General features: G+C 71.0%; 48 protein-coding genes (2 of these 48 running past the window's edge). 27 read left to right on the top strand and 21 right to left on the bottom strand.

Annotated elements, in window-relative coordinates:
- A protein-coding gene (locus tag M3M55_RS04780) for a TetR/AcrR family transcriptional regulator (RefSeq protein ID WP_249011686.1) crosses the window boundary here: on the top strand, window positions 1-652 show its end. 785 nt of this gene lie to the left of the window's left edge; 652 of the gene's 1,437 nt are visible here — the last part of the coding sequence; its start codon lies off the left edge, out of view; it ends in the stop codon at window positions 650-652.
- A 293-nt stretch (window positions 653-945) separates the two neighbouring features.
- On the opposite strand, the gene M3M55_RS04775 is transcribed toward M3M55_RS04780, so the two are convergent.
- Window positions 946-1,305 carry an ArsR/SmtB family transcription factor gene (locus tag M3M55_RS04775; RefSeq protein WP_371878727.1) on the bottom strand — a complete coding sequence of 120 codons (360 nt, stop codon included), beginning with the start codon at window positions 1,303-1,305 and terminating at the stop codon, window positions 946-948.
- Between the two features lie 648 nt (window positions 1,306-1,953).
- Between M3M55_RS04775 and M3M55_RS04770 the strand changes: the two genes are divergently transcribed.
- From M3M55_RS04770 to M3M55_RS04735, 8 genes are all read left to right on the top strand, one after another.
- Entirely contained in the window at window positions 1,954-3,579 is a 1,626-nt protein-coding gene (locus tag M3M55_RS04770; protein ID WP_249011684.1) for a proton-conducting transporter membrane subunit, read from the top strand.
- Window positions 3,576-4,505, top strand: a complete 930-nt coding sequence (locus M3M55_RS04765) for a respiratory chain complex I subunit 1 family protein (protein WP_249011683.1) — start codon at window positions 3,576-3,578, stop codon at window positions 4,503-4,505. Before M3M55_RS04770 ends, M3M55_RS04765 begins: the two co-directional genes overlap by 4 nt.
- Window positions 4,502-5,119, top strand: coding sequence for a hypothetical protein (locus tag M3M55_RS04760; protein ID WP_249011682.1), 618 nt, complete (start codon window positions 4,502-4,504; stop codon window positions 5,117-5,119). The genes M3M55_RS04765 and M3M55_RS04760 overlap by 4 nt, the downstream gene beginning before the upstream one ends.
- Window positions 5,112-6,584, top strand: a complete 1,473-nt coding sequence (locus M3M55_RS04755; RefSeq protein ID WP_249011681.1) for a proton-conducting transporter membrane subunit — start codon at window positions 5,112-5,114, stop codon at window positions 6,582-6,584. Before M3M55_RS04760 ends, M3M55_RS04755 begins: the two co-directional genes overlap by 8 nt.
- 53 nt (window positions 6,585-6,637) lie before the next feature.
- Window positions 6,638-8,032 (top strand): NADH-quinone oxidoreductase subunit C, encoded by a 1,395-nt coding sequence (locus tag M3M55_RS04750; RefSeq protein WP_249011680.1) that lies wholly within the window; start codon window positions 6,638-6,640, stop codon window positions 8,030-8,032.
- A 65-nt stretch (window positions 8,033-8,097) separates the two neighbouring features.
- On the top strand, window positions 8,098-8,535 hold the full coding sequence (locus M3M55_RS04745) for an NADH-quinone oxidoreductase subunit B family protein (protein ID WP_249011679.1): 438 nt from the start codon (window positions 8,098-8,100) through the stop codon (window positions 8,533-8,535).
- Window positions 8,536-8,611: 76 nt separating this feature from the next.
- The gene (locus M3M55_RS04740) at window positions 8,612-10,441 is read left to right on the top strand and encodes a phosphoenolpyruvate carboxykinase (GTP) (protein WP_249011678.1); all 1,830 of its coding nucleotides are present in this window, start codon (window positions 8,612-8,614) and stop codon (window positions 10,439-10,441) included.
- A 296-nt stretch (window positions 10,442-10,737) separates the two neighbouring features.
- Window positions 10,738-11,652, top strand: coding sequence for a hypothetical protein (locus M3M55_RS04735; protein WP_249011677.1), 915 nt, complete (start codon window positions 10,738-10,740; stop codon window positions 11,650-11,652).
- Window positions 11,653-11,759: 107 nt separating this feature from the next.
- Here M3M55_RS04735 and M3M55_RS04730 read toward each other — a convergent pair whose 3' ends face one another.
- Both M3M55_RS04730 and M3M55_RS04725 read right to left on the bottom strand, forming a co-directional pair.
- Window positions 11,760-12,323, bottom strand: a complete 564-nt coding sequence (locus tag M3M55_RS04730) for a carbonic anhydrase (protein WP_249011676.1) — start codon at window positions 12,321-12,323, stop codon at window positions 11,760-11,762.
- Window positions 12,324-12,361: 38 nt separating this feature from the next.
- On the bottom strand, window positions 12,362-12,847 hold the full coding sequence (locus M3M55_RS04725; RefSeq protein WP_249011675.1) for a hotdog fold domain-containing protein: 486 nt from the start codon (window positions 12,845-12,847) through the stop codon (window positions 12,362-12,364).
- Window positions 12,848-13,068: 221 nt separating this feature from the next.
- Here M3M55_RS04725 and M3M55_RS04720 point away from each other — a divergent pair, with 221 nt between their 5' ends.
- From M3M55_RS04720 to M3M55_RS04710, 3 genes are all read left to right on the top strand, one after another.
- A complete protein-coding gene (locus tag M3M55_RS04720; RefSeq protein WP_249011674.1) occupies window positions 13,069-13,272 on the top strand; it encodes a type II toxin-antitoxin system VapB family antitoxin in 204 nt (67 codons plus the stop codon).
- The gene (locus M3M55_RS04715; protein ID WP_249011673.1) at window positions 13,269-13,667 is read left to right on the top strand and encodes a PIN domain nuclease; all 399 of its coding nucleotides are present in this window, start codon (window positions 13,269-13,271) and stop codon (window positions 13,665-13,667) included. Before M3M55_RS04720 ends, M3M55_RS04715 begins: the two co-directional genes overlap by 4 nt.
- Window positions 13,668-13,889: 222 nt before the next feature.
- Entirely contained in the window at window positions 13,890-14,306 is a 417-nt protein-coding gene (locus tag M3M55_RS04710) for a GFA family protein (RefSeq protein ID WP_249011672.1), read from the top strand.
- A 267-nt stretch (window positions 14,307-14,573) separates the two neighbouring features.
- Here M3M55_RS04710 and M3M55_RS04705 read toward each other — a convergent pair whose 3' ends face one another.
- The 3 genes from M3M55_RS04705 to M3M55_RS04695 form a co-directional block, all read right to left on the bottom strand.
- Window positions 14,574-15,539, bottom strand: a complete 966-nt coding sequence (locus M3M55_RS04705) for a hypothetical protein (RefSeq protein WP_249011671.1) — start codon at window positions 15,537-15,539, stop codon at window positions 14,574-14,576.
- A gap of 155 nt (window positions 15,540-15,694) precedes the next feature.
- The gene (locus M3M55_RS04700; protein ID WP_249011670.1) at window positions 15,695-16,549 is read right to left on the bottom strand and encodes a hypothetical protein; all 855 of its coding nucleotides are present in this window, start codon (window positions 16,547-16,549) and stop codon (window positions 15,695-15,697) included.
- Window positions 16,546-17,088, bottom strand: a complete 543-nt coding sequence (locus tag M3M55_RS04695; RefSeq protein WP_249011669.1) for a hypothetical protein — start codon at window positions 17,086-17,088, stop codon at window positions 16,546-16,548. Before M3M55_RS04695 ends, M3M55_RS04700 begins: the two co-directional genes overlap by 4 nt.
- A 156-nt stretch (window positions 17,089-17,244) precedes the next feature.
- On the opposite strand from M3M55_RS04695, the gene M3M55_RS04690 reads away from it, so the two are divergent.
- Entirely contained in the window at window positions 17,245-21,111 is a 3,867-nt protein-coding gene (locus tag M3M55_RS04690; RefSeq protein ID WP_249011668.1) for a helix-turn-helix domain-containing protein, read from the top strand.
- A gap of 40 nt (window positions 21,112-21,151) precedes the next feature.
- Here the strand turns inward: M3M55_RS04690 and M3M55_RS04685 are convergent, their stop codons facing one another.
- The 3 genes from M3M55_RS04685 to M3M55_RS04675 form a co-directional block, all read right to left on the bottom strand.
- Window positions 21,152-22,402 carry a serine protease gene (locus M3M55_RS04685; RefSeq protein WP_249011667.1) on the bottom strand — a complete coding sequence of 417 codons (1,251 nt, stop codon included), beginning with the start codon at window positions 22,400-22,402 and terminating at the stop codon, window positions 21,152-21,154.
- A 250-nt stretch (window positions 22,403-22,652) separates the two neighbouring features.
- Window positions 22,653-24,686: an NADPH-dependent 2,4-dienoyl-CoA reductase gene (locus M3M55_RS04680; protein ID WP_249011666.1), complete on the bottom strand. Its 2,034-nt coding sequence runs from the start codon at window positions 24,684-24,686 to the stop codon at window positions 22,653-22,655.
- Window positions 24,687-24,713: 27 nt separating this feature from the next.
- The gene (locus tag M3M55_RS04675; protein WP_249011665.1) at window positions 24,714-25,604 is read right to left on the bottom strand and encodes an HD domain-containing protein; all 891 of its coding nucleotides are present in this window, start codon (window positions 25,602-25,604) and stop codon (window positions 24,714-24,716) included.
- 78 nt (window positions 25,605-25,682) lie between these two features.
- On the opposite strand from M3M55_RS04675, the gene M3M55_RS04670 reads away from it, so the two are divergent.
- Window positions 25,683-26,567 (top strand): PAC2 family protein, encoded by an 885-nt coding sequence (locus tag M3M55_RS04670; protein WP_249011664.1) that lies wholly within the window; start codon window positions 25,683-25,685, stop codon window positions 26,565-26,567.
- A 6-nt stretch (window positions 26,568-26,573) separates the two neighbouring features.
- On the opposite strand, the gene M3M55_RS04665 is transcribed toward M3M55_RS04670, so the two are convergent.
- Entirely contained in the window at window positions 26,574-29,633 is a 3,060-nt protein-coding gene (locus M3M55_RS04665; RefSeq protein ID WP_249011663.1) for an ATP-dependent DNA helicase, read from the bottom strand.
- Between the two features lie 20 nt (window positions 29,634-29,653).
- Between M3M55_RS04665 and M3M55_RS04660 the strand changes: the two genes are divergently transcribed.
- From M3M55_RS04660 to M3M55_RS04645, 4 genes are all read left to right on the top strand, one after another.
- A complete protein-coding gene (locus M3M55_RS04660; RefSeq protein ID WP_249011662.1) occupies window positions 29,654-30,505 on the top strand; it encodes an inositol monophosphatase family protein in 852 nt (283 codons plus the stop codon).
- A complete protein-coding gene (locus M3M55_RS04655; RefSeq protein WP_249011661.1) occupies window positions 30,505-31,563 on the top strand; it encodes a zinc-dependent metalloprotease in 1,059 nt (352 codons plus the stop codon). Before M3M55_RS04660 ends, M3M55_RS04655 begins: the two co-directional genes overlap by 1 nt.
- Window positions 31,564-31,746: 183 nt before the next feature.
- Window positions 31,747-32,853, top strand: a complete 1,107-nt coding sequence (locus tag M3M55_RS04650) for a hypothetical protein (protein WP_249011660.1) — start codon at window positions 31,747-31,749, stop codon at window positions 32,851-32,853.
- Between the two features lie 209 nt (window positions 32,854-33,062).
- A complete protein-coding gene (locus M3M55_RS04645) occupies window positions 33,063-33,191 on the top strand; it encodes a type II toxin-antitoxin system Phd/YefM family antitoxin (protein ID WP_249011659.1) in 129 nt (42 codons plus the stop codon).
- Window positions 33,192-33,245: 54 nt separating this feature from the next.
- Here M3M55_RS04645 and M3M55_RS04640 read toward each other — a convergent pair whose 3' ends face one another.
- Window positions 33,246-34,454: a GNAT family N-acetyltransferase gene (locus M3M55_RS04640; protein WP_249011658.1), complete on the bottom strand. Its 1,209-nt coding sequence runs from the start codon at window positions 34,452-34,454 to the stop codon at window positions 33,246-33,248.
- A 64-nt stretch (window positions 34,455-34,518) separates the two neighbouring features.
- On the opposite strand from M3M55_RS04640, the gene M3M55_RS04635 reads away from it, so the two are divergent.
- Entirely contained in the window at window positions 34,519-35,649 is a 1,131-nt protein-coding gene (locus M3M55_RS04635; protein ID WP_249011657.1) for an Mrp/NBP35 family ATP-binding protein, read from the top strand.
- Window positions 35,650-35,732: 83 nt separating this feature from the next.
- On the opposite strand, the gene M3M55_RS04630 is transcribed toward M3M55_RS04635, so the two are convergent.
- Complete coding sequence (locus M3M55_RS04630; RefSeq protein WP_249011656.1) at window positions 35,733-38,585, bottom strand: beta-galactosidase; 2,853 nt, start codon at window positions 38,583-38,585, stop codon at window positions 35,733-35,735.
- Between the two features lie 114 nt (window positions 38,586-38,699).
- Between M3M55_RS04630 and M3M55_RS04625 the strand changes: the two genes are divergently transcribed.
- Window positions 38,700-38,894 (top strand): hypothetical protein, encoded by a 195-nt coding sequence (locus tag M3M55_RS04625; protein ID WP_249011655.1) that lies wholly within the window; start codon window positions 38,700-38,702, stop codon window positions 38,892-38,894.
- A 13-nt stretch (window positions 38,895-38,907) separates the two neighbouring features.
- On the opposite strand, the gene M3M55_RS04620 is transcribed toward M3M55_RS04625, so the two are convergent.
- Both M3M55_RS04620 and M3M55_RS04615 read right to left on the bottom strand, forming a co-directional pair.
- A complete protein-coding gene (locus M3M55_RS04620) occupies window positions 38,908-39,255 on the bottom strand; it encodes a type II toxin-antitoxin system PemK/MazF family toxin (protein ID WP_249011654.1) in 348 nt (115 codons plus the stop codon).
- Window positions 39,246-39,494, bottom strand: a complete 249-nt coding sequence (locus M3M55_RS04615) for a hypothetical protein (protein WP_249011653.1) — start codon at window positions 39,492-39,494, stop codon at window positions 39,246-39,248. The genes M3M55_RS04620 and M3M55_RS04615 overlap by 10 nt, the downstream gene beginning before the upstream one ends.
- 546 nt (window positions 39,495-40,040) lie before the next feature.
- On the opposite strand from M3M55_RS04615, the gene M3M55_RS04610 reads away from it, so the two are divergent.
- The gene (locus tag M3M55_RS04610) at window positions 40,041-40,592 is read left to right on the top strand and encodes a type IV toxin-antitoxin system AbiEi family antitoxin domain-containing protein (protein WP_249011652.1); all 552 of its coding nucleotides are present in this window, start codon (window positions 40,041-40,043) and stop codon (window positions 40,590-40,592) included.
- Entirely contained in the window at window positions 40,593-41,348 is a 756-nt protein-coding gene (locus tag M3M55_RS04605; protein ID WP_249011651.1) for a nucleotidyl transferase AbiEii/AbiGii toxin family protein, read from the top strand.
- 157 nt (window positions 41,349-41,505) lie between these two features.
- Here M3M55_RS04605 and M3M55_RS04600 read toward each other — a convergent pair whose 3' ends face one another.
- Together M3M55_RS04600 and M3M55_RS04595 are read right to left on the bottom strand one after the other, a co-directional pair.
- Complete coding sequence (locus M3M55_RS04600; protein WP_249011650.1) at window positions 41,506-43,161, bottom strand: hypothetical protein; 1,656 nt, start codon at window positions 43,159-43,161, stop codon at window positions 41,506-41,508.
- A gap of 172 nt (window positions 43,162-43,333) precedes the next feature.
- Window positions 43,334-45,202 carry an HD domain-containing phosphohydrolase gene (locus M3M55_RS04595; RefSeq protein ID WP_249011649.1) on the bottom strand — a complete coding sequence of 623 codons (1,869 nt, stop codon included), beginning with the start codon at window positions 45,200-45,202 and terminating at the stop codon, window positions 43,334-43,336.
- Window positions 45,203-45,562: 360 nt separating this feature from the next.
- Here M3M55_RS04595 and M3M55_RS04590 point away from each other — a divergent pair, with 360 nt between their 5' ends.
- A complete protein-coding gene (locus tag M3M55_RS04590; protein WP_249011648.1) occupies window positions 45,563-46,594 on the top strand; it encodes a DUF892 family protein in 1,032 nt (343 codons plus the stop codon).
- Between the two features lie 36 nt (window positions 46,595-46,630).
- On the opposite strand, the gene M3M55_RS04585 is transcribed toward M3M55_RS04590, so the two are convergent.
- Both M3M55_RS04585 and M3M55_RS04580 read right to left on the bottom strand, forming a co-directional pair.
- Window positions 46,631-46,894, bottom strand: coding sequence for a ferredoxin family protein (locus M3M55_RS04585; RefSeq protein ID WP_249011647.1), 264 nt, complete (start codon window positions 46,892-46,894; stop codon window positions 46,631-46,633).
- Between the two features lie 73 nt (window positions 46,895-46,967).
- A complete protein-coding gene (locus tag M3M55_RS04580; protein WP_249011646.1) occupies window positions 46,968-48,440 on the bottom strand; it encodes an amidase in 1,473 nt (490 codons plus the stop codon).
- 22 nt (window positions 48,441-48,462) lie between these two features.
- Here M3M55_RS04580 and M3M55_RS04575 point away from each other — a divergent pair, with 22 nt between their 5' ends.
- Both M3M55_RS04575 and M3M55_RS04570 read left to right on the top strand, forming a co-directional pair.
- Window positions 48,463-49,563, top strand: coding sequence for a citrate synthase 2 (locus tag M3M55_RS04575; RefSeq protein ID WP_249011645.1), 1,101 nt, complete (start codon window positions 48,463-48,465; stop codon window positions 49,561-49,563).
- Window positions 49,564-49,565: 2 nt separating this feature from the next.
- Window positions 49,566-50,288: a GDSL-type esterase/lipase family protein gene (locus M3M55_RS04570; protein ID WP_249011644.1), complete on the top strand. Its 723-nt coding sequence runs from the start codon at window positions 49,566-49,568 to the stop codon at window positions 50,286-50,288.
- On the opposite strand, the gene M3M55_RS04565 is transcribed toward M3M55_RS04570, so the two are convergent.
- The 3 genes from M3M55_RS04565 to M3M55_RS04555 all read right to left on the bottom strand — a co-directional run bounded on the left by M3M55_RS04565 (window position 50,265) and on the right by M3M55_RS04555 (window position 55,156).
- A complete protein-coding gene (locus M3M55_RS04565) occupies window positions 50,265-51,359 on the bottom strand; it encodes an EAL domain-containing protein (RefSeq protein WP_249011643.1) in 1,095 nt (364 codons plus the stop codon). The genes M3M55_RS04570 and M3M55_RS04565 overlap by 24 nt on opposite strands.
- A 104-nt stretch (window positions 51,360-51,463) precedes the next feature.
- Window positions 51,464-53,143 carry a hypothetical protein gene (locus M3M55_RS04560; RefSeq protein ID WP_249011642.1) on the bottom strand — a complete coding sequence of 560 codons (1,680 nt, stop codon included), beginning with the start codon at window positions 53,141-53,143 and terminating at the stop codon, window positions 51,464-51,466.
- Window positions 53,144-53,389: 246 nt separating this feature from the next.
- Entirely contained in the window at window positions 53,390-55,156 is a 1,767-nt protein-coding gene (locus M3M55_RS04555; RefSeq protein ID WP_249011641.1) for a hypothetical protein, read from the bottom strand.
- Window positions 55,157-55,494: 338 nt separating this feature from the next.
- On the opposite strand from M3M55_RS04555, the gene M3M55_RS04550 reads away from it, so the two are divergent.
- Both M3M55_RS04550 and M3M55_RS04545 read left to right on the top strand, forming a co-directional pair.
- Window positions 55,495-57,309 (top strand): delta-60 repeat domain-containing protein, encoded by a 1,815-nt coding sequence (locus M3M55_RS04550; protein ID WP_249011640.1) that lies wholly within the window; start codon window positions 55,495-55,497, stop codon window positions 57,307-57,309.
- Window positions 57,310-57,365: 56 nt separating this feature from the next.
- A protein-coding gene (locus M3M55_RS04545) for a hypothetical protein (protein WP_249011639.1) crosses the window boundary here: on the top strand, window positions 57,366-57,671 show its beginning. 1,980 nt of this gene lie beyond the right edge of the window; only the first 306 of its 2,286 coding nucleotides appear in the window; it begins with the start codon at window positions 57,366-57,368; its stop codon lies beyond the right edge, outside the window.

Raw genomic sequence — 57,671 nt, 5'->3', positions numbered from 1 at the left:
CGAGGAGGGGTTCGGCGCCCTGACGATGGAGGCGATCGCCCGCCGGGCCGAGGTCAACCGCGTGGTCATCTACCGCAGCTTCGCCAACCTCGGAGTGCTGATCACCGCGCTGATGCACCGCGAGGATCAGCGGGTCCGGGCGACCCTGGCCGGGCTGATCCCCCAGGATCCGGGCGGGTATGCCGCTGACGAGGTCCTCTTTGACTCCGTCCATCGTCTCCTCAGCGCCGCCTGCGCGTATCCGCTCACCTGGCGGCTGGCCCTGCTGCGACCCGAGAATGCGCCGCGGATCCTGCAGCGGATCGTCAACCGCCGCCGCGCCGCGCTCGCCAAGCGGATCGAACCGCTCGTCGGCTACGTCATCTACGCCGATGCACCGGACACCCCGGGCCATCAGGTTGAGGCGATCGCCCGGATGCTGTTGACGATCGGGGAGGAGATCGGCCGCTTGGCGATCACCGAGCCGGACGCGTTCACCCCCGCTCGGCTGCTGCGTTCGGTCTGGCGGCTGCTCGCGACGATCTCCACCGCACCCGAGCCGATCCCCCGCCAGGGCGGCAGTCCCCACCACACCCCCGGCTCAACGTCGACGCCCCCACCGCCAGCACCGACGTCCCCCTGGACCGCGCCCACGCCGCCCAGCCCGAGCTGACCGACCGGGGCCTGCCCCGGCACGGACGGGCACGGCCCACACCGGCGGGTGAGGCGGCTTTCACCGCGCTGGCGGCCGAACGGAAGGCGACCCTCGCCCGCCGCTCGAGGGCGGGGATCCTGACCGCCACAGCGACCTTGCCGGCTTCCTCTCCCGCCTCGCCAGCGAGCTGGGGCGCAGCCCGGGGCCGGAGCTGCGGTCCGGTGCCGCGCTCAGCGGGGCGGGCGCGCCGACCATCGGATCCTGAGACCGACCCCGCCACGCCGACCCCGCGGCCGCCTCGGCGATCGATGCTACGGCGCCGCTGGCGGCTGGGTCAGATCCCCGAGAAGAGCCTGGGAGTCTGAGAGCACCGACGCGAGGATCTGCTTCGCGACCGCGAGAAGCTGCGAGACACGTGGATCCTTGAGCCGGTAATAGGTGCTCGTACCCTCCCGACGGCTTTCCAAGATCCCAAGCTGACGGAGCGCCGCCAGGTGCTGGGAGGTGCCGCTGGAGTCGAGGTCCAGCCGGACCTGGAGGTCTCCGACCGAACGTTCGCCGTCGACCAGCAGCTCCAGAATCCTCACCCGGACAGGATGGCCGAGAACCCGAAAGAGCTGAGCCTTGGCGACGTAAACCGGGTCCGACCGGACGTGCGCGTGCCCGCGCACGGATTCAACGGCAGCGGTTGGAGGATGAGCGGACGGGCGTGGTTTTGACATAGGTGGATCCGACGTGCCAAGTGGTCCGACTCTACTGCAGCGAACTGGGGGCTCACCCGAGCTCGCCCCCGGTCGACCCAGGACCAGCATCGCATCATATCTCATTAACTTCTAAGTTTCTTAGATACTATTCCCACCAGTGTTCGACGCGCATCCTGAACGTGATCACCGGGCTGGCGACGCTCCCGCCACCAGTGACGCGCAACACTCGGCGCCGCCCGTCGCGCCGCCGAGTGCGCCGACGCCTGGGGCACACCGCAGGTGAGCCCTCCAGCGACCCTGTGTGCCGCCGGGGCGGTGTTGGTGGCCTGCGGTCTCGTCGGGAGCCTGGCAGGCAGGACGCGCTGGGCGCTCCTGCTGGAGGCGTTGGGGATGGCGATGATCGGAGCGGCCGGGGCAGCGGTCCTGTTTGGTGCGGCTGCAGTCGGTGCGCAATTCGGCCGTGGGTTTTCTCCAGCGTTCGGGATCGATCGTCTGAGTGGTTTCTTCCTGTTCATCCTCGGGGTCGTCGCCGTCCCAGCCCTCGGGTGGGCGCGTGGCGCACTGGCCGACACTCCCGGCGCGCGGATGACGGCGGGCGCTCGGATGACGGCGGCGTTGACCGGCGCGTTCTGTCTCTCGCTGGTCGGCCTGGTGATGGCGCGGGATGTCACGACCTTCCTCGGATTCTGGGAGTTGATGACGCTGCTCCCTGCCGCACTCATCCTGATCGGCCGTCACGACGAGCCGGCGCGCAGAGACGTCTTCGCCTATCTGGCGATCACCCATCTCGGTGGGGTCGGCGTGTGGGTGAGCATGCTCGTGCTGGCCGATCACGGCGCGCTCGCTGGTGTTCCCCTTCACGGCGATGGTCTGCGCGGCCTCGTTGCCATCGCGGCAATCATCGGCTTCTGCACCAAGGCCGGCGCGGTTCCGCTGCATTCCTGGCTCCCGCGCGCGCATCCCCTTGCCCCGGCGCAGATCTCGGGGCTGATGTCGGGAGTGATGATCAAAGTTGCGCTGTACGGCCTGATTCGTGTGCTGTTTGAATGGGACGGACCGACGCCCCTGTGGGTGGGATTGACACTGTTGGGCCTTGGGGTGCTGTCAGCGCTGGGCGGAGTGCTGTATGCGCTCTTTCAGAATGAACTCAAGCGCTTGCTCGCGTTCAGTTCGATTGAGAACGTGGGAATCATTCTGCTGGGATTGGGCGCGTCGTTGGTTTTCGCGGCGATCGGTCGACCACAATGGAGCGCGATCGCGTTTGCTGCGGCGCTCCTACACGTGCTCAACCACGCGATCTTCAAGGCGCTGTTGTTTCTCGGAGCCGGGTCGTTCGCCGCCCAAGTCGGCGGTCTGGGTTTGGACGGGCTCGGTGGCCTGCTGCGCAGGATGCCGTGGACCGGTGCGGCATTCATGGTCGGCGCGGCGGCGATCGCGGGTGTCCCGCCGCTCAACGGGTTCATCTCAGAGTGGATGATCCTGCAGTCCCTGCTTCACCTTTCGCTCTTCGGCAGGTTCGGCGTCTCACTCGTGGCCGCCGCGTCCGCAGCGGCACTGGGCGCCACCGCCGCGCTCGCCGTGTTCTGCTTCGTCAAGGTGATCGGTCTCGTCCTGCTCGGGCCACCACGAACGACACGGGCTGACGCCGCTCGTGAAGCGGGCGTCGGAATGCGGTGGCCGCTGGTCCTGCTCGCGTCGCTGTGTCTGCTGCTCGGCATCATCCCCGGCGTGCTGGTGCCGACCCTCGAGCGGCTCCACCATCACACGGGGTTGCTTTCGGTTCACGCGGGAGTCGATCTCCCCGGGACCGGGGGCCTTCCCGCCCTGCCGCTCGCATTGGCGCTCACGCTGCTCACCGTCACCCTCTGGCGCTCCAGTCGCAACGGGCGCGCCGAGCCCACACCAGCATGGACGTGCGGGCAGGCGACCGTGCCGGCTCTCGCCTGGACGTCCGCGGGATTCACAAAGCCACTGAGGATCCTGCTGGAGAACGTGCTGCGTCCTACCCGTGACCTGACGATCGTCCACTCCGAATCAGGAGTCATCCAGGAGTTACGGTATGAGGCTGACGTTCCCCATCTGTTCGACTCGCTGATCTACGAGCCGGTCACGACCGCAGCGCTGAGGATGGCCGGGCGCATCCGGCGGTTGCAGTCCGGGAGTCTGCGAACGTATCTGGTCTATCTCCTGGGACTCCTGATGGTGCTGCTGGCGCTCGTGCAACTGGGAGTTCTCACGTGACCGCCGACCGTGCGGCCGCCGGAGTCATCCAAGTGCTTGGCGGCATCCTTCTCGCCCCGATGATCCCCGGCCTGACCCAACAGATCAAGGCGCGTCTGCAGGGTCGCCCGGGCCCCTCCCCGCTACAGCCCTACCGCGAGTTGCGGCGACTGTGGCACAAGAGCGGCGTGTCGCCCCGTCCACGAACCGTGGTCTATGAGCTGGCACCGTCGCTCGTCACCGCTTCGCTGCTGGTGGCTCTCGTGCTCGTGCCGATCGGAGCTCGATCACCGGACTGGCCGGTGGGGCACGACGCACTGGTGCTCGTCGGGCTGCTCGCGCTCAGCCGGTTCGCCATCACGCTCGCCGCCTGGGACACGGGCGGCGGGTTCGGGCTGATGGGAGCGAGCCGCGACCTCACCTTCACCGTCCCGGCGGAAGGGGTCATGCTCCTGGCGGTGGTGCTCGTGGCAATGCCCGTTCACAGCACCAGCCTCGTCGCACTGAGCCTCGCCGCGACTCGCTCCGGCGTCTGGGGCCAGCCGGCTCACTGGGCGGCACTGCTCGGATTTCTCCTCGTGCTCCTGGCGGAGACTGGCCGCCAACCGATCGACAACCCCGACACCCATCTCGAGCTCACGATGGTGCACGAGGGCCCGTTGCTTGAGTACGCCGGGCGTGAACTCGCGTTCCTGCAGTGGGCGTCCGCAGCACGGCACTGGATCATGGTGGCCCTCGCAACGGAGCTGTTCCTCCCCCAGCCAGGCCCCTTCCTGGCGCGGTTGGGACTGCTGACGGTGGCGCTCCCACTGTGGTGCGTGCTGCTGGCACTCACTGAGACAACCCAGGCGAAGATGCGGATCCTGCAGGTTCCGTTGTTATTGGGTGGAGGCGCAGTGGTGTGCCTGCTCGGTTTGGCGAGCTGGTTCGCGGGCGGTGGGGTGTGAGCCACGCCGTGATCTGGATCGTCGGGCTCAGTGCGCTCGGTGTCGTCGTCGTACGGCGCCGCTCCGTCGCGATCGCGCTCGTCGGACTGCAATCGTTGGTGCTCGGCGCGCAGGCGATCTCACAGGCCGCGGGAGCGTCAACTGTGCTGCTGGTCGCCGGCATCGTTCTGGTCGCCAAGGCCATCGCCCTCCCGGCGCTCCTCGCAGCCGTCGTCTCCCGCACCCGCGAGCCAGGACGGATGGCGTCCGAGCGTCACCCCTTGGCACGGCTGACGGTCGCGCTGGCGGTCGCGCTGGCGGTCGTCGCGCTCATGCCCGACATCGGTTTGGCGCAGGTGGCCGTTGAGCACACCGCCGTCGGGCTTGTCGCACTCGGGATCGCGATCGCCGTCGTGCGCCGCCCCGCCGTGTTTCAAGCCCTTGGCTTTCTGGTTGTCGAGAACGGGATCTATCTTGCCGCGCTCGCCGCCCCCAAGGGTTTCCCGGTGTTCATCGAACTCGGACTGGTGTTCGACCTCGTCGTCGTCGTATCCGTCGCCGGCGCCTTCAGCGCAAAGATCCACGAGGAGTTCGGGACCGGGGACACCTCCCTGCTGGGTGACCTCCGTGACTGAGGGACTCGTCATCGCCGTTCCGGCGCTGCCGGTGGCCTGCGGACTGCTCATCCAGTTCGCGCGCACCCCGCGAGGCGCGGACCGCATCCACCTGCTCGGCGCACTGGTCACCGCAACCGCCGCGAGCCTGCTTGCCATCGTGGCCTTCACCCACAGCGCCGATCCGATACGCGGGACGTGGTACGTCCTCGACGGTGCCAGCGGCGCCTTCCTCGCCGTGGTCGCGGTCATCGGAGTGCTCAGCGCCCTGGTCTCCCCCGGGTACCTGACCGGCACGCAGCACAGCTTGTTCGCCTCCTCCCGGGCACGAACTTGGTACTACCTGGGGTTCCACCTGTTTTGGGCCGCGCTGCTCGCGGTCCCACTGGTTGACAACCTCGCCGTCGCGTGGCTGCTGGTGGAGGCGACCACCGGTGCCTCCGCGCTGCTGGTCGCCTACAGCGGCCGACGTTCAGCCCTGGAGGCGGGATGGAAGTACCTCGTACTGACGACCTTCGGTCTGACCGTCGCGCTGACCGGGATCTTCGTGCTGTACGTCGGCTTGGCACCGCACGGTGGTGTCCTCGGAACGCTGGACTGGCAGTCCATCGCGCGTCATCGCAGCTCGCTCTCCCGGCATGCCGCGCTGCTGGCGTTCCTGTTGATCATCGGCGGCCTGGCGACGAAGATCGGCTGGGCCCCGGTCCACAACTGGCTTCCCGATGCGCACAGCGAGTCACCCCCACCGATCAGCGCGATGCTGTCCGGGGCGCTGCTGCCGACCGTGATCCTCGTCGCCTGGCGAGTCCTGGTCACGCTCGGTCCTGCGTTACATCCCGGGGTCGGGGACGCGATCCTGATGGGCTTCGGGCTGGCGTCGCTGTCGATCGCCGTCCCGTTCCTGTGGCGGCCACTTCCCTGGAAGCGGCTGCTGGCCTACTCGAGCCTCGAGCACATGGGGGTGCTGGCACTCGGTATCGGGTTCGCCAACCCGCTGGCGACCGCCGGCGTCGTGCTGCACCTGGCTGGGCACGCACTCGCCAAGGCACTTGGCTTCTACGCCGCGATTCCCCTGCTGCAGCATCAGGCCGAGGCCGGTGAGCATCCCCCGCGAGGGATCGCGAGGCTCAGCACCGGCACCGCGACGGCCATCGGAGTCAGCCTTGGAGCGCTCAGCGGATTACCCCCCTCACCCCTGTTCTTCAGCGAACTGCTCATCCTGGCCGGCGGGATCGCCGGCGGGCACCTCGTTGTCGCGGTCCTCGCCGCAGCTCTGCTCGCCCTCGGCTTCCTCGGGCTCGCCCACGCGCTCATCGAGGGACTGCTCGGCGGCGAGCAACACCACCGATGGCAGCGCGGACGCAGCGTCCGTGCCGTTGAGCGCCTCGCCTGGGCGATGGGATTTGGCCTGCTCGCATTATCGGCCTGCGCCTACCTGCTGCCTGGATCGCCGGCTGTACGCATGCTGATGGGCGGGCTCACGTGAGCACCCCGCGTCGCCCTTCCGTCGGTGTGCCGGGTTCGCCCGAGATCACACGCGTGCCGGCCCAAGCCTGGCGCCGGGCATGCCTTGACGCGCACGCCCAGGGCGGCCAGTTCGGTGGGCTCTTCGCCAGCCGTCGCGTTCCAGGAGCCGTGCAGGTTCGGGCCCTGTTCAGTACACCCGCCGGCGAGCAGCTGATCACCTGCGAAGCCGCGGAGCGAGGGGTCGACACAATCGTGGACGCCATTCCAGCCGCAGGCTGGGACGAGCGTGAGGCCCATGATCTGCACGGGATCGACTTCGCGGGGCACGAGCCCCTTCGTCCCCTCCTCGACCACCAACAAGCGCTCGAAGCCTGGACGGTGCCGACGTCCGGCCAGGACGTCCATCAGGTCGCCGTCGGCCCGGTCCATGCGGGCGTGATCGAGTCCGGCCATTTCCGCTTCCACGTCGTCGGTGAGCGGATCCTCCACCTTGACGTGCGGCTCTTCTACAAGCGCCGCGGCCTGGAGACCGCGGCGACCGGACGGCCACTCGAGGATGGGATCGCGTACGCGCAACGGATGTGCGCCGCCTGCTCGGTCGCCAACACCGTCGCCTACGTTCATGCCTGTGAGGCGGCGCTCGGGTGCGAACCCGACGAGCACGTGCGCCGCGGGCGCACCATTCTGCTCGAGCTCGAGCGCGTCTACAACCACCTCAATGACGTCTCCGCAATCTGCGCCGGAGTCGGCTTCGCCCCCGGAACCATGGCGTACGCCGCCCTCAAAGAACGCGTCCAGCGCCTCAATCATCGTCTCACTCGACACCGGTTCCTCTTTGACACCGTCAAGCTCGGCACGGGCTCGGTCACCCTCGACCGCGATCAGGCGGCCGCCATGCGACGCGAGCTGGCGACAATCCGTCACGAGCACGACTCCTACTGGCGGGAACTGCGGTTCGTCACCTCGCTCCAGCGCCGGCTTGACGGCGTCGCGACACTCTCGACCGCCGACGCGGTGCGGCTCGGCGCGGTCGGTCCCGTCGCGCGTGCGTCAGGCGTGCACCGCGACCATCGTCACCACAGCCCCCGCCTTCTGTACCACGGATTTGCGGCGGCGGTCGCGCCGACCTCGTCCGGTGACGTGGCGGCGCGAATGAACCAACGCGCACTTGAGCTTCGCCAATCGTTCGACCTTCTGGACGAGCTGCTCTGCCAACCCGCAGCCCACGGCGGGCTGCAACACGTTCGTCCAGTCAGCCCCATCGGTATCGGTCGTGTGGAGAGCCCGCGCGGGGAGACGGTGTGTGTGATCGAGAACGACGGCGGTCGTCTGGCGGCGCTGCACCTCCGCACCGGCTCCTACGCCAACTGGCCCATCCTCGCGCACACGATGGCCGGCGAGCTGCTCCCCGACTTCCCACTCATCAACAAGAGCTTTGAGCTCTGTTACGCCTGCGCAGACCGATAACCGTGTTCGTACTGCTCCACCATCTTCGTCTCCTCCGCCGTGACACAGCCCCGGCATCGTCGCGTGTGCGGGGCTCCCTTGCGCTTCGCCATGTCGACGCCGGCTCCTGTAACGGGTGCGAACACGAACTGACCGCCGCCACCAATCCGCTCTACGACCTTCAGCAATACGGGCTGAACATCGTCGCCTCCCCGCGCCACGCCGACGTGCTGCTGATCACCGGCGCGATCACCACGCGTATGGCCGGACCGCTCCGCACGGCCTACGCCGCGATGCCCGAACCGAGGGTCGTCGCCGCACTCGGCGACTGCGCCCTCGGCTGCAACCTCCTCGGTACCCAGGCAGAGCTCGCCGGTCCACTCGAGACGATCCTTCCGATCGACCTGCGCATCCCCGGCTGCCCGCCGACACCCGCGGCGATCGCGGCGGCGCTCACCGCAGCCCTCCAGCGTCCCCGGCCGGCCGAGGGGTCAGGCCCGCAGCTGTCACCCAGACGCAACTAATCTTCAACTCTTATAAGATTTTGAGAACGTGGTCGGCACGTCGTGTTGACCCTCTGTCGGTCCGAAAGGAGTCTCGATGACGCCCCCAACCCCCAGCGGCACAGACGCGCTCGCCTCACCGGTCATGAACGTGCAGCTGCTCACCTGGGTGCAGGAGACCGCCGAGTGGACGCAGGCGGCGGCGATCCAGTGGTGCGACGGCTCCGAGCAGGAGTACGACCGGCTCTGCCAACAGCTCGTCGACGCCGGAACGTTCACCCGCCTTGCCGACCTCAGGCGTCCGAACTCCTATCTTGCGCGGTCAGATCCGCGGGATGTCGCCCGCATCGAGGATCGCACCTTCATCTGCTCACGCAGCCAGATGGACGCGGGCCCAACCAACAACTGGCGTGACCCGCAGCAGATGCGGCCGATGCTCATGGAGCTGTTCCGGGGGTCCATGCGCGGCCGGACGATGTATGTCGTCCCGTTCATGATGGGCCCAGCCGGATCGGACATCTGCTCCATCGGCGTCCAGCTCACCGACTCCCCCTACGTCGTCGTCTCGATGCGCATCATGGCCCGCATGGGCAGCGCGGCGCTCGCCGCCCTCACTGACGAGGCGAGCTTCATTCCTTGCGTGCACTCCGTCGGCGTCCCACTCCGGGACGGCGTCGTGGACGTGCCCTGGCCCTGCAATCCGGAACAGACCCATGTCGTTCACTTCCCCGAGACCCGTGAGGTCTGGTCCTATGGGTCGGGCTACGGCGGCAACGCGCTGCTCGGCAAGAAGTGTCTGGCCCTGAGGATCGCGTCGGTGATCGCCCGGGATGAAGGGTGGCTTGCCGAGCACATGCTGATCCTCAAGCTCACCTCGCCAGAGGGCGGGGTCAAGTACATCGCTGCCGCGTTCCCATCCGCGTGCGGAAAGACGAACTTGGCGATGTTGATCCCGACCATCAAGGGTTGGAAGGTCGAGACCCTCGGCGATGACATCGCATGGCTGACGTTTGGTGAAGATGGTCGCCTCTATGCGATCAACCCCGAGACCGGGTTCTTCGGCGTCGCGCCGGGGACCGGATACGAGACCAACCCAAACGCCATGGCCGCCATCAACCGGGACACGATCTTCACCAACTGTGCGCTCACAGATGACGGTGACGTGTGGTGGGAGGGCATGACCGACGAGATCCCGAACCATCTCATCGACTGGCAGGGAAATGACTGGAGCCCGGCCGACGGAAAGCCGGCGGCGCATCCGAACGCACGCTTCACGGTTGGGGCGGCCCGATGCCCGGTGATCGCATCCGAGTGGGAGGATCCCACCGGCGTACCGATCGACGCGATCCTGTTTGGGGGCCGTCGAGCAGGCGTCGTTCCCTTGGTACGTGAGGCTTTCGATTGGTGCCATGGCGTCTTTCTCGGCGCAACGATGAGCTCGGAGAAGACCGCCGCCGCCGCGGGAACGGTCGGGGAGCTTCGCTTTGATCCGTTCGCGATGCTGCCGTTCTGCGGCTATCACATGGGTGACTACTTCGACCACTGGCTCACGCTCGGCTCACGCACGGACGCACAGCTCCCGAAGATCTTCCAGGTCAACTGGTTTCGCAAGGACCCCGAGGGTCGGTTCCTGTGGCCCGGGTACGGGGAGAACGCCCGCGTCCTGGCTTGGGTGTTCCGCCGCTGCGACGGACTCGCCCACGCGGAGGAGACGCCCATCGGACTGATCCCCACGCCCGAGGACCTCGACCTGACCGACCTGAAACTCGCTCCCGGCGCGCTCAGGCGGGCGCTGGCCGTCGACGAGGACGAGCTGCGCACGGAGGTGCCGCTGATACGCAAGCACTTCGCTCAGTTCGGCTCGCGCCTCCCTTCCCGGCTTGGGGAGTCGCTCGAAGCGCTCGAGCGACGGCTCACGCGCCGCTGAAGCGGCCGCCCGAGGTCTCGGTGCACCGGCCGGTGACCTTCCGCTTCGGCGATGCCGGAGCGGCGCCTGGATGCGACGGTATCTGGCGTGAGTCGCTCGACCGCGTGCTCACAGATGTCCGCCAAGCGCCCGCGCGCCGGACCGAGCAGGCACCCGGCCCGATGTTCCAGGCCGCAGTCAATGCGGCCGCAGCAGCCTCTGACACCCTCCTCCGTACGTTCGGAACTGCGGATGCCGGGAACGCCGACGCACTCAGCGCTGCGGGCGCGAACGCGAGCGCCGAGCTCATCCTCGCGGTGGCGCCACTGACCGCCCGCAGGACCACGTGCACCGATCGCCGGGCCCAGCTCGGCCAACAGTTGGCTGAGCGCCTCGCCCGGCATGAGGAATCGATCCTCGCCGGTGAACTCACCTACGCCATCCCCACTGAAGCCGGCAAGGAGGCCACCGCGTCCCTCCGTGCCGTGCTCGGGTCGGCGGGCACCGGACACCCTCTGAGCTATGACACCGCCGCGGCGCTCACTGAGCGCGCCATCGACGTGGCGGCACTGTTACTTCTCGCCACATCCAACGTGGCCGGTGCCGGGAACGCTCACGCGCCAGAGCCGAGAGCGGCCGTCCTGGACGCCGCCGTCCACTCCGTCACCGCTGAACTCGCCACGAGAGCGGGCAAGCTCGATCTGCGCTTGCACCCCTGCAATGACGTGACCGCATACCACCTCGCAGCCGCGCTCGACGTGCAAACGGCGCCGGGCCGGCTCGATGCTGTGTCCATCTCGCGTCCCACGGGCGAACGTAGCGCCAGCCATCTCGCCACGGCCAGGGAGGCATGGCTTTCGCTGGCCGCCCACGAGTACGCTGCCGTGCAGGCGCTCGATCAGCGGCTCCGTCGACCGGCGCACGACCCGGCCTTTGGCTCCATCAGGATCGCCCTGCACGAGGGCACGATCAACGTCGTCTGCGGGGCTCGACTCCTGAGTCGCCCCATGTGCTTTGATCATCGCCGGGCATGGGAACACCAGGGCACCGCACTCACCTACGCCTTGGAGGAATACGTTGGGGGTACCCGGGGCGACGCACACAGGGTCGAGCAGGCACAGCTTGTGACGTTGACACGACTGACACGGGCGACCGCGGCCATTGTTCTGCTCGGATGCAACAGCCATTCACTCGAGGTTCCCGATCGGCACGCCAACGGTGACCCGGTCTGAGCCTCGGGCAAACGAACCCAGCCTGGGTCAGGCCGACCACGACGATCGATCCACCGGATCAGTCTCCTGGCCGGCCGGCCCGCTGGGACACATTCGCCGTCCCAGCTTCAGGGGCACTCGACCTCTGACAGCAAGTGGGTGTCCACGTCATAGACGAAGCCGCGGACAACGTCGCGGTACGGAACGAAGCTGCTGCGCCGGACGCGCAGGATGGACTGTCGCACGTCAGCCTCGACGTCAGTGAAAGATTCGATCGCGAACGCCGGCGCGATGCCGGTTGCCTCCTGCAGTTCGGCGCGGAACGCATCGTCACTGACTTTCTGCATGCCACAGTCCGTGTGATGGATGAGCATGATTTCCCGAGTGCCGAGCTTGCGCTGGGAGATCGCGAGTGAGCGAATCATGTCATCGGTGATGACCCCACCGGCGTTGCGCACGATGTGCGCCTCTCCGTTGTGGAGACCGAGCGCTGCGAACACGTCGATCCGAGAGTCCATGCATGTCACGATCACAATCCGCCGCGCGGGCTCCACGGGCAGATGGGCAGGCGCCAGAGCGTCGGCATAGGCCGCGTTGTTGGAAACAAGGTCATCGATCGTGGTGGCCGGGCCGGTGACTGTGGGTTCACCGGCCCGGTCCGGGCGCTCGGGCAGCCCGGGGTCGGCGGGCATCGGCGCGGGGGTGGGTCGGGCGGGGGCGGCGGGGTCGCTCACGGGGTCTCCTTCGGGGCGTTCGTGGTGATCCAGATGCGAATCTGGGCGGTGAAGACGGGGACGGCGGCGGGATCTCTGACGGTGACCTGGACCGGCACCTCCTGGGCGTCGCCGAGCGGCTCGGGGAGGCGGAGGACGGCGTGGGCGGCCATCCGGCCCCGCGCCTTGGCGAGGTAGTCGACGCTCATTCCCTTCGGGATCCAGCGGTAGCCGTCGGGGACGGTGGCCTCGGCGACGGCGCCCATCGTGTACTCGGCGAGGTTGCACAGCGCGATGGCGTGCACGGTCCCGAGGTGGTTGGACACCCACGGGGCATGTCCCATCTCCGCCCGCGCCTCCCCGGGAGCCACGGCGGTCACCCGGGCGGGGATGGTGAGGAAGTAGGGGGCGGCGGCCTGGTAGGCGATCGAGAACACCCGGCGGCCGAACGGGAGCCCGTCGAGACGGTCATAGAGGCGGATGAGCGGTGACGAGGCGGGCACGCGGGCGGGATGCTAGAGCGGTTCCCCGCGACGGCGCTGTGACGGGCGGGGCGGGGCGGCGTCCGGCGTGCGAGCGGCGTGTGAGCGGCGTGTGAGCGGCGTCCGGCGGGCGGCGGCGGCGGCGGGCGTGCAAGCGCTGTCCGGTGGGCGGCGTCCGGCGGGCGGGTGGCGGGCCTGCGGCGCTCCACTCACAGACCGACCGCAGGTGTATACCTATGTGTATGCGGACGAACATCGACATCGACGACGAGCTGCTCGCCGAGGTCCGGCGCCTGACGGGCATCGCCACCAAACGGGAGGCGGTTGACTTCGCCCTCCGTGAGGTGGTGGCACGAGAGCGGCGCCTCGGTCTGCTCGATCTGCGGGGGAAGGTGCACTGGGAGGGAGATCTCGTGCGCTCCCGCGAGGGACACGGGCCGGAGTGATCGTCGTCGACACGAGTGTCTGGATCGACGTCCTCAACGGAACCGAGACAGGCCCGGCGCGCACCTGTATCGCGCTGATCGGAGCCGGTGAGCCGGTGGCACTGACCGACATCGTCTTCTGCGAGGTGCTGCAGGGGCTGCGGACCGACCGTGAGGTGGCGGCGGTCCGCCACCACCTTGAGGCGTTCCCGGTTCTTCGGCTCAGCGCCCTCGACGACTTCGCGCTCGCGGCCGATCTGTACCGCAGCGCACGCCGGAGCGGGGTCACGATCCGTAAGACGCTCGACTGCCTGATCGCCGCCCCGTGTGTGCGGGCCGACGTTCCCCTGCTGCACGCCGACCACGACTTTGACCGTCTCGCGACCTGCACGGCGCTGCGCATCTACCGGGGCTGAGAGATCGCCGGCCCGCTCGGCTCCGGCGGCGTCCGGGTCCGATTGTCGGCCCTCGACGCCGCCTCAAACGACCCAAATCGCGCATTTCCGCACCGGCGGGCGGGCGCGAGCACGATTGGGTGCCCCCAGCGACCCAAATCGTGCCCAGCCCCGCCGGGAGGAGCACTAGGGCACGATTTGGGTCGTTGCCGGCGGCCGGCCGGCCGTGCGATCCTCCTGGTCATGTCCACAAGCGCCCTCACGGGCCACTGCAACTGCGGCGGAGTCCGGTTCAGCCTCAGCGAGGTCCCGCCCCGCGCCGGCTACTGCCACTGCACCCGCTGCCAGCGCCGCACGGGTGCCGCCGCGTCCGCCCAGGCGCGGATTGATGCCGCCACCCTGACCATTGACGCCGGCGAGGAGCTCCTGCGCGGCTGGCGCCACCCGGACGGGGGCTTTGAGAAGCTGTTCTGCTCTGTCTGTGGCTCGCACCTGTTCTCCCGCCTGCCGGAGGACCCCGCTCAGATGGGCGTCCGCCTCGGCGTGATCGACGGCGACCCGCAGGTCCGCCCGAGCTTCCGACAGTTCACCGCCGACGCGGCCGTGTGGGAGCCGATCCCTGAGGACGGGCTCGAGCGCCACCCCGGACCAGCGCGCTGAGACGGTCGTGATCCCCGTCCCAGGGTGGGGGACGGCGCAGACGAGGCGTGCCTCGCCGCCCGGAGGAGCCCACCCCGCCCGGAGAAGCCCACCCGATGATCTCCACCGCCGGCGTCAGGCTCGGACCGGCGCCCGCTCGGGGCCGGCCGAAGATGAGGGTGCCCCGTTCCGTGATCCGGCCGGCGTCCAGCAGTTGCACGCTGACCTGCAGCCGGACCTGATGGGTGAGCAGCCTCCGTCCGAGACGATCGAGCGGGATCCGCAGCATCACCAGCGCGACGCGCCCGTCGACGCGGACCCGTCAAGGCGTGCCCGCGCGCGGCTCGAGCCACCCTGACCGCGGTGCCGGCGTCCGCCGTGGACTGGGGCGTGACCAACCCTCACCGTCCCATTGCCGTCGACGGCCACGCACAGGCGCGAGGAGGGGCACACGGCCACCTGCAGATCGGCATTGGCCACCCGTGGCCCGATGACGGGCCGCGGGTCCTGTGGGTCGAAGGTGATGGCCGACACACCGTCGGTGGCGATGCACTGCCGGCCGGTCGGGCAGGCGAGATCGCCCGTCAGGGGCGCGTTCGCGTCGATGGTCGTTCCCTGACCCGGGGGAGCCGTTGACAGCGGATCGAAGGTGAGCGCCGCGGTCGTACCGATCGCGGTGCACTGCCGGGGGCCCGGACAGGCGACGCCAAGCGCGCCTGGAAACGGTGAGGCCACCGGGCGCCCGGGCGATTGCGGGTTGAAGCTGACCCTGCTGTTCAGTGAGATGGCGACGCACTCCCCCAACGTCGGGCAGGAGAGATCACCCGAGTCCTGGTAGGGAAACGGGTCGTTGGGGTCGACGCTGACGGGAGCGGCAACTCCTGGCGCGGAGGGATCGAAGGTCAGCTCCTGACCGCCGTCGGTCAGGGCGGTGCACTGCTGCTCGGTCGGGCAGGCGAGCGCGCCGGTCAGGCTCCCACCACCCGGCGGCGGCGGGGGCAGCAGCGGATGCCAGACCGGGCGGGGCGCGCCGGGGTTGAAGATCACCTCCCCAAGGGCGTTGACGGCGAGGCAGAGGCTCGGCGCCGGACAGGCGAAACCGAGCAACGAGGCCGTGCCGGTGCCAAAGGATCCGTGCCGCACCCGCTTGGGCGCCGCCGGGTCAAAGCTGGCGATGACGAGGAGCTGATGAGCGAACCCGTCGATCTCTGGAATGCCCATGACCGTGCAGCGGGAGCTGACCGGGCAGGCCACGAACATTCTGTAGTCGTTGCCAGAGTGTGAGCCACTGACGGCGGGAAGGACCCTGAATGGCCTTCCCCAGCTCAGTCCGGATGCCGCCGCCCCCGGTACCGGCAGCACAAGCGCGAGCAGCACCCCCACCAGGGCTGATGCTCCGCGGGCGAGCTTCATCGGCAGAACCGGAGTCGGGGTGCGGCCGGTGTAACGGTGGCGCGGGGGTAGCCGAGAACGGTGCTGATGACATGTCCGGTGGGCAGGACGATGCGCTGGGTGAAGGTCAGGTGGGTACGGCGGGAGTCGACGGCTGAGATCAGCGCCCGGCCTCCCGGGTAGGGAACGGCCCTGGTCAGACGGACGGTCCGTCCCCGCCAGACGGGAGCGGCGTAGCGGCCGGTCGCGCCGGCAAAGGACGCCCCGAGCCTGAGCGTGCCGACGCTCAGCGCGAAGAAGCACGTGTGGCGGGCGGGTGTGCCGAACGCGGCGAAGGCGCCGTCGATACCTCGGACGCGCTCGCCGACCACCTCGGCGGGAATGCGATGGCAGACCCCCGCCGCGTGGCACGGCGGGGGTATCAGCTCGTCGCGGTACCAGACGACATCCCCGGCGTGCAGGGCGACGAACATGCTCTCCCGCGTCCAGCTGTACCCCGGTGCGAGGCTGTCCTCGTAGTAGCGGAACTGGAGGTAGGAGGTGCTGCCCTCCTGGTCGTTGAGCTCGATGTAGCCGCTCTGGTGGTAGCTGACGACCTTGACGCTGAGATAGGCCCGGACCTCCGCGCGGGCCAGCGCCACCGCCTGCGGGTTGCCGCTCACCGGCGCCCCAGCCCACGCCACCCCGGCCACAGCCGCACCCGCACACAGGGCCAGGCCGAGCAGCCCCGCTCGGCGCCCGAGCAGCGCCACCCGGACTCGGCCGACGATCGCCAGCAGCCGGAGCGGCGAGGCCAGCTGCCGCCCTCCCCGCGAGCTCCTTGACGTGCCGGTGCCGCCGGTCCCGGCGGCGTGATCCCCCGAGCCCGTCATTGGGAGTACTGGACGCCGTGGAAGGTGAGCAGGCGCGCGCCGGGGCCGCTGCAGCGACCGGGGCCTCCGAGCACCACCTGCCCGTCGAACGTGACGGCACGGCGGACGAAGACGCAGCGCACAGTCAGTGAACCCGTTGTGATGACCGCATGTCCGCGGCCGCTGCCGCTGCCGTAGCGCAAGGAGAGCTTCGCCAGGATGCTGCGTGTCTGGGCACAGCTCAGCTTGCGAGCCCGCAGATCGCTGAAGGCGTTCAGGTTGCGTTGGAAGCGCACCGGAGGACAGGAGCGGCTGCGTGGCGGAGGCGGCTTGTGCGACCCCCGGGCGGCCACGGCGGTCAACCTGATCTGGTCGACCTGCGCTCTGACCGTCGCCCCGGTGCCGACGGGGCACATCACCAGGGCGGTCAGGGCGGTGGCGATCACCACGGTGACCCTGGGACCGGTCCTGCCTCTGAGTCGCAGCCCGTGGCCCGTGCCGCGCCCGGACGCGGCGTCGTCGGCAAACGTGTGGACGTGACCTGCCTGATCGGCGTGCATGGCATCTCTCCGTGACGTGTGACCGGGCGCCCGAAGGACGGCCCGTCGGTCAGCTCCGAGCATCGGGCCTCGCGCTGCGGGTGGTCAAGGCGTGTCCGAGAACCTCGGACGAACCCGGACACCCCCTGCCGGGGCCTCGCGCGCCGACGCCACGGCTTGCCCGCCGTCGACCCCGGGAATAGACTCGCGCTTTCGGACCGCGACTGGGCGATGGGGCCACAGGAGATCACGAACCGCGAGCAGCTGGCCGCCGCTTTGAGTGCGCTGCGGGAGGCACGCGGTCTGTCAGTGCGAGAGCTCGCGCGGCGGCTGGCGATGCCAACGGCGACCGTCGGCGACTACGTCAGCGGCCGGCACCTCCCCGGCCCGCGCCAGCTCGAGCTCTACACCGCGATCCTGCGTGAGTGCGGGGTGCCAGGGGACGCGGTCCCGGCGTGGATCGATGCGCTCCTGCGGGTACGCCGCGGCAGTGACGGACGCCACGCGAGAGGGCCCGCCCCGTACCGTGGCCTGGAGGCCTTCGACGTCCAGGATGCCGCCTGGTTCTTTGGCCGGGAGGCGATCACCCGCGAGCTGCTGGGGCGGCTGCGCGCGATGCTTGCCACCGACGCCGGCCCGTCGGCGTGGCCGCTGCTGCTCGTCGGCCCGTCCGGGTCGGGAAAGTCGTCCCTGCTGCGTGCCGGTCTGGGCGCCCAGGTGGCGGCGGGCGCGCTTGGCCCGGGCTGGGAGCTGAGCGTGCTCACGCCCGGCACCTGGGACGCTGGCGCCCCGCTGTCGCCCCCGGGTGAGCGTGATCATGAGCGGCGGCGGCTGGTCCTGGTCGACCAGCTCGAAGAGCTGTTTGGCCTCCCTCAGCCTGTGCGTGAAAGGTTCCTCGCCAAGCTTGGGCACCTCCGGCCCCCCGGCTCGGCGACGGTGGCGGCACTGCGCGCGGACTTCTATGCCGAGGCCGTCGCCGAGCCGGCGCTGTTTGGGGCCGTGCGCGACTCCCAGCTGCTGGTCGGACCGCTGACCCGCACGGAACTGCGAGCGGCGATCGTCGAACCGGCCCGGGCGGCCGCAGCCGCCGTGGATGAGTCGCTCGTCGAACTGCTGCTGTCTGAGATGGCCCCAGCGGAGGCGAACGGCCCCGCCCACGCGGCCGGCGCGCTGCCGCTGCTCTCCCACGCGCTGCTGAGCACCTGGGAACGCTCCCCGCACGCGCGCCTCGGCGTCGAGGACTACCGGGCGGCCGGCGGCCTGCTCGAAGCCGTCAGCCACAGCGCAGAGAGCGTCTATCAGGCTCTCACCGCCGGCGAGCAGGAGCTGGCGCGACGGATCTTCTGCCGGCTCGTGCGCGTCGAGGACGACGGACCGCTCACGCGGCGCCGGGTCGCCCGGCGCGAGCTGGCCGAGCTCGTTGCGGAAGCGGGCCAGGACCCCTCACCCGGACCGCTGGAACAGCGGCGTCCCGACGTGCTCGAGCGGTTCATCGCCGCGCGTCTGCTCAGCGCTCAGGAGGAGACCGTGGAGATCAGCCATGAGACGCTGATGGTCGCCTGGCCCCGGCTGGCGGAATGGCTCGTCCGCGACCGCGCGGGGCTTCGGCTCCACCGCGCTCTCACCCGGGCATCGAACACGTGGGCCGAGACCGGCGAGGATGATGGGGAGCTGTTGCGCGGCGCGCGGCTGTCAGCGATCGCCGATTGGGTGCAGGAGGGCGATCATCGCGGGGAGCTGAACGCGACCGAGCGGCGTTACCTCGACACCTCCCTCGCCCGGGCGCAGGCCGAGCGTGCCGCCGAGCGGCGCCGGCTCGTGCGGGCCCGTCAGGCCGCCGGGCTGATCGGAGCGCTCGCCCTCCTCGCGGTCGCCCTCGCGGTGGTTGCGCTGAGTGCCCGCCGGGCGGCGCTGAACGCGCGCGACCGGGCGCTCTCACGGGAGGTTGCGGTGGAGTCGGCACAGATCGGCCCGGCCAACCCCTCCCTCGCGATGCAGCTGGCGGTCGTCGCCTTCGGGATCTCCCCCACGACCCAGGCCAGGTCGACGCTCATCGACGCGACAGCCGGACCGATGCCCTCCCGTCTGCTCGGCCCGATCGGGCTGACCGGACTCAGCTCAGACGCCGGCGGGCATCTCTTCAGCGTGCTGTCGGTGGCCAGCGGACAGGTTCGCCTGCTGGCACTCCACAGCACCGGCCTGCGGACCGCGGGCCCCTTCCCGGGGGGCCCGCCGGGAACGGACACGGTGGCGCTCAGCGGTGACGGCCGGCTGCTGGCCAGCGGCGCGCCGTCCGGCGCCGTGGAGCTGTGGCGGCTGTCCGCGCACCGGGGGGCGAGGCTCCTCGCGAGACTGTCGGTGAGCGGCGGGGTCAACGACGTCACCTTCTCACCCGGCGGTGGACGCCTCGCCGCAGTCGGTGACGGCGGCGCGGTGCGCCAGTGGCCTCTGGGACCCGCCGGCGAACCAGGGGCGCCGGTCACCCTTGACCTGCCCGGCCACCCGAGCCTTGACGCGGTCGCCTACTCCCCGACGGGACGGGACCTCGCGGCGGCGGGCGCCGCCGGCACTCTCGCGATCTGGACCCTGGGCCGCTCCGGACCGCGACTGATCACGCGCGTCACGGTCGCCCCGACGCAGCTGACCGCGCTCGCCTTCAGCCCGGACGGGTCGACGCTCGCCGCCGGCGCCCACGATCTCACCGTCTGGCACTGGCGGCTCGGAGCGAACGGGGTCCCGCGGCTTCCCGGCCGCCCGTTGCACGGCTTTGCCAACTGGGTCGACTCGCTCACCTTCAGCCATGACGGGCGGTTCCTCGCGGCGGGCTCCTCCGACAACACGATCCGGATCTGGCGGACCGGCTCATGGGCGCCGGAGGCGACCCTGGAGGACGTCTCCCCCGTCGACGGCCTCGCCTTCACAGCCGGTGACCGGGCACTCGTCAGCGTCGATGAGAACGGCACCACGCGGCTGTGGCCGCTTCCACCCCCCGGCGCGGACGTCACGATCGGACCGCCCTACACGATCGACTACACCGCCAACGGCCGCGAGCTCACCGCGATCACCGGCGGACCTCACGGGCAGGTGGAGATCTGGAACACCGCCGATTCCTGGCGGCCACGACGGGTCGGGTCGATCACGATGCCACGCAGCTTCGGCCCGGTCGCCGCCGTCGGGGCGATGACCCCCGACGGACGGCTGCTGGCGGTCGGGGATGTCGCCGGTGACGTGCAGGAGTACCGGCTGACGGCCTCCGGGCACGCCCGGACGGTCGGGCCGCTGATCACCGGCGCTGAGCCGCTGATCGAGCAGATCGACTACAGCCCGGATGGGCGGTTGCTGTCGGTCGGCGATGATGGCGGGCGTGTGCGGCTCTACGACGTCGGCGATCCGGCACGCCCGCGCCTGCTGTCGGTGCTTGACCGCCCGGGCCGTTCGGGGCCGGTGCTCGGCGTCTCCTACAGCCCGAACGGTCGCCTGATCGCCGTCGGCTGCGCCGACGACCGGGTGTGGCTGTGGGACATCGCCGATCCCGCCCGGCCGCGACGGCTCGCGGTGCTCGGCGGCTTTCACTCCGCCGTCTACAGCACCGTCATCTCTCCGGACGGGCGGACGCTGATCGCCGGCGGTGCAGACGACACCGTCCGGCTGTGGAGCATCGTCGCCCCGGCCCACCCCCGGTCCCTGGGCCCCCCGCTCACCGGTCCCGGCGACAACGTGTACCAGGTCGCCGTCAGCCCCAGCGGGCTCACCCTCGGCGCCGCCACGACCGGCGGGCAGGTCTGGCTGTGGGGCCTCCGGGACCGGCGCCGTCCGCGGCTGCTCGCCACGCTTGCCGCAGCCCCCGGCCTGCTCTATGACCTCACCTTCAGCCCCGACGGGCAGACGCTCGTGGCGGGCAGCAGCACCGAGCGGATGACCTTCTGGCACTACCGTCCGGCGGCCGCGATCGCCCGCATCTGTGTGATGGCAGGCGCACCGATCACCCGCGTCGAATGGAGCCGCTACGTGCCCGGCGCGCGCTACTCACCACCGTGCCGCTGACCCGGCCCGACGATCGTCCTGGGGCAGGCCAGGACGGCCCTCAGGAGGCCGGCTGGAAGGAAATCCCCGCCCCGGCGACGGCGAGGTAGCGGTCGGCGGCCGCGGCCAGCGGGGTGCCGAGCAACGTCGAGGAGTTGGCCGCCTTGTTGAGAAGTCCGACGTTGCCGGACTGATCGAACCACGGGCCGCCGCTCGCGCCGGCCTGGTAGTCGAAGCAGCCGCTCAGCTGTCCGAGACGTGCCGCTCCGACGGGATGGGACGAGGCGACCCCGGCGCACCAGACCCGCCGGGCGGCGTATTGACAGTTGCCGTATGACGGCGACGACACGGTCATGCAGGCGCGATCATTGAGCGGCGGTTCGCTGTCGCTGACGATGGGATACCCGACCGACCACCAGCGCCGGTGCAACGCGGCGGCCAGCCCGTGCGCGGTGGTGAGTGAGGGCACCCAGCCGCCCGTGCCGGGATCGCGGCGGTTGCCGAGCACGACGGCGAGCTGGAGCGACTCGCCGACCCCGTTCAGCCCGACGCGAAGGAAGCCGAAGTCGAGTCCGGCGTTGCGGCGGAACGCCGGATCGAAGTGGGCATCGGCGCCGGTGGCCCTCCACACCCCGACCGGATTCTCGCCACAGGCCAGGGTGGGACAGACCGGGCCGGTGTGATCGGGCGCAAAGGCAAAGCGCGTCAGCGGTGTCCCGGTGAAGGTCTCCAGGCAGTGGGCGGCGGCCACGATGACACTCTCGTTGTCGCTGTCGACCACCGTGGCGGTGCAGGGAAAGAACGGTGACTTCGGGCCCGGGGTCGTGCCAACGAGCGTGCCGACGACGGCACGGACCTTGGACTGACGCCAGGCGTCCGGGCCACTGCCGGCCAGCACAGGGGGGCCGCTGGCGATGAACCCGAACGCGCTGCCGCAGTAGTTGCGCAGCCGTGCCGGCAGCTTCTCAGAGAAGGAGACGGCGCCCGAGGCCGTGTCCGGACCGACGAGGCGACCGGTGATCGCGATGCTGGCCGGGTAGGAGTCGATCGTGGTGGAGACCCCGGCGCGGAACGATCCGTCCGGGGCGACCGGAACGGTCCCCCGAAAGCTGAGGTTGTCCAGATGGGAGAGGTTGCCGTCGACGCTCTCGTCACAGCCGAGCAGGGACAGGTGCACATCCCCGATCGCGCGGCGGTGGAACGAGGTGAACCCGATCGCGCCGAAACTCACGGGATGGTGAAAGATCCGGTTCGTCCGGGTGACCGCCAGCAGGCCGGTGAAACGGACCGACGCCGGTCGCGCGACGGCCACGCGCGGCCGGCTCTGTGCCCTGGCGCCCCCCGGTCCGGACAGGGCTGCCGCCAGCACCAGGAGGAGCAGGAACGGCGCGAGGGCGGGACGTGTCGTCTGGTTCCGCACCCGGATACACACCCTGGATTTGGGCACCTTTGACACAGTAGACCTGCCATCACCGTCGGTCAATCCGACCCTGATGCATCGCCCTGCCCGGCGCGTATCGAGCAGCGCCACGATCCACTGCACGACCACCTGAGCGGCGCGCCTACAGGGTCGCCGCGAGGCGGGAGGCCTGCTCGATCGCCCGTTTGGCGTCCAGTTCGGCGGCGACGTCGGCGCCGCCGATGAGGTGGACGCTGACCCCGGCGGTGCTCAGCGGCTCGGCGAGCTCGCGGCGGGGTTCCTGCCCGGCGCAGATGACCACGTGGTCGACCTCGAGCAGGCGGGGGCCCTCCCCGGCGACCTGGAGGTGCAGGCCGGCGTCGTCGATCTTCTCGTAGGTGGCGCCGGGGATGAGGTGAACGCCCTTGTGGGCGATCGAGGCGCGGTGCACCCAGCCGGTCGTCTTGGCGAGACCGGACCCGAGCCGGCCGCTGCTGCGCTGACAGAGCCACACCTCCCGGGGGGAGGGGGCCCCGTGGCGTTCGGTGAGCCCGCCGGGGTGGGTGACCGGGTCGGCGACCCCCCACTCGGCCATCCACCGCTCCCGGTCCAGGGTCGGGGAGTCGGTGTGGGTGAGGAACTCGCTGACGTCGAAGCCGATGCCGCCGGCGCCGATCACCGCCACCTTCGCCCCCGCCTCCGCGGACCCGTCGAGCAGCGCGTGGTAGGAGATCACCTTCGGGTGGTCGATCCCGGGGATCTCCGGGGTGCGCGGGGTGACCCCGGTGGCGAGGATGACCACGTCATAGCCGCCGCCAAGCTCGTCCACGTCCGCGGTGACCCCGAGGTGGACCCGCACCCCGAGCCGGCTGAGGCGGGTCTCGAAGTAGCGGACCGTCTCGGCGTACTCCTCCTTGCCGGGGACGCGGGCGGCGAGGTTGAACTGCCCGCCGATCCGCGCCTCCGCCTCATAGACGGTGACGGCGTGGCCGCGCTGGGCGAGCACCGTCGCGGCCGCCATCCCGGCCGGGCCGGCGCCGACGACGGCGATCAGCTTCGCCTCACCGGAGGCGACCGGCGGGTAGGTGAGCTCGGTCTCCCGGCCCGCCCGCGGGTTGACGAGACAGGAGGCCCGGCGGTTCGCGAAGGTGTGGTCGAGGCACGCCTGGTTACAGGCGATGCAGGTGTTGATCTCCTCGGCGCGACCGGCGGCGGCCTTGGCGACGAACTCGGGGTCCGCCAGCAGCGGCCGGGCCATCGAGATGAGGTCGGCCTGGCCGCCGGCGAGGATCGACTCGGCCACCTCCGGGGTGTTGATCCGGTTGGAGGCGATCACCGGGATGGAGACGGCCTCACGGAGCTTGCCGGTCACCCAGCTGAACGCGGCCCGCGGGACGGAGGTGACGATCGTCGGGACCCGTGCCTCGTGCCAGCCGATCCCGGTGTTGAGGATGCTCACCCCGGCGGCCTGGAGGCTCTGGGCGAGCTGGACGGTCTCATCCCAGCTCTGGCCGTCGGGGATCAGGTCGAGCATCGACATCCGGAAGATGACGATGAAGTCCGGGCCGACCGCCTCCCGGACGCGGGCGGCGATCTCCACCGCGAGCCGCTGGCGGTTCTCGGCCGACCCGCCCCAGTCGTCGTCACGGCGGTTGACGTGACGGGAGAGGAACTGGTTGATCAGGTACCCCTCCGAGCCCATGATCTCGACGCCGTCATAGCCGGCGGAGCGGGCGAGGGTGGCGGTGCGGGCGTAGGCGTCGATCGTCCGTTCGACCGCGGCGGCCGACAGCGCGCGCGGCCGGAACGGGCTGATCGGCGACTTCACCGCGGAGGAGGAGACACACAGCGGCTGGTAGCCGTAGCGGCCGGCGTGGAGGATCTGCAGGGCGATCTTCGCGTCGTGGGCATGGACGGCGTCGGTGATCTGACGGTGCGTCTTGGCGGCCCCGTCGGTGGCGAGGCGCGAGCCGAACGGGGACAGCCACCCCTCTCGGTTGGGGGCGAAGCCGCCGGTGATCGCCAGGGCGATCCCCCCGGCGGCCCGTTCGGCGAAGTAGGCGGCGAGCTGGGGGAAGTGGCTGGCCCGATCCTCCAGGCCGGTGTGCATCGACCCCATCACGACCCGGTTGCGCAACGTCGTGTGCCCGAGGTCGAGCGGGGCGGTGAGGTGCGGGTAGGGTCCGGTCGCGCTCATCGCGCCGGGATCCTAGCGGCGCACCGGTCAGGGACGCAGGCCCTCAAGACCGTGCTCGAGCACCCCCTTGACCGCCGCGTCGACGGCGTTGAGCCGGTAGAGGGCGACCGCTTCTGCGGACTGGAACCGGCCGCCGGGCGCGCCGGAGGGCCCGTGGTGGGTGAGCAGGCAGTGCAGCAGCGCGAGCTGTCGGTCGGCGGCGAGGGCGGTGAAGGCCGGGCGGGCGGAGAGCAGCTGCTGGCCGAGGACGAGGTGGCCGAGGACCCGGCCGGCGTCGGTGAGGCCGATCTCCGCCCCGTAGGTGAACTCGGCGGTCCGGCCGAGGTCGTGGACGATCGCCGCGGTGAGCAGCAGATCGGAGTCGAGCCGGCGGTGCAGGTCCGCGGCCTCGCGGGCGAGGGTGGTGACCGCGACGGTGTGCTCGAGCAGCCCGCCAAGGTAGGCGTGGTGACCCGCCCGCGAGCAGGGTGCCAGCCGCCACTGGGCGCGCAGCTCCGCGTCCGCGAGCAGCTCCTCCAGCAGCGCCGCATAGCCGGGGTCGAACACCTCCCCGGCGAGGTGCTCGAGGAAGCCGTCAAGCTCGTCCCGGTCGCGGAAGGCGACGGGCAGGAATGCCTCCGGCGCGGCCTCGGCCCGGTCCCCGGCGGCGGCGATGTCGGCGACCTCGACGACGAGCTGGTCGCGGAAGCGTTCGACCCGGCCGCGGACGCTGACGAGGTCACCGCGGTCAAAGCGGCCGCCGAGCAGGTCGGCGTCACGGAAGGCACGGGCGGGCACGGTGCCGGTCTGGTCGCGCAGCTCGAGGGCGAGGTAGGGCGAGCCCGTCCGGGTCATCAGCCGGTCCTTGCGGACGCAGGCGAACACGCCGTCGACCTCATCGCCGGCCCGCAGGGTGCTGATCGTCGCCGCGGCGCTCATCTCAGCCGCCATCATCGCGCACCGCCGGGACGGCGCCGGCCCCGCAGGGACCTCCAGGCCATCCTGTACGGTGAGAGTATGCATCCGCTGCAATGGGAATACCGTCCCTCCGGCCTGCGCGCCCCCGCGCTCGTGTGCGCCTTCAAGGGCTGGAATGACGCAGCGGATGCCGCCTCCTCGGCGGTCAGCTTCGTCGGCGAGTCGCTCAAGGGCCGCCGCTTCGCCGCCGTCGACCCGGAGGAGTTCTACGACTTCCAGGCGACCCGGCCGCGGGTGAAGATCGTCGACGGGGACACCCGCTCGATCGAGTGGCCGACCGTCGAGGTGTACGAGGTCAAGGTGCCCCGCGCCCCGCGGGACCTGATCCTGCTGATCGGCCCCGAGCCGTCGTACCGGTGGCGGACCTTCACGGAGGTCGTGATCGAGCTCGCCGAGACGCTCGACGTCCAGCTCGTGGTGACCCTCGGGGCGCTGCTCGCCGACGTGCCCCACACCCGTCCGGTGCACGTCACCGGGTTCGCCACCGACCCCGGCCTCACCGAGCGGCTTTCCCTGCAGCGCTCCTCCTATGAGGGCCCGACGGGGATCCTCGGCGTGCTCCAGCACGCCTGTCATCAGACGGGGCTGCCGTCGGCGAGCATCTGGGCGGCGGTCCCCCACTACATCGCCGCGAGCCCGAACCCGAAGGCCGCCCTCGCGCTCGTCCGCAAGCTCGAGGGGATGGTCGGCGTCGCCGTCGACGCCGGCGAGCTGGAGGTCGCCTGCGCGGACTATGAGCGCCAGGTCAACCTCGCCGTGCAGTCGGACCCGGACGTGCAGGCGTTCGTGGAACGGCTCGAGCAGGCCTCCGGGGATGACGCGGAGGAGGAGCCGTTCCCGATGCTGTCCGGGGACGCCATCGAGCGGGAGCTGCAGCGGTTCCTGCGCCAGCGCGGCGGCGATCCGCCCCGCGGCGGGCACTGACCCCCCTCAGCGCTCGGCCGCCGGACAGGTGAGCCGGTAGTCACAGAACCCGCAGGCGGCCGTGGACGGGGTCGGCTCGAACTCCTGGGCGAGGATTCCCTCGGCGACCTCGACCGCGACGGAACGGATCCATTCGGAACGCTCCGCGCCGGCGGGGACGGCGACCTTCGCGTCATCGAGCAGGTAGTAGTAGGCGCCCTGGCTGGGCTCGAGCCCCCACGCCTCCGCCGCCGCGACGGTGTAGAGGGACAGCTGGACGTCCTGGGCGAGCGCAGCGGGGCTGCGCGGCCGGCCGGTCTTGTAGTCGATCAGCTCATAGCCGCCGTCGGGGAGCCGGTCGACCCGGTCGACGCGGCCGCGGACGAGGTGGGTGCCGAGCCGGAAGCTGAAGGACCGCTCGAACCAGACCGGCTCGCCGCTCTGATCGGCCGCGGCGGCGTGGAAGCGCTCGAGGGCGACCTGGGCCTTGACCCGCAGCTGGCGTTCCTCGGCGCTGTCACCAAAGCCCTGCCGGCGCCAGGCGTTCTCAAGCAGGTCCGAGATCCGCTCCAGCGATCCGTCCGCCCCGGCGCCGCCCTCGCCGTTGTGGAAGCGCTCGAGGACCTGGTGGACGGTGATCCCGAAGCGCTGGTGCAGGGTCGGCTCCTGGGGGATCCGGAACACCCGGGCGAACTTGTACTTCAGCGGGCAGCTGCGGTAGGTGTCGATGTCCCCGGCCGACAGCATGACCCCGCCGTCGCGCAGGGGCAGGAAGCGGGCGAGGGACGGCTCATCCCGGGCGGCGAGGGTCCGGGCGCGGCGGCGGACGTCCCGGTCGGCGTCGAGCAGGTGCTCGTCCAGCGGGCTGGAGTGGAAGATCTCGCGCTGCTCGGCGGTGATCGCGGAGGCGATCCGCAGGTTGACGTCGACGAGCGCGTCGGTCAGCGGCTGGCCGTCCGGGCGGGCGATCAGCGCCGCGACCTTGAGCAGCTCGAGGTAACGCACGACGGCGTGGGAGACGTCGAGGTCGGTGTCGAGGCGCAGCTCGGCGAGCCGCCCGGCCGCCCGGGTCGTCCCGGCCATCAGCTCGTCGCGGAGCATCCGGAAGCTCGCGGGCAGGCTCTCGTCCGGGCTGAAGGGCTCCTCGGAGATCTCCTCCCACTCCGCCCCGGCCTCCCGGCGGGCCGCCTCAACGAGCTCATGGGGGCGGCCCGCGGTCGGGACCCAGCCGAGCACGACGGTGTCGGTGGCCCGGGTGAGGATCGCCTCCAGGCGGGTGGCGAGCTGGGTGTGGCGGGGGGCGGTGTCGTCGGCGGGAAGGGGCTCGCTCAGCAGCGCGTCCGGGACCGGGACGTCACCGGCGCCGGTGAGCTCGGCCCCAAGGCCGAGCGCAAACAGGACCTGCACGGACAGGCCGCCGCAGGCCTCGAGGGCGACGATCTGCACCTCCTCGGTGTCGGTCAGCGCCGGCAGGTCGCCGTCCCCGACCGCGAGGGCGGTCTGGTCGGCGACGGCGGCGATCGAGCGGGCGAAGTCCCGCGCGTGCGCTCGCGGGCTGCGCATGCCGTGGGCGGCGGCGAGGGCGCTGAAGCGTGCGAGCGCGCGGAGCTGGTCGACGACGTCAGCCTGACCGGTGAACAGGTGGCGGCGGCGCAGCCCGAGCCGGTCGATCAGCCGGTGGACGCAGAGGTCGGCGCCGATCGTGTCGATCTCGGCCGCGCCGGCCCGCTGGAGGGCGAGGAAGGCGCGGATCCGCTCGCGCGCCTCCGGCGGCACCTGCGGGGATTCGGTCGCGGCGCTGAGGGCGCTGACCATGTCAAGCTTGCGCCGGCGGGCGATCTGGGTGACCCGGGCGACGTCGACGGAGCGCAGCTCGACGGGCGGCCGGACGAGCGCGCGGACGACTGCGGGCGCGTCGGTCGGGTCGCTGAGCAGGCGCAGCCAGGCGATCAGGTCACGGATCTCGGTGCGGGCGAAGAACGCGGCCTCCCCGACGAGGCGGTGGGGCACCGCGCGGGCCTGGAGGGCGGCGGCGAGGGCCGGCCCGTCGCGGGTCACCGACGGGACGGCGACGGCGATCGCGGCGGGCTCCAGCGGCGCCTCGGGGCGGGACAGGAGCGCCTCGATCTCCCGGGCGACCGCCTGGGCCTGGGCACGTTCGGAGTCCGCGGCCCAGAACCGGCGGGTCGGGCGGCGGCCGGGCCCGGGCAGGGCGACCCGGCGGGTGTGGGCGGTCACGAAGCTCTCCAGGCGGGCGGCCCCGGCGCCGCGCAGGCCGCCGATCGCGCCGGTGGGATCCCCGGCGACGGTGAGCCGCGGGCCGGCGATCACCCGGGCGAGGGTGCTGGCGGCGAGCGACAGCTCGTGCGCGTCGTCGACGAGCAGATGGTCAAAGCAGTCGCGGGCGAGACCGGGCTCGGAGGCGACCCGGATCGCCCGGGCGATCAGGTCGCCGCGGTCGAGCAGGCCGGCGGCGGCGAGGATCCGGTCGTGGGCGGCATACAGGGCGGCGAACTCCCGTTCGCGCGCGCCGTGCACCGGCAGCCGGCCCGTCCGGGCGGCGGCGGCGAGCTCGGCATCCCCGTCGAGCTGGGCGGCCCAGCGGTCGTAGCGGGCGGCGGTGATCAGCGCGGCCTTGAGCACGTCGATGCGGCGCAGGATGCCCGCCAGCAGCGCGCTCGGGTTGCCGCCAAGGTCGTGGTGGCTCAACGGGAGCTCGTCGATCCGCTCACTGAGCAGGGCGAGCCGCTCACTCGCGCTGAGGACCGCGTCGGGCAGGTGGCCATATCCGGGGACGCGGCCCAGCAGCGCGGCGGCGAGCTGGTGGGGCGCGCCGACGGCGAGCTCCCCGAATCCGCCGGGCAGCGTCCGTTCGAGCGCGGCCGCGACCGCCTCGGCCCGGTTCGCGCTCGGGACGAGCACGGCGATCCGCTCGGGGGCGGCTCCCTCCCTGACCAGGAAGGTGAACCGGTCCCGGATCAGGGTGCTCTTGCCGGTGCCGGACACCCCCGTGATCAGCAGCGGCCCGCCGCGGTGGCGGACCGGGTCAGGGGGCGGGGATGGCGTGGCGGTGAGGGGTGCGCCCACGTTCCTGTCAGCATAGGTCGGTGGCCTCCATCCTCGCCAGTGACTGGCTCGTCGCCTGCCGCAGTGCCGTCACGGACGTCCGCTCGTTGCTGGAAAGCCTGCCGAGCATCGCCGACCGGGCGGTCGAGACGGGCACCGTCGGCAGCGGCGGTGACGACACGCTGATGATCGACGCGGCCGCGGAGGAGGCGATCTTCGCCCAGCTCGACGCGCTCCACGCCGGCGGACTCGACTTCACCGCCGTGTCGGAGGAGCGCGGGGAGGTGAGCTTCGGCGGCGGCCCGCTGCGGGTCGTCATCGACCCGATCGACGGGTCGCTCAACGCCAAGCGCGGCCTGCCCCACCACGCCCTGTCGATCGCCGTCGCGGACGGGCCGCTGATGTCCGACGTCCGCTTCGGCTACGTGTTCGACTTCGGCCCGGAGGAGGAGTGGTGGGCGAGCGAGGGTGCGGGCGCGTTCTGTAATGGCCGGCGGCTGGACCCGAGCGTGCCGGAGCGGCGCGGTCCGACCGGCCGCCTCGAGGTGCTCGGGATCGAGTCCGCCGACCCGCGCTGGGTCGCGGCGGCCGCCGAGCCGCTCGCCGCCAGCGCCTACCGGCTGCGTGCGCTCGGGACGATCGCCGCCGCACTGTGCCAGGTCGCCGCCGGCCGCCTTGACGGGCTCGTCTCCCTGCGCGCCTGCCGGGCCGTCGACGCCGCCGCCGGCCAGCTGATCGTCCGCGAGGGCGGCGGCGCCGTCGCCTTCCCCGCCTGCGACGCGCCGTTGGGGGCGCCGCTTGACGTGATCGCCCACTCACCGGTCGTCGCGGCCCGCAGCGAGGCGACCGTTCAGGAGCTCGCCCTCATCCCCGCCAGCGGCACCCGATCCTGATGAGCGACCTCGTCGACTGGATCGTCGCCGAGTGGATCGCCACCCGCGTCGCCGGCCGCGGGCCCGCTGGCCCGCGGCCGACCACCCCCGACCTCAGCACGATCGCCGCGGAGGCGCAGCGTCGGGTCGTCGCCTACACCGGCCTCGTGCCGGACGCGCCGCTGCCCGCGCCCGAGGCGGTCGACCGGCGTGAGTGGGTGCGCGCGAACCTCACCTCGATGCGGTCCCTGATGGAGCCTGTCCTCACCCGGGCGGGCAGGGGCCTCGGACCGGCCGCTCCGGCCGCCCAGCTGGCGATCGGCGCGGCCGTCTCCACCGAGCTGGGCCTGCTCGTCGGCTATCTCGCCCAGCGGGTGCTCGGCCAGTACGAGCTCGTGCTCGTGGAGGAGGCCGACCCGCACCCGCCCCGGCTGCTGCTCGTGATGCCGAACCTGACCAAGGCGGTCGCCGGGTTCGGGGCCGACGCGGACGAGTTCCTCACCTGGGTGATGCTCCATGAGGTCACTCACGCGGTTCAGTTCGGCGCCGTCGGCTGGCTCAAACCGCACCTCAGCGGCCTGATCGGCGAGCTGATGGCCTCCGCGGAGGTCCGGATGGAACGGCCCCGCCGGCTGTCGCTGCCGACCGCCGCCGGGGTCCGCCGGGTCGGGCGCTCCCTCATCCGGGCCGACCTGATCGGCGCGTTGACGAGCCCGACCGAGCGGGCGACGATCGACCGGATCCAGGCGGTGATGGCGGTGATCGAGGGCCACGCCGAGCATGTGATGGATGCCGTCGCCCCCGAGCTGCTGCCCTCCCTGCCGCGGCTGCGGGCCGCCCTCGATGCCCGCCGGACCGGCCGGATGGGACCCTCGCGGCTGATCGGCCGGCTGCTCGGGCTTGAGCTGAAGCTCGCCCAGTACGCGCGCGGAAAGGTGTTCTGTGATGCGATCGTCGCGGCGGCGGGAACGGCCGCGCTCGCCCACCTCTTCTCCGCCCCGTCGGCCCTGCCGACCCGGGCCGAGCTCGAGGATCCGGCCGGGTGGCTCGCCCGGACGGCGGCCGCCCGCGGCGGCTGACCGCCACCTTGGCCGGACCGCCAACGTTGGGATTCTGTGAGGAAGCGCACATTGGTGCCGGCGGGCTGTAACAGCGACGCTACGGGGGCGTATCTCGACTGTCGGACGCCTGCAGGGGTTTCTCGGCGTCGACGTCACCCTTGACCGAATCGAACTTCCACGGAAGCGAGCTGAGCGGGACACATGCCTGAGAACACACCGACCACGGCCGGCGCCTCATCCACCGCCCCGGAGACCGCGACGACGACGCCGGAGAGCACCGGCGCCGCCACCCCCGCGAGCCCGGAGGCGACCGCCCCCCGCCGTCCTCGGCGCACTGCCGCTGCCGGGGCGGCCGGCACGGGCACCCAGAGCGCCGCGGCGCGCACGCCGCGACCCCGTGCGAGCGCCGCCGCTCCGACCGGGACCGCCAAGGCTCGTGCCGGCAAGGGCAGCGCCGCCGCCGCCGCGAAGAAGACGACGGCCGCAGGCGCGAAGGCGACCGAGACGGCTGGGACCGGCGCCGCGAGCAAGCGGACGGCTGCCAAGACCTCCGCGACCACCAGGCGGACGACCAGCGCCAAGCCGGCCGCCACCAAGCGAGCGAGCGCGGGCCCGAAGCCAGCCCCCGGGTCCCGCACCGGCGCGGCCGCCCCGCCCCGGGCGCCGAGCGACTCGACCCAGGCGCGCACCCCGGTCGCCCAGGCCGCCGTCGTCGCCGAGCGGGCGATGCTCGTGCCACTCGGAGCGAGCCTGATCCTGCGGGATGAGGTCGCCTCGAGCCTGCGTGACCTCGGCGCGAAGTTCGAGACCCGGGAGAGCCTGGCCAAGGAGCTCGAGCGCTTCGAGCGGCGCGGTGCGAGCGCCCGCGAGGGCCTCGAGCGCCAGGTCCGGGACCAGCGCGCCCGGATTGAACGGCGGGTCCGTGATCAGGCCGGCCAGATCGAACGGACCGTCCGGGAGCGCGCCAAGCGGATTGAGAGCGACCTCTCCTCCCTCTCGGGTGGGTTCGAGCGCCGGGCCGCGAAGCTCGGCAGCGAACTCGAACGCCAGCGCGGCGTGATCACCGTTCAGCTCGATGATCCCCTCAGCTTTCTCTCCGCCCAGCTGGAGAAGCCGACGGCGTTCGTCTCCAGCCAGCTGGAGAAGCCGACCGCGTTTGTCTCCAGCCAGCTCGAGAAGCCCGTCAGCTTCGTCACGACCCAGCTGGAGAAGCCGGTGGCCTTTGTCGGCGCCCAGCTGAGCCGCCAAGCGTCCCTGCTCAGCTCTAGTGTGACGAAGATCGCCTTCGGGACGGCGACAGTCGGCTAACTTCGTTCTCACGAACTTCCCCCGCAGGTCGCCCAGGAGAGCGACTCACCGGGACGGATTCGTCGGCCTCATATCCTCGCCGGCGGATGTAGCACCCTCTCCTCCCTCAACCGCCGGGGTGTCACGCAAGTGGCACCCCGTCGGTGTTTAAGCGGCCGGCCCTGCCCGGTCGATCGCGCGTGCACCCAGGCGTCCGGGAAGTCCCAGGCGTGCGCGAACTCCACGACCACCTCAGTGCGTACGTGCGCCTGGCGGCCGACGGCGGCCAGGTGATCGTGACGATGCACGGACGCCCGGTCGCACGCCTCGTGCTCTCGCCGGCGCCGCCCTCGCCGTGAAGCTGTCGGTGGCCCCGAGCACCCAGACGTGAGCTGCTCGGGATCAGCTCCCGATCAGCTCGGCGGCGCCTCGAGCACGTGCGCCGGAGGGTTGTAGCGGCGGATCCGCTCGGGCGGGGCGGCGGGGACCGCGCCCTCCTCCCAGATGCGCTCATAGGCGCGGTAGATCTTCGTGATGTGGCCGCCCATCGCCTCCAGCCCCCGGTTCATCGACCGGTTCGTCTCCAGGATCCAGCCGGCCTCCCCGTGGGTGATCTTGGTCTTCGGGGCGGTGTCGTAGTGCTCCATGTACAGCAGGGAACCCGCGCCGGTGTGCTGGTAGGCGGGCATCACGCCGAGGAAGCCGACCCGGGCGCGGTCGATGAAGCGGCGTTTGAAGATCAGGTAGAACCAGCCGAACGGGAGCAGGCGCCCCTTCATCCGCTCCTGGACCTGGTTCGGGTCGGGGATCGTCGCGGCCATCGCGACGAGCTCACCGCCGGGCCCCTCAACGATCATGAACCACTCGCCGGCGAAGACGAGCTGGTAGTCGACCCACAGCTCGGGCTTGTCCGCCTTCGTGTAGGGGACAAACCCCCAGTTCTTGGCCCAGGCGGCGTTGTAGACCTCGATGAACTGGTCAAGGTCCCGCCACAGGCTGCGCCGGGTCATCCGCCGCACCGTCAGGCCGTGCTTGTCCCGGGCCTCCTGGGCGAGCTGGGGCAGGATCGGCAGCATCCGCTCGGTGCGGTCGGCGATGTCGAGCTCCCAGTGGTACATGTCCATCGCCTTGGTGAGCCCGGCCGCCTCCACCATCGTCTGGTAGTAGGGCGGGTTCCACCCCTGGCGGATCATCGGCTCGAGGTGGTGGCCCTTGATCAGGATCCCCGCCTCATCGTTGGGGGTGAAGCTGAACGGGCCGACCATCCGGTCACAGCCCTGGGCGCGCAGCCACCCTTCGGCGGCGGTGAGGAGCGCGTCACAGATCTCCTGGTCCTGCTCGAAGTCGAAGAACCCGAACAGCCCCCAGCGGGTGTTCTGCTGGGCGTTGAGCCGGTGGCTGACATGGGCGCTGATCCGCCCGACGATCCGCCCGTCCCGGCGGGCGAGGAAATACTGGGCGGTGCCGTGCTTGAAGAACGCGCCGGTGGCCCGGGTCAGGTAGGCGTAGCGTTCGATGCGCAGCTGGATGATCCACGGGGTGCCGGCGTGGAGCCGCTCGGGCAGCTTGACGAAGGCCTGGAGCTCACGGAAGCCGCGAACCGGAGTGATGACGAGCGACATAGGCGGGGGACGCTACCAACTGGGCCCCCGGCCTCCGCCGCACACCGTCTGCGAGAATGGTCGTATGCCCACCAGAGACCAGGTCTACACGGCGCTCGGGTCCGTCATCGACCCCGAGCTGCACAAGGACATCGTGACGCTCGGCATGGTCCGCAACGTCGAGATCCACGCCAACGGCGTCATCGACGTGACCGTCGCTTTGACGACGGCCGGCTGCCCGATCCGTGACCATTTCCAGAACGGCGTCAACTCGGCGATCCGGGCGATCGACGGGGTGACCGGGGTCAACCTCACCTTCGACGTCCTCTCTGACCAGGAGAAGCAGGCGCTGCGGGGCAAGCTCGGACGGGCGACCCTGCCTGAGGGCGCCCTCGCGGAGGTCGCCCACGTCATCTGCGTCGGCTCGGGCAAGGGCGGGGTCGGCAAGTCGAGCGTCACCGCGAACCTCGCCGCCGCCCTCTCACGGGCGGGCAAGTCCGTCGGCGTGATGGACGCGGACGTGTGGGGCTACTCCCAGCCGCGGATGTTCGGTCTCTCCGGCGGCCGCGCGCACGCGAACGCGGCCCGCAAGATCGAGCCGCTTGTCGGCCCGGAGGGGATCAAGGTCGTCTCGATCGGCTTCTTCGTGGAGGAGGAGGCCGCCGTCGTCTGGCGCGGCCCGATGCTGCACAAGGCCCTCCAGCAGTTCCTCGAGGATGTCGAGTGGGGGCGCCTGGACTACCTGCTGATCGACCTGCCCCCCGGCACCGGCGACGTCTCGATGACCCTCGCCCAGCTGCTTCCGCAGGCGAAGTTCATCATCGTCACCACCCCGCAGGCGGTCGCCCAGACCGTCGCCCGGCGGTCGGCGGAGATGGCAACCAAGCTCGAGCTGGAGATCTGCGGCGTGATCGAGAACATGTCCGGTTTCACCAACCCCGAGGGTGTTTCCTACCCGATCTTCGGGGAGGGCGGCGGCCGCCTGCTCGCCGAGGACCTCGACGTCCCCCTGCTCGCCCAGGTGCCGCTCACCCTCGCCCTGCGTGAGCAGTCAGACGGCGGTCTGCCGGTCGTCTTCTCCGCGCCCGAGGACGCGGCCGCCGTGGCCCTCACGAGCGCCGCCAAGCGCCTGATCGCGATGGACACCGCCGTGCTGCCGATGGCGTCGGTGGCGGCGCCGGCCAAGCCGGTCGGGATGTCGCTGCCGATGGCCTGAGCCGCGGTTCGGTCCTGGCCGGCTTCCAGCGCCGGGCGTCGCTGCGACCGGTTCGCCGTCCAGAGCGCCGGAGGCCGGTCCGGCTAGCGCACCGACCGCCACCGCCGAGCACAGGCCCGGCGGTGGCGCCTGGCCCGGTGCCGCGGCTCGTTCCAGCGCACCTCCAGCGTGTGGCTGCCGGCGCCGACGACGACGCTGACGGCCCGGCCGTCGGACCGGACCGGGCGGATCGGCGCGCCGTCCAGAGTCACAACCCGCAGGCGCCCCGGGAGCCGCAGAACGATCTCGGCCGTGTCCGGGGCCCACAGGGCCAGAGCGACCGCCAAGCGGTTCGGCGCAGTCACCCCCTGGAGCTGTGCGGTCGCCCACAGCAGACGCCCCTGGTTGGGAAGCTCGTAGTCGACGGGCAGCACGATCCCGGTTTCTGCGGGCAGCGTCAGCTCTCCCCGGCTCGGCAGCACGACTGTTCTGGCTCCCACGCGCGTGCGGAGCCGGAGGGGGACCGGCACCGGCCAGCGGTTGTTGGCGACCACCGTCGCGCCCTGTCCGTCGGGGGCATCGAGCACCCGAGCCTGGATCCGCGGGTCGACGCTCTCAATCGCCGGCGGGGCACCGACGAGCGCCCGGATGGCGGTGACGTGGGCGGCGTCAGGCGGACAGTAGGGAATCTCGTTGAGAACCTGGGGGGTTCCGTCCGACGCCGCGGTGATCTGCACCAGGCCGACGACCTGATCGCCGTTCCAGTAGGCGATCGCGCCGCCGGCGAGCACATAGGTGCTGCTGCGGCGCTGGTTGGTGTACTCGTAGACGATGAAGGTCTGCGCGGGGCCGTTGGTCAGCGCGGCGGGGACCGCCGCCGCGGCCTGCGGACCGAAGTACTTCCCGGCGAGGGTGGCCACCTGTCCGAGTTGGGTGACGGGATCGGCCGCGGCCGATCCGGGCACCTCCTCGAGCACCGCTCCTGACCGGGAGGCGATGTTGTAAGCCGCCGGCCAGCTGCCGAGCAGCACCGCCTCTCCCTGACCGACCCTGCGGCGGTAACCGCACGGTGCGCCGGCGCGTGAAGCGATCGCCTCAGCCCGCGCGGAGAGGGAGAACGTCTGCACCCCCAGATAGGTCGTCACCGGGTGACCGAGCACATCGATCTCCTGGGCCGGCTCGGGGTAGAAGGTGGCGACGGGCTCGCCGAAGCACGCCTGGGCGAGGATCGCACACGGCTCGAGGTCCTCGTCGAGGCTTGGCGGCTGGGCCCAGCAGACGAGATGTCCACCCCGGCGCACGTAGCGAGCCAGGCTGACCTGTGCGCTGCGGGGCAGGATGTCGGCAGACGCGAGCAAGATCGTCCGGTAGTCGAGGTAATCTTCCGGGGCGGCTGCGCTCGTGTCCAGCAGGTCGAAGGCGTATCCGGCGCGCAGCAGCAGCGTCGCGAGCGCCGGAACGTGATGCTCGATGACCGCGTTGACATCTGTGACAAACCCCCACTGCTGAGAGTCAACGGGCGCGTGGGCGAGGTCGTTGTCCCAGACGATCGCGACGTCGGCCCGTCGCCGGCACTCGGTCAGGCGACGGCCGGCGGTCCGCAGGGCCTGACCGAGCCGGCCGCTGACGCCGACCGCATCGTCGGGGACACCCTGCTGGTAGTTGAACTGGATCGAGCCGATGATCCCCTCTCCGAGCAGCAGGCTGGACAGCAGCATGTCACCCTCTTGGGTCTCGGCCGACCAGACGTTTGTCCGGTTGCGCTGCGCGGCTCGGGCCGACTGGGCGGTCAGCTCGATGAGCGGCATCGCCTCCGGGCCGTCAGCGCCCGGATAGAGCTCGGGGGCGAGCAGCACCGCCGCCGCGTCAGCCGCGAAGTCAGCCGGCGGGGTCAGCGACAGCTCCATCTCGTGCGTGATCGGGACGTCGACGCCGGCGGCGCGCAGCTCGCCCGCGAGCGTGCCGAGAAACGTGCCGATCTGATCGGCTTTGAACCGCTGCCAGGCAAAGGCGGGCCGCAGCGAGGCGATTCCCTGGGCCGGCGACGGCCAGGCTCGCGGCGGCGGTTGGCCCGTCACGGCCGTGTAGCGGGCGACCATCGCCGGGTTGTAGTCAACCTCGAAGGCGCCGAAGTGATAGTAGAAGCAGGTCTCATCGTCGACCTGGACGGCGACGACCGGCCCGCCGTTGCTGTGCAGCCAGGGCCGAACGAACGCCGCGAAGCCCTGGAGCCACTGCTGAACGGCGCTCAGGTAGTAGGGGGAGGCGTAGCTGGGTGAGGGGAAGTAGTACAGCGACATGCCGCCGAGCAGCGCCGCGACCGCGGGCGGGCTGCTCCAGGGCGGGCTGACCAGCAGGGGGGTGCCGTCCGCACCGTACTCGAAGGTGTCCGCGGGCGCGCCCTGGAGAAACCAGTCCGGTATCCCTCCGTTGCGCCACTCGTCGGAGATGAACGGTCCCGGCCTCAAGATGACCGAGAAACCGGAATCGCGACACGCCCCGAGAAAGGTCTCAAGGTCGGTGTTGACCTGCAGACCGAGATCGTAGGTGTTGACCCCCCCGGTCCCGACCGAGTCGCCGAACTGGAACGGGTCGAGGTGATGATCGTTGGGCAGGATTGGATGGGTCCTGCCCTGAAAGTCGAGCGTCCCCCTCGAGAACTCGTGGACGTTCCAGGGGACGTAGGTCTGGATCACGCTGAAGGCCGCTTCCCGGCAGAGGGCGAGCCGGTCCGGAAGCGTCGCCGGGTCTGTGCGGAAGTACTGCAGTTCCCCGCCGAACACCGGCGTGTCGAGCAGATAGGGACGGGGTCCGACGGGAACCGGTCGGGGACGTGGCCGGAGGCGGCGCCCGGCCGGCGGTCCTGGCAAGCCACGCGCGGGTGCGGGACCTGCGAGCAGGAGCGCGCCAGCCGCCCCAGCCGCCTTGACGAACGTTCGCCTGCTGATCTCCCGCACCGCCAACCTCTCCCGTACCGACCGACCCGCTCAACCCGGCAGGGCAGCGCCGCGGTCAGCCTCGCCGGAGGCTAGGCGCAGTGACCGGGGATGTCAAAGTGAGCCGCTTCCCCGGTGCCGCTCACCCTCGCCCTGCGTGAGCAGTCAGACGGCGGGCTGCCCGTCGTCCTGTCCGCGCCCGAGGACGCTGCCGCGGCTGCGCTCACGAGCGCAGCCAAGCGCCTGATCGCGATGGACACCGCCGTGCTGCCGATGGCGTCGGTGGCGGCGCCGGCCAAGCCGGTCGGGATGTCGCTGCCGATGGTCTGAGCCGTGAGGCTGATCACGCTGTACGGGTGAGAAGTTCGAGCTGGGCCGAGACGGCCCGCCTCGCCTCCTGACTCGCGGTTCCCAACCGGGTCGTCATCCGATCGTGGCTGACGGTCCGCACGTGATAGGCCTCGGCATAGCTGACCCGCGGGACTCCCTTGACCTCGAGTTCGATCGGGACTCCCGCCGGCCGTTGCGTGCTCGTGAGCGGGACGACGATCGACCGTCGTGCCCGGTGCACGTTCATCTCATCGACGCTCACGATGAGGACGGGCCGGGTCTTGGCGATCTCACTGCCGACCACCGGGTCGAGCACACAGCACCACACCTCCCCCTGACGTGGTGGGTGCGCTAGCGCCACGCGCTGAAGTCCTCGTTGGGGTCGAGACCGTCCATCAACGTTCCGTCCAACTCTGCCGCATCCTCGGCGAGTCCTGGATCGTCGAGTGACGCGACGATCGCGTTCAGGAGCTCTTCGTCCATGAGACGGTTCACCATCTGGTCGACATATTCGATGGTGGTCTGGGAGGCGGCGCGAGCGAGCTGGTTGATCCGATCGCGTGCGCGCTCACTGACCCGGATGGTCGTCGTCGCTGACATAGCCCACATTGTAGATTCCCACGTCTACGCAATCCACCCGCGCCGCGCGGCTTCGGGCGGCCGCGACTGTGGTCAGGTCACCGTTGAGCCACGTATCGACAGTGAGACGCTTCTCTTTTCAATATGGATTGAAGGGCGTCTGTTCTGCTTCACGGGGACCTTCTGGACGGTGCGGACCGGGGTTCAATTCGCTTTTGCTGGCGATTCCTGACGGCCTGCGCCGACTTCTGGGCAGTTCGGGGAAGAACTGAGCCTCCCTTGTCGGGAGGCCGCAGTCTGCTTGGAGAGTGAGCTGCTGGCCGTCGTGCGGCGACGCGGGGGTATCGGGTGGCGAGTCGCGTGGCCGTCTTGACGGCGGCAGGGCTCCCCAAGTCCGGTGCGCTCGGCGGCTTCGCCGTACCTCCTGGGCATCCTCGGCGAGTACGCCCGTGTCCGCGTACGCCGCCGCTTGGTGCTTGTTAGCCGTGACCACCACACAGCTAATGTCCCCGATCTCAGACTTACAAAACCGTCCCGTTTTCGGGACTGTTCTGCTATTTTGAAGGTATGGCACTTGCGACGACATACCGACGGACTCTGCGTGAACGCGCGGCTGATCGGCTCGGATACGTCACGACCGGCGATGCCGGCGAGCTCGGTGTGCCCGCACAGGAGTTGCGCAAACTCACCCAGCGCGGAGGTATTGAGCACATCGCTCATGGCCTCTACCGCTTTGAGGACTTCCCCTACACGGGGAGGGAACAGTTCTTGGAAGCGGTCCTCCGCGTCGGGGAAGACGCTCATCTTGTGGGCGACGCCGTGCTCGCTCTCAACAACTTGGCTCTCGTCAATCCTCGCAAGATCCGGGTTGGGGTTCGTCGTCGCCCGCGGCGACAGCTCCCCGAGTTCATCGAGGTGGTCCGCGATACAGCTCCGGAAACCGAACGTCAGTACTTCGACGGCATCCCCGGCACCACGATCACCCAGGCGCTGCTGGATTGCCGGGGAACGGTGATGCGCGACCGGTTGGTCGAGGCCGCTCGCGATGCGGCTCAACGAGGCCTGCTGCCGTTGAAGGAACTCGATGGAGTGGTGCTTGCCATCGAGAACGGCAAGTAGATGCCCAAACCGCCCGGCAAGCTCAACAACCTGAACCAGCGGATCGGCGTCTACGCCAACGCGCACGGGACGACCGCCCAACGTGTTCATCGCACGGTGGCAAACACCATCGTCGGTCAGTTGATGCCACCCGGCGTGGTCAAGGGCGGCACGGCGATGAAACTGCGAGTCGGGGAGTCGGCCAGCCGATTTACCCCGGACTTCGACGCCGCGCGCGCAGCGAAGGTCGAACTTGCCGACTACGTCAAACAGCTCAGCGCTGCGCTTGAAGCTGGCTGGAACGACTTCACTGGCACGCTCACCGAACTCGAAGCCCGGGCACCCGAAGACGTCCCGGACGACTACGCGATGCAGCGCTTCGAGATTCACCTGGAGTACAAGAAGAAGCCCTTCGCGAAGATCAAGTTCGAGCTGGGGCGCGACGAGGTCGGAAGCACAGAAACGGCCGAGAAGCGGCTCGCACGGGACATCATTGATCTCTTCGCTGAACTCGGCCTGCCCGAACCTGAGGCTGTTCCCGTCATGGCGGCCGAACACCAGGTCGCCCAGAAGCTGCACGCATGCACATCGGTGAGTAAGCGAACCGGTCAGAACGAGCGAGCACACGATCTCGTCGATCTTCAGATCCTCGATGAAGAGGCAACCCTCGTCTACGCGAGCGCTGCCGAAGGACTCAGCGTGATCCCCGACATAACGGAAGCGATCATCTGGGCTAACAGCCTCATCGCCAGCATCGTGGCCGCCGGCGGCTCGTAGCCCCGCAGATTTTCGGGGCGAGTCGAAAGGTCAGCTCGCTGCAGGGAAGGGCGGGCATTGACACAAGAAGGCGGGCAGCTGTGCAGACCCCGCCTTTCGGTTCCCCAATCGCCAGGTGCTGCGGCTATTGGAAACTGTCCCGTAGGTGGCCGAAGCCTCAGATCCGGAACCGGCGGGTGCGGACCGGGCCGTAGCCGTGGGCGTCGCCCGCCCGCACCGAGAACTGATAGAGCCCGGGACGCAGACGGCGGTAGGTGACCGGCGCACGGCAGGCGTGGAAGTGGGCGGGGCCGGCCTTGCCGTGGCGGACCGGGGCGAGGGCGCAGACAAAGCGGGTCGCCCGCGGGCCGGAGGCGCCGAGCCGGAAGCGGGCGGTGTGGGCGGCGGGGCTGATGCTCGCGGCGAGGATCCGGGTGTTCGGCAGGGCCGGGACGCGTCCGCCGTGGCCGGCAGCGGGAGTGACAAAGGACCGAGCGTTGGCGACGACGTAGCCGCCGTAGGTGAGGAACAGGACCCGGAAGTAGTAGCGGGTGTGGGGGGCGAGCCCGCGGAGGCTGGCCGTCACCGTCTGGGCGCCGGTGTCGGCGGGGGTGTTGCCACACAGCTGGGTGACCGCGAGGTCCGTGCCGGGGGTCGAGCCGGCGCTGAAGGGGTTGATGCCCCATTCGAACTCGCAGGCGCGGACCCCCTGCCCCTTGGCGTTGACGGTCGCCCGCAGCGTCGCGGCGGTCGGACCGACCCCGGTCGCGGCCAGGGTCGTCGCACTCGGCTGCGGCGGCACGGGCGGGGTGGTGAAGGTCGCCGGGGTGGCGATCACCGGTCCCTGGGCGGTGGTGAGGACGACCGTGTCGATGTACTTCGTGTTCGCGGTCAGGCCGGTGACGTTCGCGTTGACTGCGACCGGGCTGGTGCCGGTGATCTGGTCGGCCGCGAGGGTGCAGGGGACGGTCTGCAGCTGCGGTCCGGAGACGCCGTAGTAGAAGGCGCAGGCGGTGACGGTCTGCCCCTCCGGGTCGACGGTGCCGTTGAGGGTCGCGGAGGTGGAGGTGAGGTTCGCCGGGGTGCCGATCGTCGCCGCGAGCGTGGTGAAGGAGCCGCTGCTGGCCGTCGACAGGGTCGTTCCCTTCCCGGCTCCGTAGACGATCATCAGGTCGTAGGTGTAGGTCGTGCCGGGGCTGAGGCCGGTGACGGGCGCGGACACCGGCTGGGTGGTCGCCCCCGGGCTCGGCAGGTTCGCGCAGTTGACGACGGTCGCCGCAGCGCCGTTGGCCGCGTAGCTGAAGGAGCAGGAGCTGATGCCCCACTGCTCCGGGTTGACCGTCCCGTTGAGGGTCACGCCGCTGCCGCCGAGGTCGCTGACCGCGGTGGTGGCCAGCTGCGGCGGCACCGACGCACTCGGGGTGATGAAGCTCGCATCCCCGCCGCCGGTGGTCGTGGCGCCGACGCCGAGCAGGCCGCCGGTGACGATCTCCAGCTCGTAGTGGTAGACCTGCCCGCCGGTGAGGTTGCTCAGGTTGGCGGTGACCGTCGAGGTGCCCGTCGCGCTCGGCGCGGTCGCACACGGGGCGGTCGACCCGTAGCTCGTCGTCGTCCCGTAGGCGAAGTAACAGGTGCTCGACAGCGACGCCGTCGAGGTGGAGGCGCCGTTGAGATTGACCGTCCCGGACACGGTCGCCGTCGTCGGCGTGACCTGTGAGGCCGGCCCGGTGGTGACCGTCGGGGTGCCGCTGGCGGTCGCGGCAAGCGCCGCCGGGGCGCTGAGCAGACCGACCGTCGCCGCGAGCGCGACGACCATCAGGACAAGGCGCTTCATCTTCCGGAGTCTAGGGAAGTTCACCGCTTCCGGGGCCGGTGCAGGCGCGCTGACGGAAGCGGCGCGTGGAGCTGCGGGAGGCGGTGGCCGGCAGCGGGCGAGCAGGTGCGCGGGCACGGGTCCCCCGGAGGTTCCCGGCGGTGGATCTCAATGCCGGCGCTCCCACACCGCTTCACGGCGCAGCGGCCGGCTTGCCGGTGACGAACGCGCGAACGACGGCGGGGTCGAACTGGGAGCCGGCGTGTCGCTGGAGCTCGGCGAGCGCATCCTCACTGGACAGCGCCCGGCGGTAGGGGCGGTCCGAGACCATCGCGTGCCACGCGTCGCAGACTGCGACGATCCGGGATTCGATGGGAATCTGTGATCCGCTCAGGCCGTGCGGGTATCCGCGGCCGTCCCATCGCTCGTGGACAGCGCCGACGAGCGGCGCGATGTCAACGAGCAGGGGCACGCGTGTGAGCAGCGCGGCGCCGATCACCGAGTGCTGCTTGACCTCCTCATATTCCTCGGGGGTCAGCGCTGAGGGCTTGGTCAGCAGCTCCGTGCGGATCCCGAGCTTGCCGATGTCATGTAGCAGCGCACAGAAGCGCAGGGCGCGACGCTGGGGATCGGCCAGATCCATCCGCACCGCCGTCTGCTCGGCGATGTCGGCAACGTGCTGGGCATGGTTGGCGGTGTAGGGGTCCTTTGTCTCGAGCGCGTCACAGAGCAGCGCGAGAGTCGTGCCGAATGACCCCTCCATGTCCTCGAGCAGCGCGCAGCGGTGCAGCGCCGCAGCCGCCTGGGCCACCACCGTCTCAGCGAGCAGCACGTCATCCTCAGCGAAGGCATGCGTGGCGAGCTGTTCGAGGTTGAGCACACCCCACACGGTGCCGTCGATGAGGATCGGGACCGCCAGCTCCGACCCCGGGTTGACGCTGGCGTCCGTGCCGAGGTAGTCCGGATCGAGTCGCGTGTCGTTGACGAGAGCCGACTGCGCGCTGCGTACGACGCGCCCGTTGACGCCGCAGCTGACCGGCTGCACCCAGGCAAGGAAGTTGTGGTCCTCCTCCGTCAGCGGTCCCGCCCCGGCGAGGATCCGAAGCATCCCGTCCTCATCGAGGCGGTGGATGACGGCGAGGTAGTAGCCGAACGCGGCATGGAGCTCGTGAACGACCGCTTCCGCGATCGCGCGCGGGTCACGCAGCTCGGTCAGTCGCGACGCGAGCCGGCAGGCGACTTCAAGTCGCTCGGTGCCGTCACGATCATGGATCCTGGCGGCCGTCTGCGGGCGTCCCTTGTGCGCGTACATGTTGGCATCGGCGATCCGGACGAGCGCGTCCCGGGTCATCGCATCGTCGGGCACGCTGGCCACACCCCAGGAGACGCCCGATGACCCGTCCAGGCGAGCGATCGCCGCGGCGGCCCGCTCGGCGATGACCGTCGCATCCGCTGCGCCGGCGCCGGGCAGGACGACCGCGAACTCATCACCGCCGAGCCGGAAGACGGAATCGGAGGCGCGACACACGCCGGTCAGCGCCGCCGCGGTCGCGCGCAGGAGCCGGTCCCCGGCGGCGTGCCCACCGCCGTCGTTGATCGCCTTGAAGCGGTCGAGATCCATGACGATGAGGCCGACAGGCCACTCCGGGCCCGTCGGGTCGGACGTGAGCAGACGCGCGAGGGTCTCCTGGAACTCGCCACGGTTCAGCAGGCCCGTCAGGGGATCGGAGCGGGCGCGCCGGTGATGCTCCTCAAGCAGCCGGACGTTGTCGAGCGCGATCGCGGCGTGGGCGGTGAAGGCGGCGAGCAGTTCGGCGTCGGTCTCTGAGTCGGGCTCCCACCCTTCCGGCCAGGCGAGCTGCATCGTCCCGACGAGCCGTTCGCGGGCGACGAGCACGAGCCCGGGCGCCCTGTCACGACCGTCACAGAGACGGACGGTCACCTGTCGTGCCCCGAACAGCAGGCGGGCGTGTGTCTCGATGCGCTGCTTGCAGTCACCGACCGTCGTCGCCCCCACGATATCCGTGTAGCTGTCAAGCAGGTCGCATCGGGAAAGGGGCATCCCTCGCCTCATCGGCGCGCACGGACGGTTCTTGCTTGGCCCCGGGGACCGGATGGCTTGGCCCGGGGGCCAACACCGGGTCCGCCACCACGTCGGCGCGGCCGTTTCTGACGCGGACCCGACCGGGCGCCGGCTGGGAGCGACCGCTCAGGCCGCCCGGCGACTCGACGGACGTATGAGCGAACACGTTCCCGGAACAGCGCCCGACCGTTTCCCGCGGGGCCGATCAGCGACCCCGTCGCGTGGGCCGCGGCGATTCGGGGTAGCACTGGGTGTGACCCCGGATGGCCCCGTTGACGCCGTCAGTCGGTCGTATCGACGGCGGGCCGCCCACCTCTTCTGACGAGATTGGATGTCCTGATGATTGCGGCACAGCAGAAACTCCGGCAGTACCTGACTGAGGCCCGGGCCGTCGAGGACGCGCTCACCCGCGTCCTGGAGGCTCAGATCGCGATGACGCCACGAGGGGAGTACCGCACGGCGCTCAGCGCCCACCTCGAGGAGACCCGTCAGCACTCCTCACGGCTCGCTCAACGGCTCGGCGAGTTCAGCGGCGGCGGGCGCCCGCTGAGCGCCGCCGTTGCTCTGATGGAGAACATCACCGGCCAGGCGCTGGCGCTCGGGAAGACCCCGTTTGACCTGTTGCGCGGCTCCGGCGGGGAGGAGAAGGTCCTCAAGAACGCCCGGGACGCATGTGCGAGCGAGTCGCTGGAGATCGCCATGTACACGGTCATCGAGCGTCTCGCCCGCCGGGTCGGCGATCCGGAGACCGCCGAGCTTGCCGGCGCGATCCGCGCGGAGGAGGAGCGAATGCTCGCTCAGATCATCGGGGTGCTGCCCCAGCTCACTGAGGCGATGGTCGCCGCCGTTGACGGGGATCCCTCCTATGACAGCGCGACGACCGGTGCCGGAGAGGCGGTGCAGGACGCCCGTCGCGCGGCCAGGCGCACCGCCGGCCGGGCGGTGGCGGCGACCCAGCGGTTCGCCCGCCGGGCGCGCCGACTGCCGGGCGTGGCACGGCTGGAGGGTGAGGTCATGGGCGCGCTGGCCGGCGAGGACGACCTGGCGATCGCCCACTACGACTCACTGACCGTCGATGAGATCGCCGCCAAGCTCGGCCGCCTCTCCCAGGTCGATCTGGCCACGATCGACGCCTACGAGCGGCGGCACCAGAACCGGTCCACCCTGACCCAGCGGATCTCCACGCTCCGGGGCACCGAGCCGTGGCCCGGATATGACGAGCTGACCGTCACCGAGATCCAGGCCGTTCTGCGCGCCGGCGATGACGGGCTCGCCCGGCGGGTCGCCGCCTACGAGGCTGACCACAAGAACCGCGCCGGCGTGCTCAAGGCCACCGACGCTGACCGTGCCAGCGCGCCCGCGGGCGCGTAGGCCGGTCGGCCCGCCCCCCCCGGCCCAGGCCGGGTGTCAGCGCTTGCGGAAGAACTCCGCGTTGATCCCGGCGAACTTCTGCCACTCGTCGGGCAGCTGATCCTCGGCAAAGCACGCGTCGACCGGGCAGGCCTCCACGCAGGCGTCGCAGTCGATGCACTCCTCCGCGTCGATGTAGAGCTGCTCGACCTTGTCGTAGTCGGGCTCATCCGGCGTCGGGTGGATGCAGTCGACCGGACAGACCTCAACGCACGAGTTGTCCTTGGTGCCAATGCAGGGCTCGGCGATGACGTAGGCCATGGGTGTCTCTGTCTTCCTTCTGATGGTCGGGTGCCGCGAACGAGGGCGTGATTCTACGCAGAGTGCCCGCAGATCAGGTCCCCGGGGCCGCCCCGAGGATCGGGGCGAGCATCCGCTCCCGCCACGGCCAGCCCCGTTCGAGCGCGGCGGCGAGGGCGAGCAGCTCCCACTCCCCCGCCGGCTGACCGATCAGCTGCACGCCGACGGGCAGCCCGTCGGCGGCGACGTCCACGGGCAGGGTGATCGCCGGCAGGCCACAGACGTTGACGATCGCCGTGTAGGGGGTGAACGCCCCGGAGGCCCGGTAGTCGCACCACGGCGCATGTCCGGGGCCGCCGCGGCCGTGGATCTGCCCGGTCCGGGGCGGGCGCTGAGCGAGGGCGGGGGTGAGGACGACGTCGACTGCGCCGACGGCGACGACGATCCGCCGGGCGAGGGCCTCCAGGCGGGCCTGGGCGGCGAGGTGGTCGAGGCTCGAGAGCGTCTCGGCGTGCCGGTAGATCGCCCAGGTGAGCGCCTCGACATCCTCGGGCCGGGCGGGGCGCCCGGCGAGCTCGGCGCCGGCCCGCACCCCCATTGCGATCAGCGGCCCGAACGCGGCGGTGAAGTCGTCGAGCAGGTCCGGTGGCGACCAGTCGAGGGTGAGCGGCTCGACGTGGTGGCCGAGGGCCTCCAGCTGGGAGCCGACCCGGGCGACGGCCGCGGCACAGATCGGGTGCAGGCCGTCCGCGGGGAGGGCGGGGTCGAGGACGAGCCCGACCGCCAGCCCGGGGGCGGGCGTCGCCGCCTCCGCCGCCGCGTCGATAAAGCGCCGCCCGGGCTCCAGCGGCGGCGCCCAGGTCGCATCCCCGCGCTCATAGCCGGCGAGGACGTCCAGCAGGGCGGCGGTGTCCGCGACGGTGCGGGTGAGCACCCCGTCGGTGGCGAGGAAGCTGTCGCCCGCTTCGGGCCCGGCGGAGATCCGTCCGCGGGCGGGTTTGAGGCCGACGAGGCCGCAGCAGGCGGCCGGGATTCGGATTGACCCGCCGCCGTCGTTGCCGTGGGCGAGGGGCACCATCCCGGCGGCGACCGCGGCGGCCGAACCGCCGCTGGAGCCGCCCGGGCTGTGCTCGAGCTGCCACGGGTTGGCGGTCGGCCCGCCCCGGGCGGGCTCGCAGGTCGACAGGATCCCCAGCTCGGGCAGCGCCGTCTTGGCGACGATGACAAAGCCGGCGGCCCGCAGCCGCGCGATGACGTGGGCGTCGAGGTCCGGAACGTGGTTGCCGAACAGCGCCGAGCCGGCGGTCAGCGGCATTCCGGCGACCGCCCGGTTGTCCTTGATCGCGATCGGAACCCCGGCGAAGGGGCGCCGGTCCCCGGCTCCGATCACCGCGGCCGCGGTGGCCGCGGTGTCGGCCGCGACGTGGGTGCATGCGTTGATCGCCGGGTCGCGGGCGGCGATCGCCTCGAGGCTGAGCGCGGTCAGCTCCGTCGCGGTGATCTCCCCGGCCCGGATCAGCCCGGCGAGCTCGAGGGCGGGGCGGGTGAGCAGGGGCGCCTCCGGCACAGAGCGAGCGTAGCCTGTGGGGATGAGTGTCTTTGACGAAGTGCAATCCGGCCTGGAGGGGGTGGTCGCCTTCGCCACGGAGATCGCCGAACCGGATCGGGACGCCTCGGCGCTGCGCTACCGCGGGGTCGACATCGAGGAGCTGGCCGGCCGGGTGCCCTTCGAGCAGGTGTGGGGGCTGCTCGTCGACGGGCGCCTGACCCCGGGGCTGCCTGCGGCCGACCCGTTCACCCTGACGATCCGCACGGGCGATCCGCGCGTCGACCTGCAGGCGACGCTGGCGACCCTCGCCCCGTTGTGGGGGCTTCCACCGCTGCTGGAGAGCTCCCCGGCGCAGGCTCGGGACGACCTCGCCCGCGCCTCCGCGGTCGCTCTGTCCGCGGTCGCCCAGTCCGCCCGCGGGGCCGAGGTGCCGGCGGTACCGGAGGCGACGGTCGCGGCCGGCGGGTCGAGTGCGGAGCGGTTCCTGCTGCGCTGGCGCGGGGAGGCTGACCCCGCTCATGTCCGCGCGATCGACGCCTACTGGACGACGGCGGCCGAGCACGGCAACAGCTCCTCGACCTTTGCCGCCCGGACGATCGCCTCCACCGGCGCCGACGTCGCCGCCGCCCTGTCGGGTGCGGTCGCCGTCCTGTCGGGCCCGTTGCACGGCGGCGCCCCCAGCCGGGTGCTGGCGATGCTTGATGAGGTCGCCGCCGCCGATGACGCGCTCACCTACGTGCGGGCCAAGCTCGACCGCGGGGAGCGGCTGATGGGGTTCGGGCACCGGATCTACCGCGCCGATGACCCGCGCGCGAAGGTGATGCGCCGCTTTGCCCGCGAGCTGGGCGCGCCGCGGGTCGCGGCCGCCGAGGCGCTCGAGGCGGCGGCGCTGACCGAGCTGGCCGCCCGCCGGCCCGGCCGGGTGATCGCCACCAACGTCGAGTTCTGGGCGGCGGTGCTGCTCGACTTCGCCGCCGTCCCCGGCGACCTGTTCACCGCGATGTTCGGGTGCGCGCGCGTCGCGGGCTGGTCCGCTCACATCCTCGAGCAGAACCGGGAGGCGCGGGTGATCCGCCCGACCGCCAAGTACGTCGGGGCGGCCCCGCGGCCGCTGCCTGGGCCCGAGCCCGGGGAGGGCTGAGCGTGGGGGCGGGCGTGCTCGCCCTCGGCGACAGCATCACCAACGCCGGCGGGGAGATCCAGCAGGGGGTGGCGTTGCAGTCCTGGGCGCTGTGGACCGCCCGCGGGCTCGGGCTCCCCTACACCCCCTACGCGGTCGACGGCGCGACCGTTCAGGACGTGCTCGCGGTGCAGCTCCCCCGCTTTGAGGCCGCCCACGCCGACCCGGACGCCCGCTTTGAGCTTGGCTGCCTCTACATCGGCACGAACGACATCCGCAGACCGGACTGGGATCAGGCGGCCTTTGAGGCCGCCTTCTCCACCGCGCTGGAGTGGCTCGCCCGGCGCTGTGCGCGGACGTTGACGGCGACGATCCCCGCCCGGATGGGCCGCCCGCCGCACCCGCGCCGGATCGCGCAGGTGAACGCGGCGATCACCCGGGTCGCCGCCGCCCACGGGGCGCTCGTGCTCGACCTGACCGACTTCGGTGCCCGCAACCTGATGATGGCCGACCACATCCACCCGACGGCGTTCGGGCAGGTGGCGATCGCCGAACGGGCCCTCACCCTCCTCGCCGGAGACGGCCTCGTCTGCCGGGTGCACCCGAGCACGCTGATTGCCCCGGCCCGGACGTGGCTGGGGCGCCTTCAGGATGACCTGGCGACCCTGCGCCGCGGGGTCCGCTTCAGCCTGCTCGAGCGCGCCGCGCGGCGGCGCATGCGCTCAGGGCCGGGTGCGGGCGAGTGATTCCAGGAGCGCCTCCACCGGGATCACGCCGATCAGGCGGTGGCGGTCATCGACGAGACAGAGCGGGCTGTAGCGGTCCTCACTGCCGCGGGCGCTCGCGCGGAGGCTGACGTCGGCGACCCGCTCGTGGGCGAGGACGCACATCGCCGGGTGGAGGCTGGGATGGCCGCCGGGCCGGGGCACGGCGACCTGGACGGGCCGCCCGGCGGCGTCGGTGAGGACCGTCGTCTCCGGGAGGTGGGCGGGCAGCTCGGCCCCGGCCGGGGCGGGGCGGGCGAGGGCGCCGAGACGTCCGTCCCGCCGGGTCGCGGCGCGCTCACGCAGCTCCCGGCCGGTGAGCGGCGGGAGGCTCTGCATCGACGGGGCGGGCCGGCCGAGCAGGTAGCCCTGGACGAGCGGGACGCGCAGGTCGATGAGGCGCTGCAGCTCGGCGGGGAACTCGACGCCCTCGGCGATGATCCAGGCGTCGAGCTCGTCCGCGAAGGCGCCGATCGCCGCGACGGCGGCGACCCGCTGGGGGTCGCGGTCGAGGCCGGTGACGACCCCGCGGTCGAGCTTGACGAAGTGCGGCCGGACGGCGAGCAGGTGGGAGATCCCCGAGTAGCCTGCGCCGGTGTCATCGACGGCGATCAGCGCCCCCCGGGCGCGGATCCCGTCGAGGGCGGCGAGGAACGCCGGGTAGTCGGCGACCGGGGTCTGTTCGGTGATCTCGATCACCACCCCGGCGAGGGAGTCCGGCCCGCTGAGGGCGAGCGTCACCTCGACGGACTGCAGGCCCTCCGGGCTGACGTTGACGGACAGGAACGTGTTCGGCGGCAGGTCGGCCCGGTGGGTGAGGATCGCCTCGAGGGCGAGGGCCTCCAGCCGCGGCCCGTAGCCGTGCAGGGCGGCGGCAGCGAACCACGCCTCCGGGGAGGGGGTCTCCGCATCCCCGAAGTCGCTGAAGGCCTCATAGCCTGCGACGACCCCGCGGGGGAGATCGACGATCGGCTGGAAGAGCGGGGTGATCCGGCGCTGCTCACAGACGCGCTGGAGACGGTCAGGCCAACGGCTGTCGGTGAGGCTGAGCACGAAACGGTCCAATCCTCGGGTGGGACCGGGCAACATACCGCGATTAAGCCGCTTATTCCAGCAAATTTCGGTTCATCGCTGCGAGAGATGGCTGCCGCGTCCCCTCAGCGGGGGAAGCGGACGGTCACCAACCGGCTGACGGTCGCGTGCGGGCCGCCGACGCCGTGGAGGAGCAGGCGGGCGGTCAGCCTGAGCGTCCCGGCGCGGGCGAGCGCCCCCCGGCGGAAGCCGGGGATGAGCAGGCTCTCGCGGGTGCGGCTGAGCGGGGACAGGGTGATCGCCTGTCCGGTGATGCGGATCAGCCGGCGCCCGGCGCGCTCGAGCAGCGCGAGGTGGCCGAAGACGGGGATCGCGAGCGCGTTGTCGACGCTGAGGGTGACCCGCCAGGCGCGGCTCGCACCCGCCCGGGCGGTGGTGACGTGCACGTCCGGGTGGACGGTCGGGAGCGCCCCGCCGTGGGGGAGGAAGACGGTGAGGCCGTTGGGGGTGCCGAGGCCGGTCGGGCCGTTGTAGCGGGGGCCGGCCTCACAGATCCGGGAGTGACAGGTCGGGCTCGTCTTCCCGGTCGTGATGTGATGCAGCGCCGACTGCTCGGCCTTCGCGTGGGCGTAGACGAGCGGCGCCTCCTGGCTGCCGAGGCTGCCGGCGAGGCCGATCGCCGCGGCGATGATCGGGGCGGCCACGCTCGTGCCGGTCGCCTGATACCACGGGCCGCCGGGGGTGGTGATGTGGCTCGCGTAGGTGTACACGCCGGGGTCGGAGACCGCCGACAGGTCGGCGACCGCCCGCATCTGCCCGCAGCCGACCGCGCTCGCGTACCCGGCCTGCCACGGCGCGGCGGTCGAGAACAGCGCACAGCCGCTGACGGTGTCTGACCACGCCTGCTCGGAGGCGTAGGTCCCGTTCGGACGGGTGTGCAGGACGGTGCCGCCGACGGCGAGGACGTCCGGGAGGGAGGAGGGGAAGTTGATCGCCCCGCTGTAGCCGTAGGTCGCGTTGAGCGCCTCCCCGGTCGCCGACACGATCGCGGTGTGGGCGTGGCTGAAGTCGAGGGCGTAGTCGGTGTCGGAGGAGGACTCGACGGGCTCGAAGGTGGTGACGATCACCGTCGCGCCCGCCTTTGCGGCCGCGTTGACGGTGGCGGACAGGTCCGGGGAGGTCGGCGTGTTCGCCTCAAACAGCATGATCTGGCAGCTCTCACAGATCCCGTGCACCGTCTGGGTGCCCAGTGAGGTCTCCGTCTCCCACTCACTGCGGGTCGGGTCGGTGACCGGCAGCGGACTGCTCTTGCCCTGCTCGTTGTGGATGCTCAGGCACCCGTTCGTGAGGGTGCAGGCGGGCAGGTGGAAGTAGCGGTCATAGGCGGCCAGGTCACCGGCGACGGACGGGTCGTTGTAGGCGGAGATGATCGCGACCTTCTGGCGGGCGGCCCCGCGGGCGGGGAACCCGTAGGCCTGGCGGATCCCCGCGGGGCTGTAGGGGCGCGCCGACCCGGAGGCGGCCGCGCGGCGCAGCTGACCGGAGCGCAGCCCGCCGGTGGGGACGGTCCCGGGGGCGCTGACCGGTGTGAGCGTGACCCCGGCGCTCGCGGGGGCGGCGAATGGGTTGGCGCTGAGGGCGGCGGGGGTGGCGCCGGCCGGGGTCGCACTCGGAGCGGCCGATCCGGCGGCACTGGCGCTCGCGAGGGCGGGGGTCGCACCGGCGCAGGCGAGCAGCGCGGTGAGCAGCCCGAGGCGGCGCAGGCGGCGCGAGGAGGGCGCGGGGAGGGAGAAGGGTCGGTGCATTGAGAGTGTTAACGCGGTGGGGGTGCGGCGGTTGCGCGGGCGCTGCGGTGGCCGATCAGGAGCGCCGGCCGCGGTGGGCCACTCGGGGGCCCGGCCATTGAGGGTGTGGGGCAGACCGCCGCGGACCCGGGCCGGTCCGTTCCGGGAAGGAGAACGGCCGCCGCGGTTGCCCGCGACGGCCGTGATCTCAGGTGTACTGCGCCCTGGCCGGCGCCCGGAAGCGCCGGCCAGGTGTGGCCCTTGGGACTAGCGGCCGTGCTTCTTGGTGACGTGCTTGCGAGCGATGTGCTTGCGAGCAACGCGCTTGCGGGCGACGTGCTTCTTGGTCGCCTTGTGCATCTTGATGCCCTTGGCGTGAGCGGCCGTCGCGGTGATCGAGTCGATCTGCGGGACGTTGACGCCATTCGTGTCACCGGTACCGGAGTTGGGGCCTAGTGCCGTGGTGAAGATCCCCTCCGGGAACTGAACCTGAGTCCCGCTACCGGCGAAGAACGTCTGGGTCTGGGTAAATGTCAGCAGAACCTGCTGCTGACCGGGGCCCGAACTCGGGCCGACCGTCACGGTCGGCTCAGTGTCGACGACAGCACCCGTCGAACTCAGCAGGTTAATGCTGTTGCCAGTAGTGGGAGCCGCAGCGTCGGTCGAGCCCACGAAGTTCGTCCCGGGAGCGGCGCCGACGCGCTGATCCAGGTAGACGAGGAACTGGGGCTGACCAAGCTGGTTGGTCCCCTCACTCACGACGGCCTGAACGTCAGGACCGGTCGTGTACCCACGGGCGAACAGACCGGCGTTACCGCCAATCGGCGCAGCACCGGGCGTACTGGCGGTGACGGCGCCGCCTGGGGTCGGTGCCGTGGTCGAGGTGCTGACCGCGTTCGCATCGACCGTCGCGAGAGTCGCGTACTCGGCCACAGGCGAGAGCGCTCCAGTCGTGACGCCGGCGGTGGTGGTGCCAGGGAAGTTCACGGTAACCGTGTTCCCGCTGATCGTGTCGGTTACACCACTGAGCTGCGAGCCATCAGAGAGAGCGACATGGAACGCAGTCGCCACCGCGCTACCGACCGGGTGGTCGAACGTGTAGGTGACCGACGTGTACCCGGAGTTCAGGGTCGCGCTAACAAGGGACGGAATCGTCGAGACGCCACCGATCGAGAAGTTGCCGTTCTGGCCCCCAACCTCGTCGGCAGTGTTCCCGTTGTTCGCAGAATAAACCGCTGCTGAGGTGGAGTTCTCCACGAACGCCTCAGTTGCGGAAGCCGTTGGAGCGGCTCCCGTGGTTGGGTTAAAGTTGATCGTCACAACATTGCCCGTGACAGACTGGACGCTCGTTCCAAGTTCTGTGACGGTCGTCGGTGTCGTACCACCGTTATTGACGTACTCGAAGCCGAAGTCAGCCGGAGTGATGTTGTTAGGATCGACGTTCTTGTCGAAGGTGTACACGAGCGTGTTCGTCCCGCCGGCTGTCGGGGGGACCGTCGCAGCGGTGGAGTCCGACGTTCCGACCTTGACCGATGAGAGATCCGGCCCGGCGGTGTGACCCTCGGTACCGGTTTGGCTCTGAGAGCTGGTTAGCGTCGTCGAGTCGGCGAGGCTAGATCCACCTGACGAAGTGACCGCGCCAGCGACACCAGTGACGATCGTTCCATCGCCAAGAACGGAGTTGCCGCCGAGCTCGTTGATGGTCAGGTCGACGCACTTGTTGTTCGCGCTGTCGATCGTCGCAGCCGTGGGGACGAGCCCCTTGCTGTATGGGCTGATGGTGTCGCCGCTGAGGTAGTTGCTCACCACGAAGTCGCCTTGGACGACGGACGTGAGGGCCTTGTCGTAGCAGACCTGGATCGTCGAGGCGCTTGTCGCCGTCGCACTCACAAGATCAGGCAGGTTGGTGGTAGAAGACGGCGACGCGCCCGCAATAGCGGCCTGTGCCGACCCCGCCGCAGCCAAAGGTGCGGCTACTGCTGCCACCGCGACCGCCGTGCGCATTGCCCGCGCCCGGTTCAGTCGTGAAGCCATAAGGAGATCCTCCTGTTGGTTTTCGTTCTCTAGCAGCCCTGGCCTCCCACCCAACCTGCTCCGTTGGCAGGAGGTCGGTAGAGCCGGACAGGCCAGGTTGTAGCAGAACCCGGGGGCGAAAGTGAGGTTTGCTTGCGAGTTTGCAGGCCCTCTGACCAAAGTTGCGTCGCTGCGACGCAACTCCGCTCCTGGCGGCCCGTTGGTAAGGATGAGGCGCTTGCCGCCCTGCCGCACTGCGGAGGGCGACGTCTGTTGCTGCCGCCGGTCGCTCGGTCGGTTAGTTTGGGAGGCGCACGCTGGCGGGCCTCGGCCCGGACTCCGAACCAGGGAACGATTGTATGAGAAACGGTCTTTTACAGGCGCGGCGAGCCGGGGCGGTCCTCGGCGTCAGCCTCGCTGCGGTGAGCGCCGGTGCCGGCGTCGCCTTGGCGGCGGGAACGGGCGGCTCGGTTGGCGGGCTCAGCCCCCACGCGACGATCGCCGGGCCTGCCAACACCGCGTTCTACGCCGACGCGGTCCAGCCCAACGGGGAGATCGTCGCCGTCGGGGACCTGCTCGTCAAGGGCACCCCCCAGCTGCTGGTCGAGCGCTACACGGCGACCGGCGCGCTGGACCCGAGCTTCGGGGCCGGCGGGATCGTCACCGGTCCGGCCCTCACCGGCGCGGCCGGCTCGATCGCCAAGGCGGTCGCCATCCAGCCGAACGGGCAGATCGTCGTCGTCGGTGAGGGAACCGGTTCGGGCGGCGTCAGCACACACGGCATGGTGGTCGAGCGCTTCAACGCGAACGGCAGCCTCGACACCGGCTTTGGCAGCGGCGGGGCCCAGGACCTCGAGGTCAACAACGAGGGTGCCGGGGACGCGGTCGCGCTCGAGCCCGACGGCAACATCGTGGTCGGCGGCAGCAGCGACCTCACCGCCGTCCCGTACGCGACGGTCGCCGAACTGACCGCGAACGGCTCTCCCGACATGGCGTTCGGGACCGACGGCGTGTCGGTCCTCCAGCTCGGCCAGTACGCGAACATCCAGGCCCTCACCCTGCAGTCCAACGGTGAGATCGTCTTCGGCGGCTCGGCCGCCCCGAACGGGCAGTCGACCCTCGGGGTCGTCGGCCGGCTCACCGCGATCGGCACGCTCGACACAAGCTTCAACGGTTCCGGGGCCTCGGTCTCCCAGTACGCGCTCGGCAGCGGGCAGTACTCGAGCGTCAACGGCGTCGCCGTCAGCTCGAACGGGACGATCTACGCGGCCGGGAACGCGACGAACGACGGTGAGGTCGCGGACACGTTCGCGGCGAGCTTCACCCCGTCCGGAGCCCGCAACGGCGCCTTCGGCTCCGGCGGCGTCGTCCACACCCCGTCGGCGAACAACTGGCTGGAGACGAACACCGGGGTGCCCGGCGGGATGGGGCTGATCCTCGGCCCCAACGGTGACCTGCTCGTCCCCGGCGTGTATGACAACTCGACGGCGACGACGTACGGCACCGTGTGGGCGTTCACCCCGGCCGGCGCGCTGGACCAGAGCTTCGGCAATCACGGCGTCGCCCTGTTGAGCCTTCCGGGCGGGACCAACAGCGCCTACGCGGGCGCCGCCCTTGACCCGGGTGCGGGGGCGCTGATCGCCGCCGGCACGGCGACGAGCAGCACGAACACGACGACGAGCCTGATCAGCGTCATCCCCGGCGTCGGCTCCCCCCAGACGACGACGACCACCCCGACGCACCCGGCGGCACCGCCGGCGCTGAAGCTGACCGTCACCGGGATCGGCCGGCGCTACGTCGCCAAGACCCTCAGCCGGTCCGGCCTGAGCCTGAACGCCGCCTGTAACGAGGGCTGCCGACTGACGGTGACCCTCGGAACGAACGCGGGCGCGGCCCGGCACCTACAGATCAAGACGCGCGTGCGCGTCTGCCGCAAGTTCCGGGGCCGGCGGCGCTGTCGCTTTGTCGAGCAGTTCCGGCCGCTCAAGCTGACCGAACGGGCGTTCCTGCGCACCGGCGGCCGGCACCGGTTCGTGTTCCACTTCGGGCCCGGGCTCAAGCGGGCGTTCTTCAAGCACCCGAACACCCGCTGGGTCGTGACGGTGTCCGCCCAGCCGACGGCCAAGCAGGTGCGGGCCCGCAGCAACCGCCGGTTCGTCGAGTTCGTCCGCTGATGCGCGGACGAACGCCCCGCCACGCAGATCGACCCAGCCCCGAGCGAAGGAAGCCAATGACACGACGATCAACCCGGATCACCGGGATCGGCGTCGCCGCGGTCCTCACCGCGGCGCTCGCCGCCCCCAGCGGCGCCGCCGCACAGGGATTCGGCAACCTCAACCCGGGGTTCAACGGCTCCGGGCTCTCGGCCACCAGCGCGCAGCTGTTCGCGGTGGCCGCCAACTCCGCCGGTGACGTGTACGCCGCCGGGCAGTCCGGCGGCAAGGTCTACGTCGAGGAGCTGAGCCCCGGCGGCACCCAGCTGGCCAGCTACACCGGCGGGAGCGGCGTCGCCCGCGCCGTCGCCGTCCAGTCCAAC

This window comes from Conexibacter sp. DBS9H8 (assembly GCF_023330685.1).
Classification (GTDB): Bacteria; Actinomycetota; Thermoleophilia; order Solirubrobacterales; family Solirubrobacteraceae; genus Palsa-465.
The sequence above is the reverse complement of the archived record's forward strand: the minus strand, read 5'-3'. Positions and strand labels throughout refer to the sequence as shown.

Excerpts from the sequence above, each read along its gene's own strand:
- M3M55_RS04615 (WP_249011653.1), bottom strand. The coding sequence starts at position 39,494 with ATGTCAGCGACGACGACCATCCGGGTCAGTGAGCGCGCACGCGATCGG.
- M3M55_RS04600 (WP_249011650.1), bottom strand. The coding sequence starts at position 43,161 with ATGAAGCGCCTTGTCCTGATGGTCGTCGCGCTCGCGGCGACGGTCGGT.
- M3M55_RS04595 (WP_249011649.1), bottom strand. The coding sequence starts at position 45,202 with ATGCCCCTTTCCCGATGCGACCTGCTTGACAGCTACACGGATATCGTG.
- M3M55_RS04695 (WP_249011669.1), bottom strand. The coding sequence starts at position 17,088 with ATGCACGCCGATCAGGCAGGTCACGTCCACACGTTTGCCGACGACGCC.
- M3M55_RS04720 (WP_249011674.1), top strand. The coding sequence starts at position 13,069 with ATGCGGACGAACATCGACATCGACGACGAGCTGCTCGCCGAGGTCCGG.
- M3M55_RS04575 (WP_249011645.1), top strand. The coding sequence starts at position 48,463 with ATGAGTGTCTTTGACGAAGTGCAATCCGGCCTGGAGGGGGTGGTCGCC.
- M3M55_RS04670 (WP_249011664.1), top strand. The coding sequence starts at position 25,683 with ATGCATCCGCTGCAATGGGAATACCGTCCCTCCGGCCTGCGCGCCCCC.
- M3M55_RS04550 (WP_249011640.1), top strand. The coding sequence starts at position 55,495 with ATGAGAAACGGTCTTTTACAGGCGCGGCGAGCCGGGGCGGTCCTCGGC.
- M3M55_RS04555 (WP_249011641.1), bottom strand. The coding sequence starts at position 55,156 with ATGGCTTCACGACTGAACCGGGCGCGGGCAATGCGCACGGCGGTCGCG.
- M3M55_RS04640 (WP_249011658.1), bottom strand. The coding sequence starts at position 34,454 with ATGTCGCTCGTCATCACTCCGGTTCGCGGCTTCCGTGAGCTCCAGGCC.
- M3M55_RS04730 (WP_249011676.1), bottom strand. The coding sequence starts at position 12,323 with ATGCCCGCCGACCCCGGGCTGCCCGAGCGCCCGGACCGGGCCGGTGAA.
- M3M55_RS04740 (WP_249011678.1), top strand. The coding sequence starts at position 8,612 with ATGACGCCCCCAACCCCCAGCGGCACAGACGCGCTCGCCTCACCGGTC.
- M3M55_RS04610 (WP_249011652.1), top strand. The coding sequence starts at position 40,041 with ATGGCACTTGCGACGACATACCGACGGACTCTGCGTGAACGCGCGGCT.
- M3M55_RS04635 (WP_249011657.1), top strand. The coding sequence starts at position 34,519 with ATGCCCACCAGAGACCAGGTCTACACGGCGCTCGGGTCCGTCATCGAC.
- M3M55_RS04590 (WP_249011648.1), top strand. The coding sequence starts at position 45,563 with ATGATTGCGGCACAGCAGAAACTCCGGCAGTACCTGACTGAGGCCCGG.
- M3M55_RS04650 (WP_249011660.1), top strand. The coding sequence starts at position 31,747 with ATGCCTGAGAACACACCGACCACGGCCGGCGCCTCATCCACCGCCCCG.
- M3M55_RS04655 (WP_249011661.1), top strand. The coding sequence starts at position 30,505 with ATGAGCGACCTCGTCGACTGGATCGTCGCCGAGTGGATCGCCACCCGC.
- M3M55_RS04680 (WP_249011666.1), bottom strand. The coding sequence starts at position 24,686 with ATGAGCGCGACCGGACCCTACCCGCACCTCACCGCCCCGCTCGACCTC.
- M3M55_RS04560 (WP_249011642.1), bottom strand. The coding sequence starts at position 53,143 with ATGCACCGACCCTTCTCCCTCCCCGCGCCCTCCTCGCGCCGCCTGCGC.
- M3M55_RS04675 (WP_249011665.1), bottom strand. The coding sequence starts at position 25,604 with ATGAGCGCCGCGGCGACGATCAGCACCCTGCGGGCCGGCGATGAGGTC.
- M3M55_RS04710 (WP_249011672.1), top strand. The coding sequence starts at position 13,890 with ATGTCCACAAGCGCCCTCACGGGCCACTGCAACTGCGGCGGAGTCCGG.
- M3M55_RS04585 (WP_249011647.1), bottom strand. The coding sequence starts at position 46,894 with ATGGCCTACGTCATCGCCGAGCCCTGCATTGGCACCAAGGACAACTCG.
- M3M55_RS04605 (WP_249011651.1), top strand. The coding sequence starts at position 40,593 with ATGCCCAAACCGCCCGGCAAGCTCAACAACCTGAACCAGCGGATCGGC.
- M3M55_RS04700 (WP_249011670.1), bottom strand. The coding sequence starts at position 16,549 with ATGACGGGCTCGGGGGATCACGCCGCCGGGACCGGCGGCACCGGCACG.